Origin of the sequence: Actinomadura madurae (assembly GCF_900115095.1) — a bacterium.
Lineage (GTDB): Bacteria > Actinomycetota > Actinomycetes > Streptosporangiales > Streptosporangiaceae > Spirillospora > Spirillospora madurae.
The window spans coordinates 56787-104116 of sequence record NZ_FOVH01000004.1 but is presented as its reverse complement, the minus strand read 5'-3'; the positions used below and the strand labels follow the sequence as shown (position 1 = coordinate 104116).

Genomic DNA, 47330 nt, shown 5'->3' with positions numbered 1-47330 from the left:
CGCGGGCCTTGTGACTGCGCGGGCCTTGTGACTGCGCGGGCCTTGTGACTGCGCGGGCCTTGTGACTGCGCGGGCCTTGTGACTGCGCGGGGCCGGTTGCGCGTCGACGTCAGTCGACGCGCAACCGGCCCCGCTTGTTCGGTCAGGCGTTCTGGGGTTCTGGTTCTTCGGTTACGCCGCGGGACTTCATGGCGTGCAGGACGAGGTCGATGAGGACCTGCTTGCAAGAGTCGATGCGGCGGGCGTCGCAGAGCATGACGGGGACCTTGGGGCCCAGGTTGAGGGCCATCTGGATCTCCGTGAGGTCGTACTGCTTGGCCCCGTCGAAGCAGTTCACCGCGACGATGAACGGGGTGCCGCGGCGCTCGAAGTAGTCGACCGACGGGAAGCAGTCGGAGAGGCGGCGGGTGTCGGCGAGGACGACCGCGCCCAGCGCGCCGAGGGAGACCTCGTCCCACATGAACCAGAAGCGCTCCTGGCCGGGGGTGCCGAACAGGTAGAGGACGTACTCGTCCCGCATGGTGATGCGGCCGAAGTCCATGGCGACGGTGGTGGTGTTCTTGCGCTCCACCCCGGAGATGTCGTCGACGCCGACGCTCTCGTCGGTGAGGACCTCCTCCGTGCGCAGCGGCTGGGTCTCCGAAACCGTGCCCACCATGGTGGTCTTGCCGACCCCGAAGCCGCCCGCGATCACGATCTTGACCGCGGTGGGGAGCCGGCGCGCGCGCACGTCGCGCCTAGAGGGCCCGGAGACCATCGATCACCGCCTTGTAGAGCCTGATGTCGTGCATGTCCGCCTCCGGTTCGGGTTCCTGCATGGAGACGAATCCCTTGTCGAGCAGGTCGCCGAGCATCACCCGGACGGTCGCCACGGGAAGGTCCAGGTGGCCGGTGAGCTCGGCGACCGACATGACGTTCTGGCAGAGCCTGATGATCGCCAGGTGCTCGGGGCCGAGACCGACGGTGGTCTCCGGTTCCGCGCCGACCGCGACCACGAGGGTGATCAGGTCGAACTTGCCGCGGGTCGGCTCGATCCGCCCGCTCGTCATCACGTAGGGGCGGACCATCGGCCCGGCCTGGTCGTCGAGCCAGCGTTCCTGTACTTCGGGTTCCGGCGGGCGCTCCGGGTCCTCCGGCCAGAGCTCGGATTTGGGATCTTCGGGGGGCATCATGTGGGGCGGCCCTCCGCGGCGGTCTCCGAGCGCGACGGCGAGGTGAGGTGCTCGCCCATGCTCGTGACGAGCATCGCCATCTCGTAGGCGATGAGGCCGACGTCGGCGTCCTCGTCGGCCAGCACCGCGAGGCAGGCGCCCTTGCCGGCCACCGTCACCAGCATGAACTGCGACTGCATCTCGATGATCGTCTGCCGGACGGGTCCGCCGCCGAACCGCGTCCCGGCGCCCTTGGCCAGGCTCTGGATGCCGGCGGCCACGGCGGCCAGGTGCTCGCCGTCGTCCTGCTTCATCCCCTCCGAGGAGGCCATGAGGAGGCCGTCCGCCGACAGCACGACCGCATCGTGGGCGTGCGGCACGCGATGGACCAGATCGTCCAGCAGCCAGCCCAGATCGGACGCCGAACCCGCTTTCTGCATCACTGCTCGTCCTCGCCTTCCACTGCGTCATTGGTGCGGGCTTCGACCGCCGTCCTCGCAAGGCGGGTGCCGCGCTGGTAGGACCCCATGATTCGCTGAATCTCCTCGGGCGAGCGGCCGGGGTCGTCATGCTCGTCCTGCTCGGCGGCCGGGGTCTCCCCGGCCTGCAGCGGCGCCGCGAGGTTCGCCTGCGGAACCCGGACGGGCAGACCGGACGGGGTGGTGGAGCTTTCGGGCACGGCTGGCTGGTCCTCCGGGTGACTGATCTCGGGTTCCGCGGCGGCCCCCGCCTCGGAGGCGTCCGGTGGCGCGGGTTCGCCCGCCGGTTCCGGCTCGGCCGGCTCCGGGACGTCCGCGGAGCTCTCGGCCCCGTCGGGGCCCGTGGCGGGCGGCGGCACGGCGACGAGGGCGGGCGGCGCGGGCTGCTCCCTGGTCAGGGTCACCACGCCGCGCGTCCCCGCCTGCGTCTCCCCGGACTGGTCGCCGGCAGCGGAGGAGACCGACGCGGGCTGCCGGACGGTCAGGCCGTTCGCGGTGGTCGTGGGGGCCTTCTCGGTGCCGCTCTCGACGACCAGCTCCTGCGGGATGACGACGACCGCCGTGGTACCGCCGTAGGCCGAGCGCTTCAGGGAGACGCGCACGCCGTAGCGTTCGGCCAGCTTCGCGACGACGAACAGGCCGAGCTGGACGGAGCTGCGCAGGTTGAACTCGGGGGGATCGACGATCCGCTCGTTGATCTCGGCGAGCTTCTCGTCGGTCATGCCGAGCCCGCGGTCCTCGATGTCGATGGCGAAGCCGTTGGCGACGAGGTGCCCGCCGATGTGGACGGCGGTGTCGGGCGGGGAGAACGTCACGGCGTTCTCGATCAGCTCGGCGAGCAGGTGGGTGATGTCACCGACGGCGCGTCCGGCCAGTTCGACCGGGCCGAACGGCAGGACGGTGACGCGGGTGTAGTCCTCGACCTCGCCGACCGCCGCGCGGACGACGTCCACCATCGGCACCGACTGCCGCCAGCCGCGCGCGGGGATCGAGCCGGAGAGCACGATGAGGTTCTCGGCGTTGCGCCGCATGCGGGTGGCGAGGTGGTCGAGCCGGAACAGCTCTTCCAGGTCCTTCGGGTCGATGTCGCGCTTGCGCTCCATGGTGTCGAGCATGTTCAGCTGCCGGTGCACCAGCGCCTGCGTGCGGCGGGCCAGGCTCAGCAGGACGTCGCGGATGCCGCGGCGCAGCTCGGCCTGCTCGACGGCGGTGCGGATCGCGGTCTCCTGGACGGCGTTGAACGCCCGTCCCACCTGCCCGATCTCGTCGGTGCCGAACTGCAGCGGCGGCGCCTCCAGGGCGACGTCGACCTTCTCGCCGTGCCCGAGGCGGTCGACGACGCTGGGCAGTCGCTGCTCGGCCAGCTCCCAGGCGGCGGCGCGCAGCCGTTCCAGCTGACGGACGAGGGCACGCGCCGTGGTGATCGACACGATGATGGACGCGATGACCGCGAGCAGGCCGAGACCACCGGCGAGCAGCAGCCGGACGATGACCCAGATGCCGAGCGGCGTGGCCCGGTCGATGGTGCGCTCACCGGCCTCGTCGATGCTCTTGTTCATGTCGGCCAGCCCGGCCTGGGTGGTCTGCCGCCACTGCGCGGCGGTGACCCGCGGGCGCTGGCCCGGCCGGGTCTGGAGCAGCCGGTCCTCCAGGGCCTTGACCGCCGCCAGCTGGGGGCTGGTGGTCATCTCCTGGTACTGGCGGTTCTCGGTGTCGCGCAGCCCGACCATCGCCTGGTCGAAGGTGTAGCGCCGGACGGCGATGGACTGGTTGACGGCCTGCAGGTCGTCCGAGCTGAGCCGGCCGCCCTGGAGCATGCCGGCGACCAGCGCGTCCTCGCGGGTGAGCAGCTCGCCGCTGCGGGCGACCGCGATGGCGGCGCGCACGACGTCGGCGAAGTCGTCGTCGTCCAGGGTGGCCATGGCGTCGTACATGCGGTACACGGCCTCGTTGATGGCCGTGTAGTTCTGGAACGCCTGATTGCGGCCCATCGCGTTCGAGTCCACGGCCCGGCGGTAGTCGCCGAGCTTGCGCAGGAGGTCGACCGCCTCCGCCATGCGGTTCTCGAGCCCGTCGTCGGCGGCGCGCCGAACCGAGCCTCTCTCGGTGCGGTCGATCATGGTCGCCACGGTCTTGTCGGTCTTGCCCCGCTGGGTCACCATGGCCTCGCGTCCGTGCTGGTTGGGAGCGGCGAGATAGACCACGGTGAGGCGGCGTTCGTTCTGGAGTTCGACCAGCATCGGGTTGGACGCGGTCACGACCGTGTTCAGCGTGCTCACCCAGAGGAGGTTGATGCCCTCCCGTGCGGTCACCCATGCCGCGAAGGCCCACAGAGCGGTGAGAGACAGCAGCATCGCCGCAATCTTGGTCCGCAGTCGCGAGTTGCGGAAGCGCATTGTTTAACCCAACAATATGTCAAGGCACCCTGCAATTGGCGAAAAATGTCCGAATGCTGGGCACGCGATGGTGGGGTATGCAGGGAATGCCGATGTCGGCCGGTTCTGTTGCTCGCAGCACCATACCAACGACCTCATAGGCGCTCAAGGTGAATCGTTTGATTTGGGAAGATCCCAAACGCCTTCACGGAGGTGGAGTGGGGTGAATCACACGAGAGATCCCCGGCGGTATTCCTGGAGCAGTGCCAGTGCGGCGAAGGTGACGGCGCTCACGATGGTGGCCGGGAGGTATGTATCCTTATCGTGCCACAGTGGTGGATTATTGGAATTTGATAGCATTTGTCCGATTGTTTGAGGGGCGTCCGCCGCATCCGCCGTACTCCCCACCGTCAGGGCCGAGCGGATGAAGGCGCCGCCGCGGGAGGCCGCGCGCAGGCAGTCATCCCGGAGCGGCTCCCGGACCGATCCGGCGAGCAGGAGGATGTGCACGGCGTACGCCGTCTCCTCGATGGTGCCGTCCCAGCGCCCCCACCCCCCGTCCGTCCGCTGGGAGCCGAGCACCCAGCGGACCGCGCGGTCCACGGAACCCGCGCGCCCGGCCCCGGAGCCGTACCGCTCAAGGGCCAGCACGGCGCAGCACGTGGCGTAATAGGGGGACGCGTGCCAACGGTCCCGCCAGGAACCGTCGGCCTCCTGCCGCTCGCACAGCCAGGAAGTGATCTTGAACATCGGGGCGGAATAGCGGTGCGCCGCGGTGCCGCCGCCGGTGGTCTCCAGGAAGTGTCCGAACGCCTCCAGTACGTGGGCGTTGGTCGTGACGGATCGGCCGTTCTCGCCCTGCCAGGTACAGAAATGCGTGTCCATCTCGTACTGCGAGAGAAGGTCGGGCGCACAGGGACTGCCGAGGAGCGAAAGGGCATAAAGCACACCAGAGGTGGTGTCGGCATCGGGAGGCAGGCCTTCGCCTCCTCCGGTGCCGGCCGACCCCAGAGCGGCACGCAGTTCGGCCGTCAGTCGCGGCGGCGCCTTCACCGGCACCCCGGCCCGTGCCAGCCAGCTCAGCACCCATCCCCGCTCGAACTCGGTGATAGGTGTGGCCACGGGCACCGGCCCTTTGTACTGAGCGACGCCGGCCTCCAGATACCGGCGAGCCCGCGCCCGGGCGTCGTCGTGCGGGTCGGGCTCATGACCGAGCCAGGCGGCCGTGGCCGCGGGGGAAGCGCCGACCGTCCCCGAAGGCCCGGGAACGACGGAGCCGGTTCCGTGGGCGGACTCGCCCGCGATCTCCAGTGCGTGCAGGAGCTTGGCGGGGATCGGGTCACCCCGCTCCAGTAGCTCCCGGACGACGGGAAGCAGTTCGCCGGCCATCCCGCCGGGCGCGCGCAGGCGGTGGTCAGGGGCCGTCCAGGGGCCCAGCCCGGGGATCCGGCGCATCGCCCGCTCGTCCAGCCGGGCGTTGATCCGTTCGAGCAGGTGGGGAACGATGTGCTCGATGGCGGGCATGTCCGGCAGGTCGAGGACGCGCCCCGGGGCGAGCCACCTCGACAGCAGCCCCAGCCCCCGCGCGGCGGCACGCGCCACGTCGGCGACCGGTATTCCCGTCGGCCCCATGCGGAAGGGGTCGGCGCCGAGGGCGGAGAGCAGGGCCTCGGTCGCGCTGAGGGTCGGAACCAGCGCGTACCCGTCGTCCGGCAGGCCCCAGCCGCCGTCCGGCCGCTGCTCTGCCAGCAGGAACCGCAGCCGCTCTCCGTGGCCGGTCAGCCAGGGTGCCAGGGACACCAGCCTGCCGGTCTCGTACACCGACGGCGAGGACGACCCCCAGGGCCGCTCGGTCAGGTCGTCGACGATCTTCTGCGCCGACACGATGATGTCGACGAGGCCCGCGCAGTCCGGGGTCGCGTCCAGTGTCACAGCGATCCCCAGTAGTCGCTGGTGCCGTAGAACCCGGTGCTGTAGCCGATCTGGCGTTCCAGGTAGTCCACGGCCGCCGGGCACTCGCCGCGCAGCGGTTCGAGCAGCGTGTTGCAGCGCCGGACGATCTCCTCGATGCGCGCGGTCAGCGTGTCGGCGTCGGCGCCGAGCAACTGCGCGTTGAGATCGTTCCAGGCCTTGTCCCGTTCCAGGGTGGCCAGGTCGTTCAGCAGCCGGAGGATCTTCTGCACCTCGCGGCTGATGACCTGGAGCCGGTCGGCGTTCGCCAGGGTGGCCGCGTCGCCGTTGACGATCCAGTGCGAGATGTTGACCCAGGCCGATCCGTAGTTGTCGGCGTTGTCGAGGTAGTCCTCGAAGGACGGCAGCGCGCTCCGGTCACCGGACGAGGCCGACGCCTTCCACTCCACCTCTCGCGCCCCCGCCTCCAGCAGCCGTACCAGCTGGCCCCGCCAGTCGTCGCGCAACCCGGCGAAGGCGGGGGAGGCGGCGACCTCGTCGCGGATGTCGGCCAGGAACCGGGCGAGCCCGTCACCGGCCGCCGGGTCGCCGCCGTCGGCCACGGCGAGGCAGCGCCGGTTGAGGTCGTCGATCTCCTCCCGGGTCGTCGCCACGTGGTCGACCAGCCAGTCCAGGCCGAAGATCCACAACGACGTGCGGTTGGCGATCCGCAGCCGCGCGGCGCTGAGCTCCGGGGAGCCGAACGCGTTGGCGCACGCGACGGCGGTGAACAGGGTTCCGTCGATGGGCTTGACGGCGAAGACGTCGGGATAGGCCTCCGCGCACGCCGCGAGGTCGCGGGCGGCCCGCACCGCCTGCGCCAGGACGGCGCCGTGGCCCTGGGCCGCGCGCATCGGATCGCCGGCGGCCCGCTCCGCGCTCGACTGGGGGACGCCGTTGCTCGGGGTATCGGAATTCGGCATCGCTCTGCCCTCGAAGCCGTTCTCAGGCGGACCGCTGGAGGGGATCCAGCGTCATCATGATCGGCTTGTCGGGCCGCAGCGTCAGGCCCACCTGCGGCTTGGGCATCTCCGCCCCTTCCACCGGCCGCGGGCGGAACCGGCTGAAGATGGAGGCGAGGATCAGCTGCGCCTCGGCCTGGACGATGTGCCGGCCCACGCACTGGTGCGGGCCGCCGCCGAAGGGGAAGTAGGCGTAGCGGTGGTACCGCCTCGCACGCTCGGGCTCGAACCGGTCGGGGTTGAAGCTGCGGGCGTCCTCGCCCCATATCGACTTCATCCGCTGGGTGACGAAGGGGCTGACCAGCACGGTGTCGCCCTTGCGGATCCGCACCCCGCTCAGCACGGTGTCCTCGGTGGCCACCCTGGAGAACAGCCAGCCCACCGGGAAGATGCGCAGCAGCTCCTGGACGACCTGCTTGGTGTACTGGAGTTGCGGCAGGTGCTCGGCGCGGACGCGCTCGGTGCCCACCACTCGCAGGGCTTCGTCATGCAGCTTCTCGCTGACCTCCGGATGCCCGTTCAGTAGCGGCCACAGCCACGTCAGTGCCACGGTGGTGGTCTCATTGCTCGCACCGAACGTGGCGAGCAGATTGCTGCGGATCCACCGGTCGTCCACCGGGCCGCCCTCCCGCTTGCTGGCACGGCACAGCGCGGTGAAGATGTCGTTGCCCTCGCCGGGGTCGTCGCGGTAGCGCTCGACCAGCGCGAACAGGCAGTCGTCCATCGCCTTGACGGCGTTGCGGAACGCCTGGTCACCGGGCATGGGCACGGCCCGCGGCATGAACGGGAACAGGAACCGGTACGCGATCCTGATGACGATCTGCTGCAGAGGCGGGATCATCACGTCCGCCTCGGCGCGCGTGATCTTGTCGCCGAAGAGCACCTTGACCACGGTCTTGTTGATGATCAGGTACATCTCCTGGAGCATGTCGACCGGGGTGCCGCCCCGGGCGTTCTCCTCCAGATCGTCGACCGCGCCGTTGATCGCGTCCGCCATCAGCGCGGTGAGCCTCTTGGTGTTGTGGAGGGAGAAGACCGGCTGCAGGGTCCGCTTGCTCGCGTCCCATCCCGGGCCCTCGTCCAGGATGCTGTCGGTCATCAGGTCGCGGATGGGACGCCAGTAGACCCCGCTGCGGTCGAAACGGTCCGACTGGTGCCGGAGTACCTGTTCCACGTCCTCGGGGTCGGTCGCCAGGAACGGGCGGGAAGCCCCGAGGCCGATCCGCATCAGCCGGCCGTCGGCCTCCTCGCCCATGCGTTCGAGCTGCTGCAGCGGATCTTTGATGAATCCCAAGGCGGTCCGGTACAGAGGAAAGTTCTTGGCCCGTCGCAAGGGGACGGCGCCAACATCAATGGACACTTCCGACGGCCCCCCACGAGCTCGACATCATCGGACCGCCTGCCGTGGCCGCTGCGCTGAGGTCCTGGCTGGGCGATTAGCGATCTCTGTCCACGTCTGAGATTCTTGGGCGCTATGTATGTTTTGCTGGAAGTATCACATGATCAATTAACGCGATCAAGGGGACGAAGGGAAGAAATATCAGCCCATTCCGGGTGGCGTTCATCACTTGCCGGCCGGGTTGTCTCATTTCTTGGGCGGCTCTGACATCGTCCGCCCAGGTCACAACCCAGAAAAACGTACTGTGAGTAAATAAGTACGTTAAGTAGCGGACGCCGAAAGGAAAAGGGGCCCGCCTTATCTCGGTTACCGGTCGTCTGGGCGGGGCGGGAGGAGGTCCGGCCACGCGACCCGTCCCGCCACCTGGACCTCGCCGGTCACTCTCCGCGCACCACAGCGGGCCTCGACCGGGTATGTGCTGGGCGCCGCGTCCCGCCGAACGATGGCGATGCCGTTCACGGTCCGTCCGGCGAACGCCTCGGACCGCGCGGCCACGTCGCCCGCGCACCCGGGCACCGAGAGGCGTACCTGCTCCCCGGGCCGCGCCATGCCGGGCTTCACCGCGACTCCGTCCTGATCGGTCGCCTCACCCGTCGCCGGTGCCAGCATGCCCGCCGCGATGAGCGCTGTTCCCAACACGGTGACACTGACCAGACGCAACGGGGGCTCCTCGAATCCGGTGTTTGACGACCGGCACTCTAGCTCCTCTATGCGGCTTCGGGCACCGCTTCCCGGCGTCCCGCCCTCAATCCGTCCCAGGTCAGCGTTACCAGGGCGAACCAAACCAAGAGGAACCCCGCCCACCGGCTGGCGGGCATCTCCTCGTGCTGGATGAACACCCCGATGACGAACTGCAGCACGGGCGCCAGGTACTGCAGCATCCCGATGACGGTCATCGGCAGCCGGATCGCCGACGCGTTGAACAGCATCAGCGGGACGGCCGTCACGACCCCCGCCCCGACCAGCAGCACCGCGTGCCCCACACCGTGATGCCCGAAGGCGGCGCCCCCACGTCCCTCCAGGAAGAGCAGGAAGACCAGCGCGGGCACGAACAGCACGGCCGTCTCGACCGCCAGGCTCTCCGCCGACGGCATGTTGGCGAACTTCTTGAGCAGCCCGTACGTGCCGAACGCGAAGGCCAGCATCAGCGCGATCCAGGGAGGCCGCCCGTAGTCGACGGTCAGCACGACCACCGCCGCCGTCCCCAGGCCGACGGCCGTCCACTGCCACGGCCGCAGCCGCTCCTGGAAGACCATCACACCGAACACCACGCTGATCAGCGGGTTGATGAAGTACCCCAGCGCCGCCTCGACCGTCTGCCCGCTGTTGACGGCGTAGATGTACGTCCCCCAGTTGACGCTGATCACCGCCGCCGCCAGCCCCAGCAGCACCCACTGCCGGAGCCCCAGCGCGCGCACCCACCGCCAGCTGCGTCGCACGGCGAGCACCGCGGCCACCGCCACGAGCGACCACATGATCCGGTGCGCGAGGATCTCGACCGCCCCCGCCGGCTTGAGCAGCGGCCAGTACAGCGGGAACAGCCCCCACATCACATAGGCCGCGCCCCCGAACGCCATGCCCCGTTTGACCACGACCCGCAACCTATCAGCCTGTAATCAACCAACCGAGACACGCTCATGTCGTGGCCGGGCATGCGCCAGGGCAACGACGTGGGCACCCAGCACCGCTCGGCCGTCTTCACCCCGCATCGACGTCCAGCGAAAGGCCGCCGAAGCCTCCCGAGCCACCTACCAGCAGGTCCTGGAACCTTCGTCGTTTGGCGCGGGCTGGTGCGTATGCGCCACTCATGCGATCAGCCCAGAGTCGAGAGCAGGGACGGGGGGAAGATCGCGAAGAAGACCGTGCAGGCAACGCCGACGTAGACGTAGGTGGGCTTCGGGGGGAGGTCGGAGGCCAGGAGGAGGTCCTTGGGGTGCTTGGGGTCGTAGACGATGGGCTCCCAGCCTCCCTCCAGGACGCGGCTGGGTTCGTAGCGGGTCGTGATGCGGGTGCCGTCGGCGGCGGTGAAGGTCAGGTCGTACTTTCGTACGATCCCGCGCCGCCAGAAGGAGACCCGCTCGTATTTCCTGCCGACCTCGGCACGGGTGCGCACTCCGTTGCGGGTCAGGTGGCGTTCCTTGAGGTAGTCCGGCAGGACGAGGATCAGGAAGACCACGCCGGTGAACCGTTCGACGATGGCCCAGACCATGCTCACTCCCGATCGTTCGGACGTGTTGTGGAGTGTCCCAGCGAATGGCTCATTGAGGCCAGCGAGCGGTCGGCACTCTCCCGCTCGAAGGTTTCGAGTCGGTCCCGGAGGTCGCGGGCTTGGCCGATACTTGGCGGCGGTCCTCGGACACGTTCGTCGCCCTCGATAGAGGCGAGGGCCCCACGACCCAAACCGCCTTCGTCCACTCCGACCTTCCTGCCTGGGCCCTATCCGAATGAGACTTACCATCAGCAGTACCTTCACACGGCCCTCGACCGGCTACTGCGGCCTGGACGGCACGGGCCTGAGCTGCCTTGTGGTCGCCGCCCCCGCCGCGTGAGCGCCGACGAGACGGCCCGCCTGGTCCGTGGGCTCACTCCCGAGGAGCGGCAGGCGATCGCACTCCTCGACCTGCAAGCCTTGGTCCGGGAGAACGCCGGCCGAGACTTCAAGGCCAGCGAGCCGGCCTACGGCGTCCTCGACTGCCTGCGTTATTGGGAGGTCCTGATCTCACGCATGGAGGAGGGGTGGCGTCGTCAGGACTACTACATGGTGTACGAGTACTTGAACGTCCTCACCGTTAGAGACGGAATCGACGAGTTTCTCGATGCGATGCCGCATGGCCTGCAAGGCAAGGTTGAAGCTTGCGTGAAGCGACTCGACGCACGCTACCGAGCCGTCACATCGGAGGATGGCGGAGCGGAGTTGTCGCAGTACTGGAGGCCTCTCGCAGAGGGCCGAGAGACTCGCTGGTGGTGGACCCGCTGCCCCACCGAGCTACCACCTGGCTGGTGACCACAGACCGCAGCGCGCATTCGCGTCCAGTGGGATCTTCGCGCCCCTACAGCAGCGTGGACTCTCCGCCGTATCCAGGTACGACAGGTCGAGGAGTGCGTCGAGCAGTACCTGGAGGAGCATCGCCTACATCAGCACAGAAGGAGACCAGAGATGCCAGGACGTCTTGAGGGCAAAGTCGCCTTCATCACCGGCGCCGCCCGCGGTCAGGGCCGTAGTCATGCGGTCCGCCTCGCACGGGAGGGCGCCGACATCCTCGCCGTCGACCTCTGCGCGCAGATCGAGTCCGTCTCCTACCCCCTCGCCACCCCGGAGGACCTCGCCGAGACCACTGAACTGGTCGAGCGGTTCGGCCGACGCATCGTCTCCCGCAAGGCCGACGTGCGCGAACGCGGCGAGCTGCGACAGGCCGTCGCGGACGGCGTGGCCGAACTCGGCCGCCTGGACATCGTCGTGGCGAACGCCGGGATCCTGCCGATGGCCGTGGGCGACCACGATCCTCAATACTTCATCGACGCCGCCGATGTCGACCTGCTCGGCGTGATGAACACGGTCGCGGTGGCCCTGCCCCATCTGCCGGACCACTCCTCGGTGGTGGTGACCGGGTCCACCGCCGCGATGCTGCCCGGCACCATCGACAACCCGGCGACGGGTCCCGGCATCGCAGGCTACGCATGGGCCAAGAAGACGCTCATCGGCTACACCGAGCAGATGGCTCTGCACCTGGCGCCGCGGTTCATACGCGTCAACACCATCCACCCCACCAACTGCGACACCCGCATGCTGCACAACGATGGTGTCTACGCGCTGTACCGCCCGGACCTGGAACACCCGATCCGCGAAGATGCCGAGCCGGCATTCGCGACCCTCCATGCCATGCCCATCCCCTACCTGGAGCCGGTCGACATCTCGAATCTCGTGCTGTTCCTAGCTTCCGACGAGTCGCGGTACATCACCGGCCAGCAGATCCGCGTGGACGCCGGTGCCCTTCTCAAGTTCCCCCAGGGCAACTTCGGCTGACCACCGCGCGGCGGACCAGAGCGGCCGCCGCGCACACTTCCGCCTGGGCAAAACCCCGGCGCGGACGTCCGCGGTTCGCCCAGGACTCCCGTTGGCGACCCCTCGTGTTCTCCGGACCTGCAAGGACCGCTCGACTGACTTGTTCTCGACGTTCGAGTGGTTTACGCGAGGGCGCTGACGGCCTTCTTCCAGGCGTCCTGGTCGCGTGCCTCGCCGGGGGCGTTCACCTCGGTGAAGCGGAGAATGCCGGACTTGTCGACGAGGAACGTGCCGCGGACGGACATGCCGCGGTCCGTGTTGAAGACGTCGTAGAGCTTGGCGACCTCACCGTGGGGCCAGAAGTCGGACAGCAGCGGGAACTGGTAGCCCTCCTGGTTGGCCCACGCCTTGAGGGCGAACACGTGGTCCACGGAGACGCCGAGGACCTGGACGTTCTCGTTCTGGAAGCTGCCGATGTCGTCGCGGACGGCGCACAGCTCCCCGGTGCAAATCCCGGAGAAGGCGAACGGGTAGAAGACGAGGAGCACGTTGCGGCTGCCGCGGTAGGAGGAGAGCGTGACCTCCTGGTTGTTCTGGTCCTTCAAGGTGAAGTCGGGGGCTTCGGTTCCTACCTGGGGTGTCATGAGAGCTCCATGGTGCTGGACGTTGCCGACGCACCGAGCCTAAAGGGGACGGAACACCGCCATACCGGCGGGTGCAAGGACGTGGATCAGCGGCGGTCTCCGGTCGTAGCGCGTCCGTTGGTCGCGGTGCGTCGGTCGTCGTCTGGCTGGAGATGGGGTCCGCAGGGGGATTGCGGCATCTTCCGTGGATGTGGCGCGTGTGGTGTTTCGTGCGGCTCTGGCGACGCAACACTGGGCGAGTAGTTGCTGGACTCTGCAAAAACCTGGCCGAAGCTGCCACGTAGGGCCATGGTTGCACTAGTCTTTGCGCCCTAAGCTCTTTGAAATGTGGCAGACAGCCTTCTGGCCAAAGGGGAAGGTGTTGGGCATGCCGGACAGTCCGACTGTGCATCAGCGACGCCTTCGGATCGATCTGCGCAGGGCGCGCGAGGCCGCCGGGTTGACCCAGGAGCAGGCGGCAAAAGGCTTGGAATGGTCGCTCTCGAAGATTATCCGCATCGAGGGCGGAACGGTCAGGGTGGCCGTCAGTGACGTCCGGGTCATGTTGCAGCAGTACGGAGTACCGCAGGAGCGATTCGACGAGTTCCTGACGCTCGCGCGGGCGGCCCGTGAAACGGCGTGGTGGAGTGCGTACCGCAGGGTCCTCAGTCCGCAGCTGGCGGAGCTGATCGGGTTCGAGTCGGCCGCCGGGGTTTCCCGGGAGTTTCAGCCCCTGATCATCCCTGGTCTGCTGCAGACCAGCGCCTATGCCAGGGAGATCTTGTCGAGCCTTCGCGGGGAGGACGCCGCCGACCAGATCGATGAACTGGTCGAGGTGCGCATCCGCAGGCAGGAGATCTTCGAGGGCGACACTCCCCCCAGATTCTTCTTCGTCATCGACGAGGCCGCGATCAGCCGGCCGGTCGGCGGTGATGCGGTGATGCGCTCCCAGTTGTCGCACCTGCTGGAGATGGCGAAGCGCCCCAACGTGACGATTGAGATCGTCCCCTTCGCCCGTGGGGCGCATCCGGGGTTGGTGGGTCCGTTCAAACTCATCGAATTCGCGGAGCCCGAAGATGATGACGTTCTCTACCTGGAAGGTGCCCAGGGGGAGTTGATAGGTCGCGACTATCGCGAGGAAGTCGTCCGGTACAGGGAGAAGTTCGAAGCTCTCCGCCGCCTCTCCCTGGGCCCCGAGGGCTCGGCGGTCCTGCTCAACACGGTCGCGGAATCGCTCTGAGCGGATTGACGCCTACGCGGGACCGGTGCTTGATTCGCCTATGGCCTGATCTGTGGTCAACGCCTACACTCTCACCTTGACAGAGCGCGTCACAGGAATGTCGGTCCGGCTGAGACCGTGTGCGGAAGGGTACGGCCGAGGTTGAGGACGTCCGTCCACGTGGAAAGGTCGCCGTCCGCATCTAACGTCTACGAGTAAGACCCTCTGGGTTGTGCCTCCGGAATTCTGACGGCCGCGTCTTGGTGTGGTCGGGAGGAGCTAAGTGTGGACAGGGCGGAGCGACCACGGGTGATCTGGAGGCAGAGCAGTCGAACCGGCAATGGAGACTGTGTGGAGGTCGCCTTTGACGGTGCTTCCGTGTTCGTGCGCGACTCCAAGGATCGCCGCGGCGCCGTCCTGGTGATTTCGGGTGAACAGTGGTTGCACCTGCGGCGCTCGATTCGGAGAAGGTATGGGTGAGTTCCGCGCCTGAAGATCATCTCGTGACCGGCACCGGATCGGCGTGGTGGATGTAGCCGCGGTACGGCTTTTCCTTGATCTCCACTTCCAGACGGATGAAGTCCGCGGGGTTCACGGCGCAGAAGCCGCTCCCCACGACGTCCTTGAACAGGGAGTCGGACACGACCAGGGCGAGATCGCGGTCCGGGTGCTCGGTCAGGTAAGCGCGCAGCGGTGCCGCGTCCAGCAGGCGGGAGACGACGATGGGCGCGTCGCCGGCCGGGCCGAGCGGTCCTTCGATCATGGTGCCGTGGTGGAACGCCAGCCTCAGCCTCAGCCGGGTCGCCCGCCGGCTGTTGAGTTCGGTGAGCGCACGCTCCAGGTCGTGCGCGAAGGCGCCCACGACGCGGGCGACATTGACGCCCGCGGGCAGGACGACGAGCTCGCCGTCCCCGCCCGGCTGGCGGTACCAGGCGTTCGTGCGGAGTCCCGTCCGCTTCGCGCAGCCGTCCAGCAGTCCGCGAAGGTCGGTCTGCGCGGCGAGTTGCTGGTGGGCGTCCAGTCGGCTGTACCTCTCCAGGTCCACGGCGAGGAGCAGGCGGTACACAAGCTGCCCTTCGCCCGTGAACCATCGCCATCGAAGCTGCATCTGCCGTCCTCGGTACCTGCCGTCGGCTTGATTCTGCCCGATGCAACCCGCCTTGTGCAGGAAAACATAGGTCGGTTAGCAATATGGCACTTTGCTGCTAGCCTTCTGCGACCCAAAGATCAGACGCGGATGGCGCTTCTGACCTGCACTGATTGACGAGCTGACTCCAACCTGTATGCCGAGTGATGGCTTTAAGTAACCTTGCGAACGGCCATGTGTCGTCTGCTTGGGAGGTCTTCTCCTCTGAAGGAGGATGGGGGCATGGAGTTGGTGGTCGGGCTGCGGGGGCAGGTGCAGGTTGTCGTGGAGGAGGGGGACACCGCGGTTCGGCTCGGGAGCGGTGATGTGGCAGTGCTGGGAACGCCGCGGTTGCTGGCGCTGGCGGAGGCGGCCACGGTGAAGGCCGTGGCGTCCCGGCTGGGCGAGGGGCGGACCTCGGTGGGGACGCGGGTCGAGCTGGAGCATCGGGCGGCCACCCCGACGGGTGCGCGGGTGGCGGTCACGGCCGAGCTGCGGGACGTCGACGGGACGCGGCTCGTGTTCGGGTTCGAGGCCGTCGACGAGCGGGGCACCGTGGTGGGGAAGGGCCGGATCGAGCGGGTCGTCGTGGACAGGGAGCGGTTTCTGGCGCGGATCGCGCGGTGATCAGTACGGCAGGAGACGCCCCGAGGGGGTCCGGAGGTCGGGCGGGCTCGGTTGACGTGGGGGCCTGGGGCGCTTGATGAGCTGCTGCCGTGCCATGGTGATCATCTCCCCCCATCGGGCCTGACTTAACCCGGTGGTCGAGCGGTTACCTCCTACGACGCGGGCGGCCTCCAGGAGGTTCGCTGAGCTTATGCGACGGACACTGCCCGTTCGACCGAATTTTCGGAGGCTGTCCGTGTCCGGACGGTCGCGGAACGAAGGGGGAGTCAGGAAACGATGTCGCGCGTCCGGAAGCGCCGGAAGGCCAGGGCGAACAGGACGAGGGCGTAGGTGACGGAGATGGCGGTGCCCTTGGCCATGCCCGTCCACTGGATCTGGGGCTGGAGGGCGTCCATCCACGAGTACATCCAGTGGGTCGGCAGGAAGTCGCGCCAGGAGCCGAGCGCGGTGACGGCGTCGAGGATGTTGCTGACGATGACGAGCCCGACGGCGCCGCCGACCGCGCCGAGGGGGGAGTCGGTCGTGACCGAGAGCAGGAACGCGAGGGCGGCGACGACGAGCTGCGCGATCAGGGAGTAGCCGATGATGATCGCCATGCGGCCGAGGGCGGTGCTCACCGGGACGGTGCCGCCGGTCGGGAGCTCGACGTCGCCCCAGCCGAAGCCGGCCGTCCCCGCGATCAGGGACATCAGCGGGAGGCTGACGACCGCGACGACGGCGTAGGAGAGCGCGACGACCAGCTTCTGGCGGAGCAGCCGGGCCCGCGGCACCGGCGCGGCCAGCAGGTAGCGGAGGGACGACCAGTTCGCCTCGCTCGCCACCGTGTCGCCGCAGAACAGGGCGACCGCGACGACCAGCAGGAAACCGGTCGAGACGAAGAGGGCGAACAGCGCGAAGTTCATCGCGCTGGACGTGGCGACGTCGACGAGGCTCGGGACGCCGTCCGGCCCCGGGTCCCCGCCGAGCTTGAACGCGGCGACCAGCACCCACGGGAGAACGAGCAGGATGGCGAACGCGACGAGAGTGCGGCGGCGCCGGAACTGGCGCACGGCCTCGACCCGCAGCGGCAGGGTGCGCCGGACGTGGTAGGCGGTCATGACCCTTCCCCGATGATCTCCAGGAACGCGTCCTCCAGGCGGCGGCCGGAGCCGGTGATCTCGGCGACCGGGCCGGCGGCGACGCGGCGGCCGCCCGCCATGACGACGGCGTGCGTGCAGGTCTGCTCGACCTCGGCGAGCAGGTGGCTGGAGACGATGACGGTCCGCCCGGCGGCGGCGTACCGGACGAGCACCTCCCGCATCTCGCGGATCTGCGGCGGGTCGAGGCCGTTGGTCGGTTCGTCCAGGACGAGGAGGTCCGGGAGGCCCAGCATGGCCTGCGCGATGGCGAGACGCTGCCGCATCCCCTGCGAATAGGTGCGGACGGCCCGGTCCAGTGCGGAGCCCAGGCCGGCTATGCGCAGCGCTTCGTCGAGATGGGCCTCGTCCAGGGGACGGCCTGTGGCGCGCCAGTACAGGTCCAGGTTGTCGCGCCCCGAGAGGTGCGGCAGGAAGCCGGGTCCCTCGACGAACGAGCCCAGCCGGGAGAGGACGGGTGCGCCCGGGTACACGCGATGGCCGAAGATACGGATCGAGCCGGAGTCTGGGTGGATGAGCCCCATGAGCATGCGCAGGGTCGTGGTCTTCCCCGCACCGTTCGGACCGAGCAGCCCTAGTACCTGGCCCTTCTCCACTCGGAACGACAGGTCCGAGACGGCGAGGTGTCCGTTCTTGTAGGCCTTCGTCAGTCCGGTTATCTCCAGGGGCACGTCGCTGTCCGCTTCGGTGCCGCGCGCGCGTCGTCCGGGGAGAAGGATGGCGAGTGCCAGAGCGAGGCCTGCCAACGGCAGGACCCACACCCAGACGGGGAGCGGCGCCGATGCGGTCTTCAGTGACGGCACGGAAGGGACGCTCAGCGGCGACACCACCGTCACCTTGTACGACGAAGGCTTGGCGGGCGTCGCGAACCCCATGTCGGTGGTGGCGATGACGAGCCGGAGCCGGTGCCCGCGGTCGAAGCGGTAGTCCATCGCGGGGAGCGTCACCGTGACCTCGTCCCCGCCGGACACCCGGAACGGCGCCGCGAGCCGGCGCGCCGGCGAGGCGGCACCGCCGGGCGCGACGTCGTAGAGCTTCGCGAACAGCGGCCCGTCGCCCTCGATCTTCAGCCGGACGGTCGCCGCGCCCGTCAGCCGCAGCGGATGGTCGAGCGGGCGCGTGTCGAACGTGGCGGTCTGCCCCGGCATGTCCGTCGGCAGTTGCCCGCCGAGGGAGCCGAGCGAGCCCAGCGACCCGAGCGCGCCCAGCCCGGGCAGCGCGGAGATCGAGGTGGGCGACCCGCCCGCCGGGTTGAAGATCGTCTGCTCGCCGCCGGTCAGCGGGAGCCGGGCGGGAGCGCCGGAAAGGCCCGGATACCGGCGGGTCGTCGCCTCCTCGACCACGACCTCCTGGGTGGACGAGTCGAGCCCGCCCGCCCGCGTCACCGTGAATCCGTCGAGCGCCGGGGCGGAGGTGCGCATCAGCCGCGCGTCGAAGAAGTCGCGCACGAGCCCTTCGACCCGCTCGGTCTCCGGGTCGCCGCCGTCGTGCCCGCCCTGGAACCAGACCACCGACACCGGCGCGCCGTTCGCGGCGATGGCCCGCGCGTTGGCATCGGAATGGTCGAGCGGGAACAGGGAGTCGGTCTGGCCCTGGACGAGCAGCGTCGGCACCCTGATCCGGTCGGCGACAGAGGCCGGGCTCGACCGGCGCAGCGTCGCGATCGCCGACTCGGTCGGGCGGCCCTTCTCCGCGATCTCCTGGTACATGTCGCACAATGACGGCAGAAAGCGCCCGCATGCCGTCCGGTCCGCGCTGCCGGTGAAGAACAGGCCCGCCCACAGCTTCTTGAACACGCCGTCCAGCGGCTCGGCCCCGGCGGCGGCGTCCGGGAACAGCGCGTCCGGCAGGCTGTTCCACGTGATCTGCGGCGCGATGGCGTCGACACGCCGGTCGTAGGCGGCGGTCATCAGCGCGATCGCCCCGCCGTACGACTGGCCCGCCATCCCGACGCGTGGGTCGCCGGGCCCGTCCAGCCGGACCTCGGGACGCCGCGCCAGCCAGTCGATCAGCTGCCGCACGTCCTTGACCTCGTAGTCGGGGGAGTTGAGCGCGATCTCCCCGGACGAGCGGCCGAACCCGCGCGCCGACCACGCCAGCACCGCGTATCCGGAACGGGCGAGTTCGCGCGCCTCGCCCGCCACGTCCTGCTTGCTGCCGCCGAAGCCGTGCCCGAGCAGGACCGCCGGGCCCTTCGCCCGCCCGACGGGCTTGTAGAACGTCGTGTCGAGGGTGACGCGCTGGTCGTCCTTCGGCCCGTCGACGACGGCGATGCGCTGCGAGGACGTCTCGACCCGGGCGGCCCCGTCCGCGGTCACTCCCCAGGCCGCGCCGCCGCCCGCCAGCGCGATCGCGGCCCCGGCCGCGGCCCAGCGCGTGGAACGTCCCGTCCTGCCCCACCGCGCCCGGAGCGCGCCCCCCACCCTCATGGTCAGCAACCCTATGCGCGCCGCGCGGGCGCTCGCTCCGCCCTCACGTCGATCCCCGCTGCGCCCGCCGCCGTACGCCGCCCCGTGCCGCTACATCTCGCGATGTACGGCCCGTCCGGTCACGCCGGGGTCACCGCGGGCGGTGCGAGGGCGGCGGTGAACATGGCGGTGAGGCGGTCGGTGAGGTCGGCCGGGTCGGCGGCGCGCAGGTCGCCGAGGCCGAGGAGCCGCCGGACGGGGCCGCCGCCCATGATGATCGTGGACGCGAGCAGCGCCCGCGCGCGGGCGTCCGGCCCGTCGAGCTGGGCGACCATGGGCTGGACGATCACGTCCTCCAGGTACTGGAGCAGGATCTCCTTGACCTCGGGCTGGCCGGCCGACCGGTCCAGCATCCGGGACATCGGGGTGACCGAGCCGCGTTCGAGCTGCCGGACGAAGTGCTCGGCGAGGCGGCGCGGCAGCCCCGCGGGGTCGCCGGCGATGACGCCGCGGATCACCGACTCACCGGCCAGCACCTCGCCGAACAGCGCCGCCTTGGAACCGAAGTAGCGGTGGACCAGCGCCATGTTCGCCTCGGCACGGGCGGCGATCATGCGGACGGTGACGCCGTCGTAGCCGTGCTCGCCGAACAGGTCGCGGGCCGCGTCCAGGATGCGGCGCCGGGTGGCCTCCCGGTCGCGCTTCGGGCGCCGTTCCACCGTGCTGTGCTCGACCTGCATCCCCAAACCCCGGCTCTCGGTGACGGTCCGTGCCCAGTATCCCCCGGGTTGCAAGTAAACAAGCGTCTACATAAGGTACATGCAAAGCACAGGTAACTCATCGTCCGATGGGGGCAGGGTGGCTCAGGCGAGCATGGCGTCGCACGGCCCGGTGACGCCAGAGCAAGCGCGACCGCAGTACACGCATCGTCAGATCCTGGAGATCCTCGCCGGGCTGATGATGGCGATGCTGACGTCGATGCTCTCGACGTCGGTGGTCGCGACGGCGCTGCCGACGATCGTCGGCGACCTCGGCGGCCAGGACAAGCTCTCCTGGGTGGCCAGCGCGGCGCTGCTCACGATGACCGCCTCCACCCCGCTGTGGGGCAAGCTGTCCGACATCGCCGGGCGCAAGCTGATGTTCCAGACCGCCCTGCTCCTCTTCGTGGTGGCGTCGGTGGGCGCCGGGCTGTCGCAGAACATCGGCCAGCTCATCGCGGCCCGCGCGTTCCAGGGCCTCGGCGTCGGCGGCCTGTCCGCGCTCGCCCAGGTCATCCTCGGGGACGTGGTCGAGCCCCGGCAGCGCGGGCGCTACGCCGGCTACATGGGCGCGGTGTTCGGCGTCGCGACCGTCGCCGGGCCGCTGCTCGGCGGGTTCATCGTGGACGCCGACGGCCTCGGCTGGCGCTGGTGCTTCTACGTGTGCGTCCCGCTCGCGGTCGTCGCGTTCCTCGTCATCCAGAAGGTGCTCCACCTGCCCAAGGTGCGGCGCGACACCCGCGTCGACGTCTTCGGCGCGTTCACCATCACCGGCAGCGCCGCCGCGCTGATGCTGGTGCTGTCCCTGGGCGGGACGGAGTTCGCCTGGGACTCCGAATGGACCTACGGCCTCCTCGGCGGCGCCGCCGTGCTGCTCCTGCTCGCGGTCGTGGCCGAGCGGATCGCCCGCGACCCGATCCTGCCGCCCCGGCTGTTCCGCAACCCGACCTTCCTGCTGACGTCGTTCATCTCGATCTGCGTCGGCATGGCGATGTTCGGCGTGATGATCTACATGCCGCAGTACCTGCAGATCGTCAAGGGGATGAGCCCCACCGCGTCCGGCCTGATGACGCTGCCGCTGGTCGTCGGGATGCTCGTCACGTCCACCGGCTCGGGGCAGATCGTCACCCGGACGGGCCGCTACAAGATCTTCCCGGTGATCGGGATGCTGTGCGTCGCCGGATCCCTGTACCTGCTGTCGCGGCTGCACACCGACTCCCCGGAGCTGGTCATCGGCATCGACCTCGCCGTCCTCGGCGTCGGGATGGGCCTCAGCCTGCAGATCCTCATCCTCGCCGCGCAGAATGCCGCCGCGCCCGCCGACCTCGCGTCCACGACGTCCGGCGTCTCGTTCTTCCGCAACCTCGGCGGCGCGATGGGCGTCGCCGCGTTCGGCGCGATCCTCACCAACCGGGTGGCGGACGAGATCACCGGCGGCTTCCGGTCCGCGGGCATTCCGCTGCCGTCCGGGGGAGACGCGCCGGAGCTGGGCTCCCCGGCGGAGATCCAGAAGCTGCCCCCGCAGGTCCGGGGCATCATCCAGGACGCGTTCACCAACTCGCTGGAGACCGTCTTCCTGTACGCCATCCCGGTCGCGCTGCTCGGCTTCGTCGCGGTCCTGTTGCTGCGGGAGCTGCCGCTGCGCGGGTCGGCGAACCGGGGCGGCACCGACACTCCGGCCGCCACGCCCGCCGACGACGGCGTCGTCCGCCCGCCGGCCCCGGCGGCGCGCACGGGCGCCGTCGCCGCGATCGGGGCCGGCAGGCACGCCCGCGGCGCGCACCTCGGCGACGACCGGGACGCGCGGCTCCCCACCCCGGCGGAGACGCCGGCGAACGGCGCGGTCCCCGCCGCCCAGGACCTGGCGACCCAGGTACGCCTCCTCGCCCAGCAGAACGGGCAGGGCGGCAACGGCGGCGTGCCCGTGCGCGGCGTCGTCCGGACCCGCGACGGCGAGCCCGTCCCGTCCGCCGCGCTCACCCTCATCGGCGTGGACGGCCACCAGCTCGCCCGCGCCATCACCCAGGAGGACGGGCGGTACGCGCTGCCGACCCCGGGCCCCGGCAGCTACGTGCTGATCGCCGCGACCGGCGGGCACGAGCCGCAGGCCGCGACGCTCGTCGTCGGCGACCGCCCGGTCGAGTTCGACCTGCTGCTGGCCGGCAGCGGCGGCCTTGCCGGAACGGTCCGCGGCGGGGACAGCGCCCCGGTCGCGAACGCGATGGTCGTCGTCACCGACGTCCGCGGCGACGTCGTCGCCACCGCCCGCACCGGCGGCGACGGGCGCTACCTGTTCGAGAACATCGCGGCGGGCGCCTACACCCTCGCGGTGAGCGCCGCGGCGCACCGTCCGGTCGCGCTGCCGGTGGAGGTGACCGGCAACGGCCAGACGCGCGCCGACGTGGAGATGCCGCCCGGCGCCCGGATCCGCGGCACGGTCCGCAACGAGTCCGGCGCGCCGGTCGGGGACGCGCGGGTCACGCTCGTGGACGCCGCCGGCAACGTCGTCGCGATGGTGATCACCGGGCCGGACGGGGAGTACGCGTTCACCGACCTCACCGGCGGCCAGTACACCGTGATCGCGTCCGGATATCCTCCGGTCGCAACCGGCCTGTCGCTTTCGGGCGGCGGGCTGGACGGCCACGACCTGAAGCTCGGCTACCCCGACGAATGACGGGCGCGGATCCGTCCGGCGGAGGGAACCCCGATGAGAACCTGGAGTGCGGGTCGCTGATGGACGCTGAACGAGGCCTGCGCGGCACGGTGCGGACGAAGGACGGCTGGGCGGTGCGGCACGCCATCGTCACGGTCACCGACCTGGCGGGCAACCAGGTCGCGCGAGACCAGGTCGGCGAGGACGGCGTGCTCGCGGCCGGCCCGCTGCCCGCCGGCACGTACACGGTGATCGTGACCGCGATGGGCTTCCAGCCCGCCGCCTCGACGCTGATCGTCTCCAGCGCCGGCACGGCCGACATCGGGAAGATCGTGCTCGGCCGCGCGGGCGGCACCGAGCTCCCGGCCCCCGGAACCTGGACGATCGACCCGGCGCACTCCGACATCGCCGCCGTCGCGCAGCACCTCGGGCTGTCGAGCGTCCGCGGCCGCTTCGCGGCGTTCGAGGGACGCGTCGAGGTCGCCGAACCGGTCGAGGAGTCGCGCGTCACGGCCCGCATCGAGGCGGCGTCCATCGACACCGGCAACAAGATGCGCGACGACCACCTGCGCTCGGCCGACTTCCTCAACGTCGACGACCACCCGGTCATCACCTATGAGGGCGACGGGCTGACCGGCGCCGGCCCCGACCGCTGGACGGTGCACGGGCGGCTCACCCTCAACGGGCTCACCCAGCCCGTCGACCTCGACATGACCTACCTCGGCATCGGCGCCGACCCGTGGGGCGGCGTCCGGTCGGCGTTCCGCGCCACCGCCGAGCTGCGCCGCACCGACTTCGGCATCCGCTTCAACCAGATCCTGGAGGCGGGCATCGCGCTGGTCGGCGAGAGCCTCCGCGTCGAACTGGAGATCCAGGCCCTCCAGGGCGAGGAGCTTCCCCAGGTGTGACGCCTACCGCCCCTTGAGGTCGCGGACGAGCCGGTTCGCGGTGGCCCGGTCTGGCGAGCCCGTCACCACGACCTTCCCGTCGGTGATCGCCATGTCGACGCGCGGCAGCGTGATGAGCCGGTTCCGCACGACGAACGCCAGGTCGCGCCCGACCGTCGCGCGGGTGAGCTGGGCGAACGCCTGCCGGTCCACCCGGCGGAGCGTCACCGCCACGTCGTAGCCGCCTGGCTGCACCCGCGACTTCTGCACGCGCAGATCGGCGACCTTGCGGATCGCGATCCCCTGGGTGAGCCGGTAGCAGGTCGGCCCCGCCCCGGACTGCGCGGTGATGCCCTGCGTCCCGGCCGGGCACGGCCCCGGCGCCGCCTGCGCGACGGGGTAGATGTGCAGTGGCGCGGCGAGCGTCACCGGCCGCGTCCGCATCGAGGACGCGATCATCGCGCCCGTCACCGCGACCGCCGCGATCAGCAGCCCGAGCGTCAGCACCATCACCAGCAGCGCCGACCGGTGCTGGTCGGCCGCCCGCGCCGGCGGGACCGCCCGGGGCGGCCGTCCCGGACGGTGCGCCGCCCGGTTCCGCTTCGCCTCCGCCGCCTCCCGCCGCCGCGCCGCCGCCCGCGCCCGCCGCCGCGCCGCCTCAGAGACCGCCGGGGCGGGCAGCACAGCCGTCGTCCGCCCCTCCTCCTTACGCTCCTCCGCGGGATTCCCACCGGGCACCGTCGTCGGCCGATAGGGCTGAGCGGGCCCCACGACGGCCTCTCCACCCTCCGGAGCCGCACCGCCGCCACCGTGCCCTGCCGCACCAAGCGGCCGCGTCGCCCCGCCACCCCGCGCCGGGTCCCCACCCGGCGCCGAACCACCACCCTGCGCGGAACCGCTGCCTTGCGCGGAACCGCTGCCGTGTGCGGGACCGCTGCCCTGCGCGGGACCACTGCCGTGCGCGGGACCGCTGCCCTGCGCCGTGTCGCCAGCTTGCGCGGAACCACCACCCTGCGCGGAACGGCTGCCTTGCGCGGGACCGCTGCCTTGCGCGGGACCGCTGCCTTGCGCCATGTCGCCAGCTTGCGCTGAACCGCTGGGCTGCGCCGGATTGCCGGGTTTCGTCGAGCCCCTCTGTTGGGTTGAGCCGCTGGGCTGCGTTGTGTCGCCAGCCTGTGCTGGATTGCCAGCCTGTGCCGTGTCGCTGGGCTGCACTGGACCGGGCTGTGCCGTGCCGAGTTGCTGCGTCACGTTGTCGGGGCGCGCCGATCCGCCGGGCTGCGCCGAGCCGTCCGGCTGTGTCGTGCTGCCGGGCTGTGCTGGAAGGTCGGCTCGTGTGGAACCGACGGGCTGCGTTGAAGCGGCGGCCTGTGCTGTGTCGCCGGGCTGCGCTGGGGCGTCCGGCTGCGTCGGGGCGACGGGCCGGGTGGTGGCGTCTGGTTGCGCCGGAGTGGTTTGAGGGGTCTTCTCGTCAGGCTGTGAAGTGTCGTCTGGCTGCGGGGTGGGGGGCTGGGGCGGGGGGCCGGTGGGTTCGTCGTCGCGCTGACGTCCCTTGCTGCGGCGCGGTATGACCCGCATCGGCACCTCCCCGGCTCCATGATCTCCTCAGTCTTTCAGGATGAGTCGCCGTCCCGCACCGTGTCCCGCCGGGAAGACCGCCGCGGGGTGCCCGTCGCTCACCATGTGATGAACCGTGCCCCGTCCGCGGGCGTTCGAAGCGCGCGAAGGCCCGGCCCCGCCGAACCGGGGCCGGGCCTTCGGACGCGCGCTAGTCGATGCGCCAGGTGTCGCCGCTGCCGAGCAGCGCGGCGAGGTCGCCCTCGCCCTGCGTCTGGGCGGCGTCGTCGAGCTGGGCCCGCATCAGCTCGTCGTAGGACGGGCGGTCGACGTCCCGGAAGATGCCGATCGGGGTGTGCTCGAACGCGGGCTGGTCCAGCCGCGACAGCGCGAACGCCTGCGACGGGTCCGGGTTGTGGGCGTCGTGCACGGCGATCTCGGACGCGTCGACGTCCGCCGCGTTCACGACCTCGAACGACCCGGACGGCGAGCGGCGCAGCGCCTTGGACCGGTCGGCGCCGAACACGATGGGCTCGCCGTGCTCCAGCCGCACCGTGACGTCGTCGCGGACGGACGCGTCCTTCAGCGGCTCGAACGCGTTGTCGTTGAAGATGTTGCAGTTCTGGTAGATCTCGACGAGCGCGGTGCCGCGGTGCTGCGCGGCGGCCCGCAGGACCGACTGCAGATGCTTGCGGTCGGAGTCGATGGTGCGGGCGACGAACGTGCCCTCCGCGCCGATCGCTAGCGACAGCGGGTTGAACGGGGCGTCCAGCGACCCCATCGGCGTCGACTTGGTGATCTTGCCGAGCTCGGACGTCGGCGAGTACTGGCCCTTCGTCAGCCCGTAGATCCGGTTGTTGAACAGCAGGATCTTCAGGTTGACGTTGCGGCGCAGCGCGTGGATCAGGTGGTTGCCGCCGATGGACAGCGCGTCGCCGTCCCCCGTCACGACCCACACCGACAGGTCGGGACGGGACGTCGCGAGCCCCGTCGCGATCGCGGGCGCGCGGCCGTGGATCGAGTGGAACCCGTAGGTGTTCATGTAGTACGGGAACCGGGACGAGCAGCCGATGCCGGAGACGAACGTGATGTTCTCGCGGCGCAGCCCGAGCTCGGGCAGGAAGGACTGGACGGCCGCGAGGATCGCGTAGTCACCGCACCCGGGGCACCAGCGCACCTCCTGGTCGGTCTTGAAGTCCTTGAGCGTCTGCTTCCCCTCCGCCTTCGGGACGAGGGAGAGCAGCGACTTCCCGTTGCCGTTGACGGCGCCGTTTCCGCTGGAGCCGTTCTCACTCACTGTCGATCACATCCTGGAAGACGCCCTGCAGCTCTTCGGCCTTGAAGGGCAGGCCGCGGACCTGGTTGTAGCCGATCACGTCGATGAGGAGCCGGCCGCGCAGCAGCAGCGCGAGCTGGCCGAGGTTGATCTCCGGCACCACGACCTTGTCGTAGGAGCGGAGCACGTCGGGCAGGTTCGCCGGGAACGGGTTGAGGTGGCGAAGGTGGGCCTGCGCGATCTTCCGCCCGGACGCCCGGACGCGCCGGACGGCAGCCGAGATCGCCCCGTACGTCCCGCCCCAGCCGATCACGAGCACGCGTGCTTTAGGCTGCCCCGCGGCAGCGGACGGGTCGTCCACGGCGAGCGGGTCGATGTCGTTCGCGATCCCGTCGACCTTGGCCTGGCGGAGCCGGACCATCGTGTCGTGGTTGGTGGGGTCGTAGGAGATGTTGCCGGTGACGTCGGCCTTCTCCAGGCCGCCGATCCGGTGCTCCAGCCCGGCCGTGCCCGGGATCGCCCAGGGGCGGGCGAGGGTGTCGGGGTCGCGGCGGAACGGCTCGAAGTTCTCCTGCGACGGGGCCGCGAAGTCGGGCTCGATCGTCGGCAGCGCCGCGACGTCCGGCAGCTTCCACGGCTCGGACCCGTTGGCGAGGTAGCCGTCCGACAGCAGGATCACCGGCGTGCGGTACTTCACCGCGATCCGGGCCGCCTCCAGCGCCGCGTCGAAGCAGTCCGACGGGGACTGCGGCGCGATCACCGGGACGGGCGCCTCGCCGTTGCGGCCGTGCATGGCCTGCAGCAGGTCGGCCTGCTCGGTCTTGGTCGGCAGCCCGGTGGACGGCCCGGCCCGCTGCACGTCGATGACCAGCAGCGGAAGCTCCGTCGCGACGCCGAGGCCGATCGTCTCGCTCTTCAGCGCGATACCGGGCCCGGACGTCGTGGTGACGCCGAGCGACCCGCCGAAGGAGGCGCCGAGCGCCGCGCCGACGGCGGCGATCTCGTCCTCGGCCTGGAACGTCCGGACGCCGAACCTCTTGTGCTTGGACATCTCGTGCAGGATGTCGGACGCCGGGGTGATCGGGTACGAGCCGAGGAAGATCGGCAGGCCGCTCTGCACGCCGGCGGCGACCAGCCCGTACGACAGCGCGATGTTCCCGGTGATGTTGCGGTACAGGCCGGGCTCGTGCTGCGCCGGCTTGATCTCGTACTGCACCGAGAACGCCTCGGTGGTCTCGCCGTACGACCAGCCCGCCTGGAAGGCCGCGATGTTGGCCTTCATGATCTCGGGCTTGGAGGCGAACTTCTTCTCCAGGAAGGCGAGCGTCCCCTCGGTGGGACGGTGGTACAGCCACGACAGCAGCCCGAGCGCGAACATGTTCTTCGCGCGCTCGGCGTCCTTCTTGGAGATGTCGAAGTCGGCGAGGGCCGTCACCGTCATCGAGGTGAGCGGCAGCGCGTGCACCCGGTACTCGGCGAGCGAGTCGTCCTCGACGGGACTGGTCTCGTAGCCGACCTTGGACAGGTTGCGCTTGGTGAACTCGTCGGTGTTGACGATCAGGTCCGCGCCGCGCGGCAGGTCCGCGAGGTTGGCCTTGAGCGCGGCGGGATTCATCGCGACCAGGACGTTGGGCGCGTCGCCCGGCGTCAGGATGTCGTGGTCGGCGAAGTGCAGTTGGAAGCTGGACACGCCGGGGAGGGTCCCGGCGGGGGCGCGGATTTCGGCCGGGAAGTTCGGCAACGTCGACAGGTCGTTGCCGAACGCCGCGGTCTCCTGGGTGAAGCGGTCGCCGGTCAGCTGCATGCCGTCGCCGGAGTCTCCGGCGAAACGGATGATGACGCGGTCGAGCTGCTGGACCTGTTTGGTCACAGAGGAAGACCTCCTCGACGCGCAGCATCCGTCCTGGGGGAGGCGCCCAGGATCGTGATGCTACTAAGGCTTACCTTCATGGTATGTCCGGGATCGGATGGTGTTATCGGGGACGGGCCGCTCAGCGGGACGGGGGCGTAGGTCGTCCCGTACCGGTGGCCGCGGGTCTTGGAGGCTGTGCCGGAAGGCACTGACGGGCGGCGACCGCTCCGCGCGTCCTATCCGGGGATACGACCTGGACGGGTCCCCGAGTTCATCGCGAACACAGGCTGCTGCGCTGCCGGCACAGGTCGACGTGCAGTCGCCTGACCAACCGCCGCACGGGACTCGTCGAGAAGCCGCGGCTCCCCAGGGGCGTGGAGTTCACGACCCGAAGTGTAGACAGCCGGAATCACGGCCGAGGGCACCGCCCCTGAACGTGGGACCTATGGTGTCCCTGGTGTCCGTGATGTGGCGACTTCCGGCCGCGGCGTGCGCGTGCCGGACGGTTCCGCCGACACCGACGGGCCCGGCGTGGACGGCGCCCGCCGCATGACCGCCTTCCGCTCCTTGTCGACACGCGCCAGCAGGTCCGGCACGTCGGCGGCGTCGAGCGCCTCACCGACGACGCGGGCGGTGGCCTCGTACGGGTACGAGCCGGGGTTGTCGAGGGCCGCGCGCATCCAGTTCCGCCACAGCCTGCTCGTGACGGTGCAGCGCAGCACCAGCGCCCGGTTGGCCGGGACCGGACCCGACCCGGTGCACGACCCGAGCGGCTTGCCCCGGGACGTGATCGCCGCCCGCAGCGCGGCCCGCGCCCCGTCCGGCACCGCCCCCGCGGGCGAGGCGAGCGTGGCAGGGACGCTCACCGTGCAGCCGTTGGTGTTCTGGTCGCAGTTGCGGAACGTCAGCGTCCCCGGGGTGAAGCGCAGGCCCGGGTCGGCGGCCCCGCCGAGCCGGGCCACCCGCGGCCGCAGTTCGGCGAACAGCGTCGCCGGCGCCGTCACGGGCGCGACGGTGAAGCGCGGCCCGGCCTGGCCGGCCGGACGCACGGCCAGCAGCCGGTGCGGGGCCGCCGCCGTCAGCAGGTACTCCGCGCCCGGCGTCTTGACCCGGTACGCGCGGACGCCGTTCACGTTCTCGGTGGGCGGTTCCGCCGGGGCCTTGGCCAGCGACTCGGCGATCGCCTCCGGGCCGAGGACGTCCGGCACGTCGAACCCGGGCATGGACGCGGGCGCCTTGGACCAGCGTCCGGCGTAGTACTCCGGGTGCGCGACGCCGCCGGCGTAGGTCTGCCAGAACGCCGGCGCGGCCTTGAGGTAGGTGTCCCCGTCGATCGCGACGACGTCCGCTTTCAGTAGGCCCGCGGTGAACGTCCCGGTCACGGCGCCGGACGGCGTCACCCGCAGATGCGCCTGGACGGGCTGCCCGTTGACCGTCAGGGTGCCGTCGTAGCGCAGGCCCGTCCCGGACGTGAGCGCCCGCCCCGCCGCGACCGTCCACGCCGGAGGCGCGGCGGACACGGTGGCCTTGGGCTTCTTCTTCGGCGCCTCCCCACCCCCGGCGAGCGCCCCGGCGGTCACGGCGACGGCGGCGACCAGCACGGCCGCCGCCCCCGCGACCACGAGCACCCGAGCCCGCCGTCGCCGCTTCAACGGCACCGGCTTACGTGGCATGACCGGATTCCCCGGCATGACCGGCCCACCAGGCATACCGGGGTTGATGGGCGTGCCAGGGTCAGCAGGCGTGCTGTGATCGACCGGCACTCCGGCGCCGATGGGCGCGCCGGGGTCAGCGGGCGTGCCGGGGTTGATGGGGGTGCCGGGATCACGAGGCGTGCGGTGGACACCGGGTGTGTCGGAGCTGCCGGGGCCGCTTGGCGTGCCCGGGACGCCGGGTGTGGCAGTGCCCCCCGGTGGGGTGTTGCCGCTCGGTTTTGCGGAGCCGTTGGACGGGGCGGTGCCGGGCGGCATGGCGGGGCCGCCGGGTGGGGGTGGAGCGGGCTGCTGCGTTGCGGCCGGGTTCGCTTCGTCCGCCGGGGGCGGGCCCTGCGGTGGTGCCGCCGCGGTCGGAGGGGGCGGTGGGGACGGCCGGGGTGGCGGGGCCCCGGCTACGTGGACGTCGCCGGGGTGGGGGCCGTGTAGGGCCTCCCCGGGGTCGTCCGGGGACTGGGCGTCCGCGGACGGGGGGCGGGCGGAGGCCGCCTGCGACGGCTCGTCCTGTTCAGCGCTCACTCGGGGCTCACTCTGCTCACTTCCGGGGCCCGGGTCGGGGCCCTTCCGTCAGGCACAAAGCAAGGGATCAGCGGCCCTCTCCAGGAGATGCCGACGGGGCTCGGGACCGTTCCGGGGGGTGGGGGTCGGCCGCCGGGGCCCTGGAGGGGCGTCCACGAAGAGCATAAGGGTGCCCGGCGGCGCTTCCCTCCGGACGGAGGGAGCGCCACCGGGCACCCGGGCGGCCTCGGATCAGCGCGGGACGCGCCTCACCTGCGGCCTCATTCGCTGTCGAGCCCGCTCTGCAGAGCCTGAACTTCCGAGGACGTGGCACCGATCACCTTGTACTGGGCGTGCTTGTAGAAGGTGCCGCCGGTGGCCTTGGCCCAGCTCGTCCACGCGCTGCTGGTGACGCGGCAGCTCGCCCACTGCGACAGCGAGCTGCTGATCGTGATGCGGGTCGTGCAGTTGCCGAGGTCACGGCCGGTCAGCGTCCCGGCGGTGAGCCGGAACCGGACATCGATCGTGACGGGCTTCTCCACGTCGTACGGCGGACGGATCTTGGCCTCCACCGTGCAGCCGGAGTCGCCGTTGCAGCCGCCCTTCTTCCACTCGTCGACTGTCGGCCGGGCCGAGCCGTTGAAGGAGTCCTTCAGCTCGCCCATGCTGGTGCGCATGTCCGAGATGAGGGACGAGGCGTCGCTGGAGTCCTTCGGGATGACGTCCAGCGTGACGCGCGGCGTGGTCGCCTCGTAGCGCAGCAGCTCGGCGTCGTTCTCGTCGGTGATGTAGAGGGTCGAGGAGAAGGTGCTGAACTTCAGCGCCTTCTTGCCGGACCACGTCGTCTCGATCGGCTTGACGCGCGACGTCCGGGCCGAGCGGATCTTGCTCGCCAGCGCGGTCGGGGTGAGCTGCGTCTTGAAGTCGAGGTCGAGCTCGTCCGCGCTCAGCCGGCCCCACTGCTCGCCGGAGCTGAGGTAGTACGGGTCCTCGGTGCTGGAGATCTCCTTCGACCAGTAGGTCTTGTCGGCCTTCACGAACAGCTTGCCGTCGGCGGACAGGACCGTTACCTGGTCGCCGTTCCAGCTGACGGGCCCCATCGCGCGGCCGCCCTTGGTGACGTTCAGCTCGCCGCGCAGCGTCTCGCCGCCGCCGAACGTGCCCTTCAGGCCGACGGCGCGGGCCGAGTCGAGGTTGCTCGCCGCGGCGGTCAGTTTCTCCTCGGGCGACTTGCCGCTGTTGCTCGCCACCACGAACACCACGACGGCGATCAGGACCAGCAGCACGAGGCCGCCGCCGATCAGTCCGATCACCAGGCCGCCGCCTCCGCCGCGCCTGGGCGGCGGCATCGCGGGGCCCATCGGGGAGCCGGGGGGCGGGGGGAAGAAGGGGGGCGGGGTTCCGGGGCCGCCGAAGCCGCCGGGCGGGGGAGGCCCGCCCGGACCTGGGCTTCCGGGCCCGCCGGGACCGGGCCCGCCCGGGCCCGCTGGCGGCGGCGGAGGCGGCCAGGAGGCACCGCCCGGGGATTCCCAGCCCGGGGGAGGCGGAGGGTTGCTCATCCGGTCACGTCCTTCCAGGTCATAGTGACCCCATGCAAACCTAGTGTGCAGCAAAAGTCTGGCATTGTGATCCACCGGGGTGGAGGTACAAGGCCACACTCCTTGATGCAGCTGCGGGGATACTGGATGAGACGCAAGCGAGGAGGATCTGGTGCATAACTATTTCGACACATATGTCGTCGTGGTCGTGCTGCTCCTCGCGGGCGCCGGGATCGTCGGCGGCGCGCTCGGCGCGAACCGGCTGCTCCGTCCCGACCGTCCGACCGCGGAGAAGCTGACCACGTACGAGTGCGGCGTCGACCCGGTCGGCGAGGGCTGGGCGCACTCCTACGTGCGCTACTACGTCTTCGCCTACCTGTACGTGGTGTTCGCGGTGGACGCGGTGTTCCTGTTCCCCTGGGCGACCGTCTTCTCGGCCCCCGGCTACGGGGCGACGACCCTCGGCGAGATGTTCGTGTTCCTCGCGTTCCTGGCCGCCGGGCTCGCGTACGCGGGCAAGAAGGGCGTCCTCTCCTGGGTTTGAGCCGCCCGGCGCTGTAACAATGGCGTCGTGGGCACTGTGGATCTACCGCCGCCGAGCGTCGGGCCGCTGTCGCGGGTCGCGCCGAAGCCGATCAAGTTCGTGCTCAACTGGGGACGCCGCTACTCACTGTGGGTCTTCAACTTCGGCCTGGCCTGCTGCGCCATCGAGTTCATCGCGACCTCGATGAGCAGGCACGACTTCATCCGGCTCGGCGTCATCCCGTTCGCGCCGGGTCCGCGGCAGGCCGACCTGATGGTCGTCTCCGGGACCGTCAGCGACAAGATGGCGCCCGCGGTGCGGCGCCTGTACGAGCAGATGCCGGAGCCGAAGTACGTGATCTCCTTCGGCGCCTGCTCCAACTGCGGCGGCCCGTACTGGGACTCGTACTGCGTGACGAAGGGCGTCGACCAGATCATCCCGGTGGACGTCTACGTGCCCGGGTGCCCGCCGCGTCCCGAGGCGCTGCTGCACGGCATCGTCCACCTCCAGGAGAAGATCGCGGCTGAGTCGCTCGGCGACCGCTACAACGGCGGCGAGTCGCTCAGCCCGCCGCCGGAGCCGCGCCCGCTGTCGGCGACCGTCCTGCGCCGCCCGCTGCAACCGCCCCCGCCGGAGGCGGACGAGACCTTCGACCACTGGAGCGTCCAGGACGAGGGGGCGGGCGAGCAGGTGGGCGAGGGGGCCGAGGACGAGACCATGCCGGTCCGGCACCTCGGCGACGCCGACCTGCCCGAAGCGCCCGAACCCGAGGCCCGGCCCGCGGCCGAACCCGAGGCCGAATCCGCGGAGCAGCCCGCCGAGCCGGACGACGTGACGCGGCCCAACCGCGTCGTCGCGGATGATCAGGCCACGGCCCCCGTGCCGACCGTCGCCGACGAGCAGGCCACGGCCCCGGTGCCGACCGTCGAGGACGAGCCCGCCACGGCGCCGCCCGAGGACGAGCAGGCCACGGCGCCCGTCCCGACCGTCTCGGACGAGGAGGTCACGCGCCCCGTCCCGCCGGTCGAGGACGGGGACGCGGCCGATGGCGCGGACGAGGACGAGCGCCGCCGGCACGACCCGTCGATCATCCCCGGCATGACGGACGACGACCACGACGACCGGATCGGGCGTGACCGGTGAGCGAGGCACTGACCGACGCCTGGACGGCGCGCTTCGGCGACGAGATCACCACCGAGGAGACCCACGGCGGCCTGGCCGTCGGCGTGCCGCCCGAGAACTGGATCGACGCGCTGACGTTCGCCCGCGACGACCTCGCCTGCGGCTTCTTCGACTGGCTGACCGGCGTGGACGAGGTGGACGAGGGCTTCGCGGTCGTCGTCCACGTGTACTCGCTGGAGCGCCGCCACCATCTGCTGATCCGGACGCGCGTCCCGAAGCGGGCCCCGGTCCTCGCGACCGCGACCGGCGTGTACCGGGGCGCGGCGTGGCACGAGCGGGAGACGGCGGAGATGTTCGGCATCCTGTTCGAGGGCCACCCGAACCTCGTCCCGCTGCTGCTGCCGGACGGTTTCCAGGGTCATCCGCTGCGCAAGGACTTCGTGCTCGCCGCCCGCGTCGCCAAGCCGTGGCCCGGCGCCAAGGAACCGGGCGAATCGGGGCACGGGGCGCCGAGCCGCCGCCGTGTCCGCCCGCCCGGCGTGCCGGAGGATTGGGGACCGAATGCTTGAGATCGTGGTCAAGCTGGTCCTGGTGGCCGGGGCGTTCGCGCTGCTGCCGCTGCTGGTCGGGCAGGCCGAGCACAAGGTGATGGCGCACATGCAGGGCCGTCTCGGGCCCATGTACGCGGGCGGGTTCCACGGCTGGGCGCAGCTCGTCGCCGACGGGGTGAAGTTCGCGCAGAAGGAGGACGTCGTCCCGCGCGACGCCGACCGGTGGGTGTTCAAGCTGGCGCCGGGCGTCGCGATCGTCCCGTACCTGCTGGTCCTGCTCGTGATCCCGGTCGGTCCGGGCGGGCAGGTCGCGCTCGACCTCGGTCCCGGGATCTTCTTCGCGCTCGCCGTGATGGGCGTCGGCGTGATCGGCGCGATCATGGCGGGCTGGGCGAGTGCGAACAAGTACTCGCTGCTCGGCGGGATGCGGGTCGCGGCGCAGCTGATGTCGTACGAGCTGCCGATGGTGTTCGCGGCGTCGTCGGTGGCGATGGCGGCGGGGACGCTCTCCCTGCAGGGCGTCGTCGAGGAGTGGCGCTGGTGGTGGCTGCCGTGGCAGGCGGTCGGCGGCGTGGTGTTCTTCGTCGCGGGCCTGGCCGAGCTGCGCCGCCCGCCGTTCGACATGCCGGTCGCCGACTCGGAGATCATCTTCGGTCCGTACACCGAGTACGGCGGGCTCCGGTTCGCGCTGTTCCTCCTGGCCGAGTACGCCGGGATCGTGGTGCTGTGCGGGCTGACGGCCGTCCTGTTCCTCGGCGGGTGGAAGGGGCCGTTCCTGAACACCGAGCTCGGCTGGCTGTGGACGCTGCTCAAGGGCGGCGTGCTCGCGTTCTGCGTGATCTGGCTGCGCGTCAGCTACCCGCGCATGCGCGAGGACCAGCTCCAGAAGCTCGCCTGGGCCTGGCTCGTCCCGCTGTCCCTCGCCCAGCTCGCGCTGACCGGCGTCCTCAAGGTCGCGCTCTGAAAGGTCGCGCTCTGATCATCTGAGCCTCATCCGAGCCGGGATCATCTGAGCCGGGGATCATCTGAGGAAGATCGTGTAGTCGGCCATCTGCGGGAGGACGTCCGGCGGGACGTCGGCGTCCACGGCCATCTCCTCGGCCGACAGGAACCCGCCGGTCTCCTCGCGGCGGGCGATGATCCGGCCGGCGATCTCCGGCGTCATGCCGGGCAGCGCCTCGATGATGTCCCGCGGCGCGTGGTTGACGTCGACGAGGCCGCCGTCGTCGTAGGCGCGGGGCTGGTCGGGGCGGCCGATCCGCAGCTCGCGGGCGAGCGCCGGGTCCTCGGCGGCGAGCGCGCGGGCCTCGTCCCGCAGCGACCGGCGGTACTTCGCGACCTCGATGGCGTGCTCGTTGAGCCGGTTGCGGGGGACCTCGCGCGGAAAGACCTCCCTCCGGACGGCGAACGCGTGCCCGGTGCCCGCGATCCACAGCAGGATCGCGATGAACGAGCCGACGACGGTCAGCACCGGATCGCCGGACTGCAACAGCGTCAGGACGCCGGCCGTGCCCACGCCGTACCCGGCGGCGGTCACGCCGAGCCCCCACGAGCCCCGCCGGATGGCGGCGTAGAGGAACGAGAACGGCGTCCCGTACCCGAGGGTCATGAACGGGACCGAGGCCCACAGGACGCCGCGGGTCGTCTCGGGGGCCGGCGCCGGGATGGGCGGCGGCAGCGGCGGCCGAGGCGGCACGGGCGGGCCCGGATAGGGCGGCCGCCAGCCCGGCTGCGTGTGCGGCGGGCGGTGCGGCGGGCGGGCGCGGTCGGCCGGCGGACGCGGACGAGCGGACGTGGGACGCGTGCGGTCGGACGCGGGGCGGGGGTGGTGACCGGGCCCCGGATCGGAAGGGCGGTCCGCGTGATGATTCACATGCCCTCCCTGCCCGTGAGACCGCCGTTCACCACACGGTCTGCTCCTGGTTGGACGAACGCGGAGCCCATCGCGTTCCCCTCGTGACGATCGTGCGCAATCATGGGGCGCGTGGGACGGCTACCAGGAGGCGGGCTGGCCAAGGGGCTGGCGGTCACGTTGCGGACGATGACGCGGCGGTCCATAACGCGTCAATACCCCGAAGTGCAACCCGACCTGCCACCGCGCAGCCGGGGCGTCATCGCGCTGTTCGAGGAGAACTGCACGGTGTGCATGCTGTGCGCGCGCGAGTGCCCCGACTGGTGCATCTACATCGACTCGCACAAGGAGACCCTCCCGGCCGAGGGCGGCGGACGTCCACGTACGCGCAACGTCCTCGACCGGTTCGCGATCGACTTCGCGCTCTGCATGTACTGCGGGATCTGCATCGAGGTGTGCCCGTTCGACGCGCTGTTCTGGTCGCCCGAGTTCGAGTACGCCGAGTACGACATCGCGGAGCTGACGCACGAGAAGGAGCGGCTCCGGGAGTGGATGTGGACCGTCCCGCCGCCGCAGGCGCACGACCCGTCCGCCGAGCCGCCGAAGGAAGTGGGCGCGGCGGAGAAGGCGGCGGCGCGGGGCGCGCGCAGGCCGCCGGGAGGTGGCGCGTGAGCGGCCAGGAGATCGTGTTCACGCTGCTCGGCGTGGTCGCGGTCGGGTCGGCGGTCCTGGTGGTGACGACGCGTCGGCTCGTCCACGCGGCGCTGTGGCTGGTGGTGTCGTTCGGCACGCTCGCCGGCGGCTACCTCGTCCTGACCGCGGAGTTCGTCGCCTGGGTGCAGGTGCTCATCTACGTCGGCGCGATCGTCGTGCTGCTGCTGTTCGGGATCATGCTGACCCGGGCGCCGATCGGGGAGTCGGCCGACCTCGACTCCGGGAACCGCTGGGTCGCCGGGGCCGTCGCCGCCGCCACCGCCGCCGTGCTGGTCACCGTCATGGTGATGGGGTTCCGGGACGAGCGGATGACGTTGCGCGAGGGCGGCGGGTCGGCGGACGAGCTCGGCGCCGCGGTGTTCCGGACGTGGGTGCTGCCGTTCGAGGTGCTGTCGGTGCTGCTGCTGGCGTCGCTGGTCGGCGCGATCGTGCTGTCGCGCTCGGACATCCGCGCGCGCCCCGAGGCCAACGGCCAGGCGCGTTCCCGGCCCGGAGGCACAGCGCGTCCGGGGCTGAGGGGCCGTTCCCGAAGCAAGGGCCGCGAGCGTCCCGAGCCTCCGGCGGACGGGGAGGGCGGCGCCTGATGCACCTCGCCTACCCGACGATCGTGGCCGCGCTGCTGTTCTCCGTCGGCGTGTACGGCGTGCTGGCGCGCCGCAACGCGATCCTCGTCCTGATGTCGGTCGAGCTGATGCTGAACGCGGTGAACCTCAACCTCGTCACGTTCGACATCTGGTACCGCGACCGCCTGCACGGCGGGCAGGTCCTCACGCTGTTCACCATCGTCATCGCGGCGGCGGAGGTCGGGCTGGGGCTGGCGATCGTCCTGCTGGTGTACCGGAACCGGCAGATGATCGACGTGGACCGGCTGCGCGCCCTCGCCGAGACGGACGACGAGACCCCCGCAGAGCCTGAAGCCCCCGAGGCGTCCGAGGCGTCCAGGGAACCGGAGAGGCCCGGGAGCCGGCCGGAGCCGGTCGAGGGGGCCGCGCCGTGATCTGGTCCGCGTCCCTGGTCGCCCTGCTGCCGTTCCTCGCCGCGTTCGGCGGGATGCTGTCCGGCCCGTCCCTGACCCGGCTGCTGCGCGGCCCCGGCGGCTCGCCGCTCCGGAACGGCCCGGCGCTGATCGCGTGCGCCCCGATCGCGGTGTCGCTGGTCCTGGCGGCGGTCGTCGCGGCCACCGTGTGGCGCGACCCCGGCGAGCGGACCGGCGCCCTCACGCTGGTCGAGACCGGGTCGGTGCCGATCCGGGTCGGGCTCCAAGTGGACGGCCTGTCCGCGGTCGTCGGGCTCATGGTGTGCTGCGTGGCGCTCGCCGTCCAGGTCTACTCGGTCGCGTACATGTCCGAGGACCGGCGGTACTCCTCCTACGCCGCGTTCGTCTCGCTGTTCACGTCCGCGATGCTGCTGGTCGTGTACGCCGGTGACCTCCTCGTCCTGTACGCCGGCTGGGAGGTCATGGGCATCTGCTCGTACTTCCTCATCGGCCACCACTGGGAGGACCGGGCGAACTCGCGGGCGGCGGTCAAGGCGTTCCTCGTCACGCGGCTCGGCGACGTCGGCTTCCTCATCGGCGTGATCGTCCTCGGCGTGGGCGCCGGGACGTTCCAGATCTCCGGGATCATCGCGCGGGCGGGCGACCTGCCCGGCTCGACGGTGACGGCCGCGGCGCTGCTGCTGCTCGCCGGGGTCGCGGGCAAGAGCGCCCAGTTCCCCCTGCACACCTGGCTGCCGGACGCGATGGCGGGCCCCACCCCGATCAGCGCCCTCATCCACGCGGCGACGATGGTCGCGGCCGGCGTCTTCGTGGTCGCGCGGCTGTTCGAGGTGTTCCTCCTCTCCACCGCCGCGCTCGCCGTGCTCGGCCTCGCTGCGGTGGTCTCCATGGTCGGCTCGGCGTGCGCGGCCCTGGCGCAGGACGACCTGAAACGCGTCCTCGCGTACTCGACGATCAGCCAGCTCGCCGTGATGGCCGCGGGGCTCGCGGTCGGCGCGAAGTCGGCGGCGATCTTTCACCTGCTGACGCACGGCGCGTTCAAGGCCCTGCTCTTCCTCGCCGCGGGCTGCGTCATCGTGACCGCCGGCTCGAACATGCTCGCCCACTACGGCGGGCTGCGGCGCGGCATGCCCCTCACGTTCTGGTCGATGACCGTCGGGTTCGCCGCACTCGCGGGCGTCCCGCCGTTCAGCGGCTGGTTCAGCAAGGACTCCGTCATCGAGGCCGCCCAGCACGCCGCCACGCACGGCGGTGAGGTCAGCCTGCCCGGAGGCGTCGCCTGGCTGGTCTACCTGGGGCTGCTGCTCACGGTCGTCCTGACGGCGGCCTACGCCGCGCGGGCGTGGCTGATGACGTTCTTCGGCGAGCCGCGCGGCTCGTACGAGGTGCGCGACCCGTCGCGGATCATGTCGTGGACGGTGGCCGCGCTCGCCGTCCCGGCCGCGATCCTCGGCTTCTTCGGTCTCGGCGCGCCGGAACTGCGCCCCCACCTCGGGGCTTCGCTGCTGAGCGTCCTGCTGCTCGCGATCGGGGCGGGCGGGGCTTACCTCATCTGGAACCGTGACCCCGCCCTGGATCCCGCGCGCGCGCTCGGGCCGGTCCGTCCCGCCTTCGCGCGGGCCTTCTTCGTGGACGAGTTGTATGCGATCGCTTTCGTCCGTCCGGCCGAGGCCCTGGCACGCCACGTCGTGCTCGTCGACCGGAGACGCGTGGACGCCGCCGTCGTCGGGGCCGGACGGTCCACCCGGCGCCTCGGCGACCTGGTCAGAACCGTCCAGAACGGCAACCCGCAGCGCTACCTCACCGGCCTGCTCGCCGGCGTCGCCGTCATCGTGGCCGCGGTGGTGATCTTCCAGTGATCTTCGTGCTGATGATGGCGCTCCCGCTGGCCGGGGCGCTCGCGATGCTCGTCCCGGCGAACCGGTTCCTGCGCACCGGCTTCGCCGTCCGCGCGTTCGGGGCCGCCGTGTCCGGCGCGACGCTGCTCGTCGCGATCTCCGCGATGACGGCGTTCGACTTCGGTGCCACGTCCCGCATGCAGCTGGAGGTCGACCGCGCGTGGGCGCCCGCCGTTGGCCTGCGCTTCCACCTCGGCGTCGACGGGATCTCGCTGCCGCTGGTCGTGCTGACCGCCCTGCTGACGTTCCTCTGCTTCCTCTACACGCTGCGGCACCCGCCGGAAGGCGGCCGGATCCGGCTGCTGACCGCGCTCCTGTTCGTACTGGAGATCGGGATGCTCGGCACGTTCGTCGCGCTCGACCTCGTGCTGTTCTTCGTGTTCTTCGAGACCGTCCTGATCCCCATGTACGCGGTGATCATGCTGTGGGGCGGTCCCGGACGCCGCGACGCCGCCCTCAAGTTCATCCTCTACACGCTCCTCGGCTCTGGCCTCCTGCTCGCCGGGATGCTGCTCGTCGGCGCCAAGGCCGGCACCCTCGACATGACCGCCCTGGCCGACCGGCACGGATCCGGCCTGTCCCACGGCCTCCAGGTCACGGCGTTCGCCCTGATGGGCATCGGGTTCGCGGTCAAGGCGCCGATGTGGCCGCTGCACACCTGGCTGCCGGACGCGCACACCGAGGCCCCCACGGTCGGGTCCGTCCTGCTGGCCGGCGTCCTGCTGAAGATGGGCACGTACGGGCTGGTGCGGATCGCGCTGCCGCTCACCCCGGACGGCGCCGCGTTCTGGGCGCCCTGGCTCGGCCTGCTCGCCGTCATCGGGATCATCTACGGCGCGCTCGCCTGCCTCGCCCAGCGCGACCTCAAACGGATGATCGCCTACTCGTCCGTCGGGCACATGGGGTTCGTCCTGCTCGGCATCGCGACGCTCACCCCCGTCGGCGTCAACGCTGCCCTGTTCGGCAACATCGCGCACGGCCTCATCACCAGCCTGCTGTTCTTCCTCGCCGGATCGGTCAAGGAACGCTGGGGCACCGGCGACATGAACGCGATCGGCGGCGGGATGCTCGGCACGTCCCCGCGCCTCGCCTCGATCCTCACGTTCGCGTCCGTCGCCTCGCTCGGCCTGCCGGGGCTCGCCGGGTTCTGGGGCGAGGTGCTGGCCCTCGTCGGCGCCTACCGCCCGCACGCCGACCTGCCCCGTGAGACGTTCGTCACGTTCATGGTCGTCGCCGCGCTCGGCGCCGTCCTCACCGCCGCCTACTTCCTGCGAATGCTCGCCAAGCTCACCCACGGGCCGTCCGACGGCGTCGCCGAACCCCGCGGCCCCGTCGCGGCCGTCTCCCTCCAGGAGTACGCCGCCTGGGTGCCGCTCATCGCGCTGACGCTGCTGGTCGGCCTCTGGCCGAAGACCCTGCTGGACGTGACCACCGGCCCCGTCCGCGCCCTGTTCGGAGGCGGCTGATGATCCAGGACATCGACTACGCCGCGATCGCGCCGCCGCTGATCCTCGCCGTCGCCGCCATCGGGCTGCTGCTCGCCGACGCGTTCGACGCGCCGCGCCGCGTCCTGTCCCTGCTGTCCGGCGGGTCCCTCGCCGCCGCGCTGATCGCCGTGATCGCGCTGGCGGCCGGCGACCGCCGCGCCACGTTCTGCCTCCCGGACGGCCTGCGCGGCGGCGGCCCCCGCTCCTGCTCCTACGTCGCGGACGACTTCACCCTGCTGTTCCAGGGCATCGTCCTCGGCGCCGCCGTGATCGTCGTCCTGCTGTCCCTCCAGGAGATCACCGACTCCAGGATGCCGGTCGGGGAGTACCACTTCCTGCTGCTCGCCGCCGTCATCGGCGCGCTCGCCCTGGTCGCCGCCCGCGACCTCGTCCTGCTGCTCGTCGCGCTGGAGACCCTGTCGCTGCCGGTGTTCGCCCTCGCCGCGCTCCGCCGCTACGACGGGACGGCGTCCGAGGCCGCGCTGAAGCTCTTCCTCGTCTCCGTGGTCTCCACCGCGATCATGCTGTTCGGGATCAGCCTCGTCTACGGTGCGACCGGCGCCATGCACCTCGACCGGATCGCCCCTGCCCTGTCCCGGCTGCCGTCCGACCTCGACCCGGTCGCCGCCGTCGGATCGGTGCTCGTCCTCGCCGGGTTCGCGTTCAAGGTCGCCGCCGTCCCGTTCCACTTCTGGGCCCCGGACGTCTACCAGGGCTCCCCGCTGCCCGTCGCCGCGTTCCTGTCCGTCGTGTCGAAGGCCGCCGGATTCGCCGGGCTCGCGATCGTCCTCGCCCTCGGCCTCCCCGCCTACGGGCACGTGTGGGGCCCCGTCGTCGCCGTGCTCGCCGCGCTCACCATGACGATCGGGAACCTCGCCGCACTCCGCCAGCGCACCGCGATCAGGCTGCTGGCCTGGTCATCGGTCGCCCAGTCCGGCTACATGCTCGCGCCGCTCGCGGTCGGCTCGCGCCGCCTCCCCGAGGCCGTCGCGGCCACCACCGCCTACGTCGCCCTCTACGCCGTCATGAACATCGGCGCGTTCGCCGTAGTGATCGGCTTCCGCCGCCGCGGCCGCGTCTCGGAGCGCTGGGACACCCTGGACGACTACCGCGGCCTCGCCCGCCGCAACCCCGCGGTCGCCACCGCCCTCGCCTTCTTCCTGATCTGCCTCGCCGGCCTGCCGCCGGGCGTCATGGGCCTGTTCGCTAAGGTCGTCGTCTTCCGCGCCACCGTCGCCAGCGGCGTCACCTGGCTCGCCGTCGTGATGGCGATCAACACGGTCATCGGGCTGTACTACTACCTTTTCTGGGCCGTCCGGCTGTTCACCCCGTCCGCCGCCGACGAGCACTACGACGCGGCCCCCGGCCTCGGCGTCCGCGCCGCGATCACCGCGGCCGCCGCCGGCGCCGTCGTGCTCTCGGTGGCGCCGCAGATCGTCCTGCAGACGGTCACGCAGGCCACCTAGGCGGGAACGTCCACCCAGGTCAAACCGTTGATGTTCATGCCGGAGTCGACGGGGAGGCAGACGGAAGTGCAGTTCAACGGCGTCAAGACGGCAGCACTGATCGCCGCGCTGTCGGCATTGATGCTCGCCGCCGGATGGGTGTTCGGCGGCGGCGCGGGCCTGACGATCGCGCTGCTGATCGCACTCGGCACCAACGGCGTCGCGTTCTTCTTCAGCGACCGGATCGCGCTGCGCTCCATGCGCGCCCACCCGGTCGGCGAGGTCGAGGCGCCGACCCTGTACCGGCTCGTCCGGGAACTGTCCACCTCGGCCCGCCAGCCCATGCCGCGCCTGTACGTGTCGGAGACCCGCCAGCCCAACGCGTTCGCCACCGGACGCAACCCGCGCAACGCCGCCGTCTGCTGCACCCGCGGCATCCTGCAGATGCTGGACGAGCGCGAACTGCGCGCCGTCCTCGGCCACGAGCTGTCCCACGTCTACAACCGGGACATCCTGATCTCCTCGGTCGCCGCCGCCATCGCCACGGTGATCACCTACCTCTCCCACCTGGCGATCTTCCTGCCCCTCGGCCGCTCCGAGGACGACGACGGCCCGGGCCTCCTCGGCGCCCTCATGATGCTCGTCCTCGGCCCGGTCGCCGCCGCCGTCGTGCAGATGGCGATCAGCCGCACCCGCGAGTACTCCGCCGACGCCGCCGGCGCCCGCCTCACCGGCGACCCCCTCGCCCTCGCGTCCGCGCTCCGCAAGATCGACGCGGGCACCCGCGCCATGCCGCTGCCGCAGGACCCCGAACTCGCCACCACCAGCGCGCTGATGATCGCCAACCCGTTCTCCGGCGCCGGCATCGGCAGGCTCTTCTCCACCCACCCCCCGGCCGCCGACCGCATAGCCCGACTGGAGCGCATGGGCGGCCGCCGCTGAATTCGACCGAACCAGCCGGGACCCGGCCGCGTCATAACACACGAGAGCGCGCCGACCACTTCTGCGGGGGATGGGGTCGGCGCGCTCCCTACTGCGGCTACCGGTAGTTCACGAACTGGAGGGCCACATCGAGGTCCTTGCCCTTCAGCAGCGAGATGACCTGCTGAAGGTCGTCCTTCTTCTTCGAGCTGACCCGCAGCTCGTCCCCCTGGATCTGGGCCTTGATCCCCTTCGGCCCCTCCTCCCGGATGATCTTCCCGATCTTCTTCGCGTCGTCCTGGGCGATGCCCTCCTTGAGGCCCACGCTCAGCTTGTGCACCTTCCCGGACAGCTTCGGCTCACCCGCGTCGATCGCCTTCAACGAGATCCCCCGCTTGACGAGCTTGTCCTTCAGCACGTCCAGCACGGCGTTCGCCCGCTCCTCGGTGTTCGCCTGGATCTCGATCGACTCCCCGGACCACTTGATCCCCGCGTCCACGTTCCGGAAGTCGAACCGGTTGGCCACCTCCTTGGCGGCCTGGTTCAGCGCGTTGTCGACCTCCTGCCGGTCGAGCTTCGACACGATGTCAAAAGAGCTGTCGGCCATCGCACACACATCCCCTCAACAGCACCTTCACGATCCAGAGAGCGTATCGACTCCCGACGATCAAGCCCACGCCCCGCGCGCCCGCCCTCGATGTCACACCCACGCCCCCCGTCCGCTAAGCTTTCCTGCGACACCACGGCGGGTTGCCCGAGTGGCCAATGGGAGCGGACTGTAAATCCGTCGGCTTAGCCTACCCAGGTTCGAATCCTGGACCCGCCACCCCAGCAGAAACAGCCCCTGACCAGGCATGCCCGGTCAGGGGCTGTTCTCGTCGTGTCCGGCTGTCTCGGGCTGTGAGTGGCGCTCTACGGCCGTCCGGGCCAAATACGGGCCGAAGTTTCAGCCGTCCTTTGGCCTGGTCGCCTCACTGATTCATGGTGTTCTCCTCGTGCCTGGCCCCTTCGGCCACCTGAGCCGGATGCTCACTAGCACCCAGCCACGTCGAGATGGCCGCATGCCGCAGGGGAGAACTGGGCCTCAGCGGCGGCGAGCCGTCCTGACGCTCGCTAAGCGCCGCCACCTGGCGTTGAGCTGGACCTAAGGCACGGCTGGCCAGTGATCGATCCCGCCCTACGTCCCAACGAACAGCCGACCAACGACCGGGATGCTGAACAGGCGACGCAGGTACTCGCGGCCGAGGGTCTCGTCCGGCCTCGGCAGGGACGGGGAACGATGGTCACCTGGCTTCCGCCGATGCTCCACTCGCCGGCGCGCTACGACCGGGCGACCTGCGAGAACAACGGCGCCCGCGGCGCGTTCGACGCCGAGGTTCGCGCCCGTGGGCTGGAGCCACAGCACGAGATCACCACCGAACGCGCCGAACCGCCGGCGGCCGTCGCCGAGGCGCTCGGCCTGCCGACCGGTGAAGTGAACTGCCTTGTGCGGCGTCGGCGGCTGTTCGCCAGCGGCATTCCCGTCCGGCTGAACGCCAGTTGGTTTCCGCTCGACATCGCCGAGGGGACCGTCCTGGAGGAGGACGGGCCGGTCAATGTCGGCGGTGTCAAGAGCGCGCTTGCCGAACTCGGCTACGCGCAGACCAGGGCGCGTGAGCAGATCATCCCGAGTCGTCTGCCGACCGAGGCTGAGGCGCGTGCGCTGGAGATCAGTCCGGAGCGCACGGTTGTGGAGATCACGCATGTTGGCCTGACGGCCGAGGGCCGCGCCGTCGAGGTCACGGTCTCGGTCGCGCCCGCCCACTACGTAACGGCTCAGTACGAGTTCCCGCTTGCCTGACAACCGGAGAGACGACACCCGATGATCACGCGCCTAGTCGAAGACCACGCCCAGGCCCTTGCCGGCAAGGGCGAGCTACCCGCGTTCGTCTACGACCTCGCCGCGCTGCGTGAGCACGCGGCCGAGGTCAAGGCTGCGCTCTCGGCGCCCGGTGCGCCGGAGATCTTCTATGCCGCGAAGGCCAACCCTGACGCGCCGATCCTCCAGGCGCTCGCCCCGTACGTCGATGGCATCGAGGTCGCGTCCGGCGGCGAGCTGGCGCACGTGCGCGAGGCTCTGCCGGACGCGCGGTTGGCGTTCGGCGGCCCCGGCAAGACCGACGACGAACTACGGCTTGCCCTCGACCTCGGCGTCGAGCGCATCCATGTCGAAAGCCCCTATGAGCTGTCGTGCCTGGCCGACATCGCTCGCGCGTCCGGCCGTGAGGTCGATGTCCTGCTACGGGTCAACCTCGCTGGCGATCGCAGCGGCGTCGCGCTCGCCATGAGCGGCCCGTTCGGCATGGACCCGGACCTGGTCGATTCATGCACCGGCATCCTGGAGAACTCTCCGCAGGTGCGCCTACGCGGCATTCACGCGCACTTGGCGTCCGGCCTGGACGCCTCCGCCATGGTCGCCCAGTCCGCCGAGATCCTCGCGTGGGGCCGCGCATGGCTCGACAAGATCGGCCACACCGGGCCGCGTGAGTTCAACCTCGGCGGCGGCATGGCCGTCGACTACTCCACGCCCGAGACCCGATTCGACTGGAAGCAGTACGGCGCCGACGTCGCCGCGCTCGCCGAGCCGGGCGAAATGCTGCGCATCGAACCGGGCCGCTCCATCAGCGTCTACGCCGGCTGGTACCTCACCGAGGTACTAGACGTGAAGAAGGCACACGGCCAGTGGTACGCCGTCCTACGCGGCGGCACCATGCACATCCGCACACCCGTCACCAAGCAGCACAATCACCCGTTCGACGTCCTGACCCACAACGGCGACGGCCCCGCGGTCACTGGCGAACCTGTGACTCTCGTTGGCCAGCTCTGCACCCCAAAGACGTCTTCGCACGCGAGGTCCCTACGGACCGCATCGCAGCCGGTGACCTAGTCGCCTTCTCAATGTCCGGCGCCTACGCCTGGAACATCTCCCACCACGACTTCCTCATGCACCCCAAGCCAACATTTAGCTATCTTGGCTGATATTGCGAAGCCGGTTAAGGCCCCGCCAGGTGTCTACTGGCGGGGCCGGAGTATAGCTGAGGCAATAGCGCTGGCCTAATATCAGTGATCAAAGCGAAGCCGCCGGCCCAGCATTCTACTGTTCACCACCTCTTGTCCCGGGGCGAGAGTCACTTTGAGATTCCGCCTGTTGGCCAAAGGCGCCATATCTAGGGTCGGAGATACTTCGCCCAAATGAAGCATAGTAAGCTTCGGTAGTGCTGCCAGGGGGGTTAGATCGACTATGTTGCGACAGTCTTTCAGCCACAAGATTCTAAGCTTCTTCAGATCAGACAACGGCGTAAGGTCGGTGACCTGTGAGCCGGAAACGTCAAGAGATTCAAGCTCCGAGAAGTGAGCAATTTTTTCCAATTTGACCGGTGCTGGGCAATTTGCGAGCCATAGCATTCTAAGAGAAAGTGAATCAAGATGATTGAGGTCATCGATCCAGGGACAGTTATCTAGCATGAGATCGCGAACATTTGGTGCTGCGGCTATCAATTCACCAAGACCATGCTGCAATCTGGAAGACATTAGCGCCAATACCTGCACGTGGTCAAGAGGAGGGAGATCTTGAACACCCGCAAGCTTGAAG

At 70.5% G+C, this 47330-nt stretch carries 43 protein-coding genes and 1 tRNA gene (1 of these 44 only partly in view); 21 read left to right on the top strand and 23 right to left on the bottom strand.

The features are described from left to right. Nucleotides 1-142: 142 nt before the first annotated feature. The 10 genes from BM339_RS13280 to BM339_RS13235 form a co-directional block, all read right to left on the bottom strand. Entirely contained in the window at nt 143-757 is a 615-nt protein-coding gene (locus BM339_RS13280) for a GTP-binding protein (RefSeq protein ID WP_024935754.1), read from the bottom strand. After that, nucleotides 738-1172: a DUF742 domain-containing protein gene (locus BM339_RS13275; RefSeq protein WP_021593197.1), complete on the bottom strand. Its 435-nt coding sequence runs from the start codon at nt 1170-1172 to the stop codon at nt 738-740. The genes BM339_RS13280 and BM339_RS13275 overlap by 20 nt, the downstream gene beginning before the upstream one ends. Continuing rightward, nucleotides 1169-1591, bottom strand: a complete 423-nt coding sequence (locus tag BM339_RS13270; protein ID WP_021593198.1) for a roadblock/LC7 domain-containing protein — start codon at nt 1589-1591, stop codon at nt 1169-1171. Before BM339_RS13270 ends, BM339_RS13275 begins: the two co-directional genes overlap by 4 nt. Further along, the gene (locus BM339_RS13265; protein WP_256255333.1) at nt 1591-3984 is read right to left on the bottom strand and encodes a sensor histidine kinase; all 2394 of its coding nucleotides are present in this window, start codon (nt 3982-3984) and stop codon (nt 1591-1593) included. Before BM339_RS13265 ends, BM339_RS13270 begins: the two co-directional genes overlap by 1 nt. 249 nt (nt 3985-4233) lie before the next feature. Continuing rightward, the gene (locus BM339_RS13260) at nt 4234-5937 is read right to left on the bottom strand and encodes a prenyltransferase/squalene oxidase repeat-containing protein (protein WP_256255332.1); all 1704 of its coding nucleotides are present in this window, start codon (nt 5935-5937) and stop codon (nt 4234-4236) included. Beyond that, on the bottom strand, nt 5934-6878 hold the full coding sequence (locus BM339_RS13255; RefSeq protein WP_083597605.1) for a terpene synthase family protein: 945 nt from the start codon (nt 6876-6878) through the stop codon (nt 5934-5936). The genes BM339_RS13260 and BM339_RS13255 overlap by 4 nt, the downstream gene beginning before the upstream one ends. A gap of 22 nt (nt 6879-6900) precedes the next feature. Next, complete coding sequence (locus tag BM339_RS13250; protein ID WP_081842725.1) at nt 6901-8277, bottom strand: cytochrome P450; 1377 nt, start codon at nt 8275-8277, stop codon at nt 6901-6903. A 345-nt stretch (nt 8278-8622) separates the two neighbouring features. Continuing rightward, nucleotides 8623-8976, bottom strand: a complete 354-nt coding sequence (locus tag BM339_RS13245) for a hypothetical protein (RefSeq protein ID WP_021593203.1) — start codon at nt 8974-8976, stop codon at nt 8623-8625. A gap of 47 nt (nt 8977-9023) precedes the next feature. Next, nucleotides 9024-9893: an EamA family transporter RarD gene (rarD, locus tag BM339_RS13240; RefSeq protein WP_021593204.1), complete on the bottom strand. Its 870-nt coding sequence runs from the start codon at nt 9891-9893 to the stop codon at nt 9024-9026. Between the two features lie 236 nt (nt 9894-10129). Next, the gene (locus BM339_RS13235) at nt 10130-10525 is read right to left on the bottom strand and encodes a hypothetical protein (RefSeq protein ID WP_021593205.1); all 396 of its coding nucleotides are present in this window, start codon (nt 10523-10525) and stop codon (nt 10130-10132) included. Nucleotides 10526-10861: 336 nt separating this feature from the next. Here BM339_RS13235 and BM339_RS13230 point away from each other — a divergent pair, with 336 nt between their 5' ends. Together BM339_RS13230 and BM339_RS13225 are read left to right on the top strand one after the other, a co-directional pair. Then, a complete protein-coding gene (locus BM339_RS13230; protein WP_075021017.1) occupies nt 10862-11320 on the top strand; it encodes a hypothetical protein in 459 nt (152 codons plus the stop codon). 153 nt (nt 11321-11473) lie between these two features. Then, nucleotides 11474-12340 carry a mycofactocin-coupled SDR family oxidoreductase gene (locus tag BM339_RS13225; protein WP_021593207.1) on the top strand — a complete coding sequence of 289 codons (867 nt, stop codon included), beginning with the start codon at nt 11474-11476 and terminating at the stop codon, nt 12338-12340. A gap of 161 nt (nt 12341-12501) precedes the next feature. On the opposite strand, the gene BM339_RS13220 is transcribed toward BM339_RS13225, so the two are convergent. Further along, nucleotides 12502-12963, bottom strand: coding sequence for a peroxiredoxin (locus tag BM339_RS13220; RefSeq protein ID WP_021593208.1), 462 nt, complete (start codon nt 12961-12963; stop codon nt 12502-12504). Between the two features lie 367 nt (nt 12964-13330). Here BM339_RS13220 and BM339_RS13215 point away from each other — a divergent pair, with 367 nt between their 5' ends. Together BM339_RS13215 and BM339_RS13210 are read left to right on the top strand one after the other, a co-directional pair. Then, nucleotides 13331-14182, top strand: coding sequence for a helix-turn-helix domain-containing protein (locus BM339_RS13215; RefSeq protein WP_075021016.1), 852 nt, complete (start codon nt 13331-13333; stop codon nt 14180-14182). Nucleotides 14183-14446: 264 nt separating this feature from the next. Beyond that, entirely contained in the window at nt 14447-14641 is a 195-nt protein-coding gene (locus BM339_RS13210) for a DUF397 domain-containing protein (RefSeq protein WP_075021015.1), read from the top strand. A 16-nt stretch (nt 14642-14657) separates the two neighbouring features. Here BM339_RS13210 and BM339_RS13205 read toward each other — a convergent pair whose 3' ends face one another. Further along, on the bottom strand, nt 14658-15269 hold the full coding sequence (locus BM339_RS13205; protein WP_075021014.1) for a hypothetical protein: 612 nt from the start codon (nt 15267-15269) through the stop codon (nt 14658-14660). Between the two features lie 261 nt (nt 15270-15530). Between BM339_RS13205 and BM339_RS13200 the strand changes: the two genes are divergently transcribed. Beyond that, nucleotides 15531-15914, top strand: coding sequence for a thioesterase family protein (locus tag BM339_RS13200; RefSeq protein WP_021593211.1), 384 nt, complete (start codon nt 15531-15533; stop codon nt 15912-15914). 266 nt (nt 15915-16180) lie between these two features. Here BM339_RS13200 and BM339_RS13195 read toward each other — a convergent pair whose 3' ends face one another. From BM339_RS13195 to BM339_RS13185, 3 genes are all read right to left on the bottom strand, one after another. Then, entirely contained in the window at nt 16181-17011 is an 831-nt protein-coding gene (locus BM339_RS13195; protein WP_021593212.1) for an ABC transporter permease, read from the bottom strand. Next, complete coding sequence (locus tag BM339_RS13190) at nt 17008-19479, bottom strand: alpha/beta fold hydrolase (RefSeq protein WP_075021327.1); 2472 nt, start codon at nt 19477-19479, stop codon at nt 17008-17010. The genes BM339_RS13195 and BM339_RS13190 overlap by 4 nt, the downstream gene beginning before the upstream one ends. A 119-nt stretch (nt 19480-19598) precedes the next feature. Beyond that, nucleotides 19599-20198, bottom strand: a complete 600-nt coding sequence (locus BM339_RS13185) for a TetR/AcrR family transcriptional regulator (protein ID WP_021593214.1) — start codon at nt 20196-20198, stop codon at nt 19599-19601. Nucleotides 20199-20331: 133 nt separating this feature from the next. Here BM339_RS13185 and BM339_RS52440 point away from each other — a divergent pair, with 133 nt between their 5' ends. Together BM339_RS52440 and BM339_RS13175 are read left to right on the top strand one after the other, a co-directional pair. After that, a complete protein-coding gene (locus tag BM339_RS52440; RefSeq protein ID WP_075021013.1) occupies nt 20332-22890 on the top strand; it encodes an MFS transporter in 2559 nt (852 codons plus the stop codon). Nucleotides 22891-22949: 59 nt separating this feature from the next. Continuing rightward, entirely contained in the window at nt 22950-23777 is an 828-nt protein-coding gene (locus BM339_RS13175) for a YceI family protein (protein ID WP_033330143.1), read from the top strand. 3 nt (nt 23778-23780) lie between these two features. On the opposite strand, the gene BM339_RS13170 is transcribed toward BM339_RS13175, so the two are convergent. From BM339_RS13170 to BM339_RS13150, 5 genes are all read right to left on the bottom strand, one after another. Further along, nucleotides 23781-24440: a SecDF P1 head subdomain-containing protein gene (locus BM339_RS13170; protein WP_021599060.1), complete on the bottom strand. Its 660-nt coding sequence runs from the start codon at nt 24438-24440 to the stop codon at nt 23781-23783. A gap of 1084 nt (nt 24441-25524) precedes the next feature. After that, the gene (locus tag BM339_RS13165) at nt 25525-26610 is read right to left on the bottom strand and encodes a 2-oxoacid:ferredoxin oxidoreductase subunit beta (protein WP_075021012.1); all 1086 of its coding nucleotides are present in this window, start codon (nt 26608-26610) and stop codon (nt 25525-25527) included. Then, entirely contained in the window at nt 26603-28459 is a 1857-nt protein-coding gene (locus tag BM339_RS13160; RefSeq protein ID WP_021599062.1) for a 2-oxoacid:acceptor oxidoreductase subunit alpha, read from the bottom strand. The genes BM339_RS13165 and BM339_RS13160 overlap by 8 nt, the downstream gene beginning before the upstream one ends. Nucleotides 28460-28884: 425 nt before the next feature. Next, a complete protein-coding gene (locus BM339_RS13155) occupies nt 28885-30114 on the bottom strand; it encodes a LolA-like protein (protein ID WP_143118396.1) in 1230 nt (409 codons plus the stop codon). An 818-nt stretch (nt 30115-30932) separates the two neighbouring features. After that, nucleotides 30933-31964, bottom strand: a complete 1032-nt coding sequence (locus BM339_RS13150) for a hypothetical protein (RefSeq protein ID WP_021599203.1) — start codon at nt 31962-31964, stop codon at nt 30933-30935. A 397-nt stretch (nt 31965-32361) separates the two neighbouring features. Between BM339_RS13150 and BM339_RS13145 the strand changes: the two genes are divergently transcribed. The 4 genes from BM339_RS13145 to BM339_RS13125 are packed head-to-tail and all read left to right on the top strand — an operon-like array spanning nt 32362 to nt 35349. Further along, nucleotides 32362-32733 (top strand): NADH-quinone oxidoreductase subunit A, encoded by a 372-nt coding sequence (locus tag BM339_RS13145; protein ID WP_024934207.1) that lies wholly within the window; start codon nt 32362-32364, stop codon nt 32731-32733. A gap of 27 nt (nt 32734-32760) precedes the next feature. Further along, entirely contained in the window at nt 32761-33855 is a 1095-nt protein-coding gene (locus BM339_RS52945) for an NADH-quinone oxidoreductase subunit NuoB (protein WP_337959911.1), read from the top strand. Continuing rightward, nucleotides 33852-34403 carry an NADH-quinone oxidoreductase subunit C gene (locus tag BM339_RS13130; RefSeq protein ID WP_083597601.1) on the top strand — a complete coding sequence of 184 codons (552 nt, stop codon included), beginning with the start codon at nt 33852-33854 and terminating at the stop codon, nt 34401-34403. Before BM339_RS52945 ends, BM339_RS13130 begins: the two co-directional genes overlap by 4 nt. Further along, entirely contained in the window at nt 34396-35349 is a 954-nt protein-coding gene (locus BM339_RS13125; RefSeq protein WP_021599199.1) for a complex I subunit 1/NuoH family protein, read from the top strand. Before BM339_RS13130 ends, BM339_RS13125 begins: the two co-directional genes overlap by 8 nt. Before the next feature lie 57 nt (nt 35350-35406). Here the strand turns inward: BM339_RS13125 and BM339_RS13120 are convergent, their stop codons facing one another. After that, a complete protein-coding gene (locus BM339_RS13120; RefSeq protein ID WP_143118395.1) occupies nt 35407-36258 on the bottom strand; it encodes a helix-hairpin-helix domain-containing protein in 852 nt (283 codons plus the stop codon). A 102-nt stretch (nt 36259-36360) separates the two neighbouring features. Here BM339_RS13120 and BM339_RS13115 point away from each other — a divergent pair, with 102 nt between their 5' ends. The 7 genes from BM339_RS13115 (at nt 36361) to htpX (ending at nt 43720) form a co-directional block, all read left to right on the top strand. Continuing rightward, nucleotides 36361-36909 (top strand): NuoI/complex I 23 kDa subunit family protein, encoded by a 549-nt coding sequence (locus BM339_RS13115; RefSeq protein WP_033330072.1) that lies wholly within the window; start codon nt 36361-36363, stop codon nt 36907-36909. Next, nucleotides 36906-37535 (top strand): NADH-quinone oxidoreductase subunit J family protein, encoded by a 630-nt coding sequence (locus BM339_RS13110; protein WP_083597600.1) that lies wholly within the window; start codon nt 36906-36908, stop codon nt 37533-37535. The genes BM339_RS13115 and BM339_RS13110 overlap by 4 nt, the downstream gene beginning before the upstream one ends. Next, on the top strand, nt 37535-37948 hold the full coding sequence (nuoK, locus tag BM339_RS13105) for an NADH-quinone oxidoreductase subunit NuoK (protein WP_075021007.1): 414 nt from the start codon (nt 37535-37537) through the stop codon (nt 37946-37948). Before BM339_RS13110 ends, nuoK begins: the two co-directional genes overlap by 1 nt. Beyond that, entirely contained in the window at nt 37945-39807 is a 1863-nt protein-coding gene (locus tag BM339_RS13100) for an NADH-quinone oxidoreductase subunit 5 family protein (RefSeq protein WP_337959910.1), read from the top strand. The genes nuoK and BM339_RS13100 overlap by 4 nt, the downstream gene beginning before the upstream one ends. Then, a complete protein-coding gene (locus BM339_RS13095; RefSeq protein WP_337959909.1) occupies nt 39804-41312 on the top strand; it encodes a complex I subunit 4 family protein in 1509 nt (502 codons plus the stop codon). Before BM339_RS13100 ends, BM339_RS13095 begins: the two co-directional genes overlap by 4 nt. Beyond that, complete coding sequence (locus BM339_RS13090; RefSeq protein ID WP_075021006.1) at nt 41312-42799, top strand: NADH-quinone oxidoreductase subunit N; 1488 nt, start codon at nt 41312-41314, stop codon at nt 42797-42799. Before BM339_RS13095 ends, BM339_RS13090 begins: the two co-directional genes overlap by 1 nt. 66 nt (nt 42800-42865) lie before the next feature. After that, complete coding sequence (htpX, locus tag BM339_RS13085) at nt 42866-43720, top strand: zinc metalloprotease HtpX (protein ID WP_024934202.1); 855 nt, start codon at nt 42866-42868, stop codon at nt 43718-43720. A gap of 97 nt (nt 43721-43817) precedes the next feature. Here the strand turns inward: htpX and BM339_RS13080 are convergent, their stop codons facing one another. After that, nucleotides 43818-44306: a YajQ family cyclic di-GMP-binding protein gene (locus BM339_RS13080; RefSeq protein WP_021595547.1), complete on the bottom strand. Its 489-nt coding sequence runs from the start codon at nt 44304-44306 to the stop codon at nt 43818-43820. Between the two features lie 137 nt (nt 44307-44443). On the opposite strand from BM339_RS13080, the gene BM339_RS13075 reads away from it, so the two are divergent. From BM339_RS13075 to BM339_RS13065, 3 genes are all read left to right on the top strand, one after another. Next, nucleotides 44444-44525, top strand: a tRNA-Tyr gene (locus tag BM339_RS13075). 336 nt (nt 44526-44861) lie between these two features. Further along, a complete protein-coding gene (locus tag BM339_RS13070; RefSeq protein ID WP_143118394.1) occupies nt 44862-45539 on the top strand; it encodes a UTRA domain-containing protein in 678 nt (225 codons plus the stop codon). Nucleotides 45540-45560: 21 nt separating this feature from the next. Further along, on the top strand, nt 45561-46625 hold the full coding sequence (locus tag BM339_RS13065) for an alanine racemase (protein ID WP_256255329.1): 1065 nt from the start codon (nt 45561-45563) through the stop codon (nt 46623-46625). A gap of 173 nt (nt 46626-46798) precedes the next feature. Here BM339_RS13065 and BM339_RS47565 read toward each other — a convergent pair whose 3' ends face one another. Then, on the bottom strand, nt 46799-47330 hold the final stretch of the coding sequence (locus BM339_RS47565) for an NACHT N-terminal Helical domain 1-containing protein (protein WP_083597654.1). It continues 2753 nt past the right edge of the window; the window shows 532 of its 3285 coding nt (coding positions 2754-3285); its start codon lies beyond the right edge, outside the window; its stop codon occupies nt 46799-46801.

Bases quoted from the DNA above. Each gene is read 5' to 3' on its own strand.
- BM339_RS13270 (WP_021593198.1), bottom strand. From the start codon at position 1,591: ATGCAGAAAGCGGGTTCGGCGTCCGATCTGGGCTGGCTGCTGGACGAT.
- BM339_RS13090 (WP_075021006.1), top strand. From the start codon at position 41,312: ATGATCCAGGACATCGACTACGCCGCGATCGCGCCGCCGCTGATCCTC.
- BM339_RS13215 (WP_075021016.1), top strand. From the start codon at position 13,331: ATGCCGGACAGTCCGACTGTGCATCAGCGACGCCTTCGGATCGATCTG.
- BM339_RS13195 (WP_021593212.1), bottom strand. From the start codon at position 17,011: ATGACCGCCTACCACGTCCGGCGCACCCTGCCGCTGCGGGTCGAGGCC.
- BM339_RS13235 (WP_021593205.1), bottom strand. From the start codon at position 10,525: ATGGTCTGGGCCATCGTCGAACGGTTCACCGGCGTGGTCTTCCTGATC.
- BM339_RS13175 (WP_033330143.1), top strand. From the start codon at position 22,950: ATGGACGCTGAACGAGGCCTGCGCGGCACGGTGCGGACGAAGGACGGC.
- BM339_RS52440 (WP_075021013.1), top strand. From the start codon at position 20,332: ATGGCGTCGCACGGCCCGGTGACGCCAGAGCAAGCGCGACCGCAGTAC.
- BM339_RS13125 (WP_021599199.1), top strand. From the start codon at position 34,396: ATGCTTGAGATCGTGGTCAAGCTGGTCCTGGTGGCCGGGGCGTTCGCG.
- BM339_RS13185 (WP_021593214.1), bottom strand. From the start codon at position 20,198: ATGCAGGTCGAGCACAGCACGGTGGAACGGCGCCCGAAGCGCGACCGG.
- nuoK (WP_075021007.1), top strand. From the start codon at position 37,535: ATGCACCTCGCCTACCCGACGATCGTGGCCGCGCTGCTGTTCTCCGTC.
- BM339_RS13065 (WP_256255329.1), top strand. From the start codon at position 45,561: ATGATCACGCGCCTAGTCGAAGACCACGCCCAGGCCCTTGCCGGCAAG.
- BM339_RS13115 (WP_033330072.1), top strand. From the start codon at position 36,361: ATGGGGCGCGTGGGACGGCTACCAGGAGGCGGGCTGGCCAAGGGGCTG.
- BM339_RS13225 (WP_021593207.1), top strand. From the start codon at position 11,474: ATGCCAGGACGTCTTGAGGGCAAAGTCGCCTTCATCACCGGCGCCGCC.
- BM339_RS13190 (WP_075021327.1), bottom strand. From the start codon at position 19,479: ATGAGGGTGGGGGGCGCGCTCCGGGCGCGGTGGGGCAGGACGGGACGT.
- BM339_RS13280 (WP_024935754.1), bottom strand. From the start codon at position 757: ATGGTCTCCGGGCCCTCTAGGCGCGACGTGCGCGCGCGCCGGCTCCCC.
- BM339_RS13265 (WP_256255333.1), bottom strand. From the start codon at position 3,984: ATGCTGCTGTCTCTCACCGCTCTGTGGGCCTTCGCGGCATGGGTGACC.
- BM339_RS13255 (WP_083597605.1), bottom strand. From the start codon at position 6,878: ATGCCGAATTCCGATACCCCGAGCAACGGCGTCCCCCAGTCGAGCGCG.
- rarD (WP_021593204.1), bottom strand. From the start codon at position 9,893: ATGGCGTTCGGGGGCGCGGCCTATGTGATGTGGGGGCTGTTCCCGCTG.
- BM339_RS13155 (WP_143118396.1), bottom strand. From the start codon at position 30,114: ATGCCACGTAAGCCGGTGCCGTTGAAGCGGCGACGGCGGGCTCGGGTG.
- BM339_RS13200 (WP_021593211.1), top strand. From the start codon at position 15,531: ATGGAGTTGGTGGTCGGGCTGCGGGGGCAGGTGCAGGTTGTCGTGGAG.
- BM339_RS13220 (WP_021593208.1), bottom strand. From the start codon at position 12,963: ATGACACCCCAGGTAGGAACCGAAGCCCCCGACTTCACCTTGAAGGAC.
- BM339_RS13205 (WP_075021014.1), bottom strand. From the start codon at position 15,269: ATGCAGCTTCGATGGCGATGGTTCACGGGCGAAGGGCAGCTTGTGTAC.
- BM339_RS13080 (WP_021595547.1), bottom strand. From the start codon at position 44,306: ATGGCCGACAGCTCTTTTGACATCGTGTCGAAGCTCGACCGGCAGGAG.
- BM339_RS13275 (WP_021593197.1), bottom strand. From the start codon at position 1,172: ATGATGCCCCCCGAAGATCCCAAATCCGAGCTCTGGCCGGAGGACCCG.